This is a genomic window from Vibrio sp. Vb1166 (genome assembly GCF_033338695.1).
Lineage (GTDB): Bacteria > Pseudomonadota > Gammaproteobacteria > Enterobacterales > Vibrionaceae > Vibrio > Vibrio alginolyticus.
Genome location: NZ_JAWOTE010000015.1, coordinates 57672 through 115342, shown reverse-complemented (window position 1 = coordinate 115342; position 57671 = coordinate 57672). Strand labels below are relative to the sequence as shown.

Sequence of the window (57671 nt, the reverse complement as noted above, 5' to 3'; positions counted from 1 at the left end):
TCGAAAAGCCGAAAAACATTTGAAATATAAGGCTACCGCACAAGCCGCGATGGGTAAGCCAGAACGTACCTGTCCATAAACAGTGGACGACGAACACTGACTTTGTGGAGTAAAGATAGACAGATATTCACCATTGTGTTCGCCTTTCTTTTTCTGTCGCTTTCGATAATACTCTTGCGCAATATTACTCAGCTGGAAAATTTTATGCCTCAAGCAAACTCTGTGGTCGTACTCGACTTTGAAACCACAGGTCTCTCTCCTACTTTAGGTGATCGCGCAATAGAAATTGGTGCAGTAAAGTTAGTCAATGGCGAGGTTGTAGATAGTTTTCAGCAACTCATGAATCCCGGTTTCAGAGTGAGTTCTTTCATTGAGAACTACACCAGCATTACCAACAATATGTTGCGATCGGCACCAAGCTGCGAAGAGGTAATGGCGTCATTTAGTGAGTTCATTGCTGGCGAGAACCTTGTCGCTCACAACGCGTCCTTCGATAAACGATTTTTAGATGCAGAGCTTGAACGAATCAACTGTGGTTATTCGGGTGAGTTTGCTTGCTCCTTACTGGTAGCAAGACGGCTCATTCAAGAAGCCCCATCACATAAGCTAGGTGAACTTGTTCGCTATAAAAATATCGACAACGACGGTGTTTTCCACCGTGCACTAGCCGATGCGCAAATGACAGCCAAGCTTTGGCTCTTAATGGTCGAAGGGATAGAAAACTCAGGCGTCGAAAAACCAAGTTTTCAGTTGATGCAAACGGTCAGTAAAACAGCCAAAGGAAAAGTCGACCTGCTACTCGCCAAAAGCCGTGCGTAACACCCTCCGAACTAAAAGCTGATTCTAGTCTCTTCGACGTTTAAGTGATTTTCGATATACATGCGATATTGGTTATCCCAGTGAATTTCCTAATCCGAACGCGGTAGTTCGCTGGTCTCACCAACCAAACTGGCTTACTATGCCAGGTACCTAAAACGCTTTTTGAGTCACTCATGAGCAGAAAAAATAACAAAAATCTCAGCATTCTTCTTAAACTCAACACCTTTATTGCACCCTATAAATGGCGGGTTGCGGCGGCCTTGGTTGCCCTTGTCGCGACAGCAAGTTTGACGTTATCCGTTGGCTATGGAGTACGTATTCTTATCGACCAAGGCTTTGCTCAGCAATCACTGCAAGAGCTTACCAATGCGATTCAGTTTATTGTCGGTGTAACATTGTGTATTGCCATTGGGACTTTCTTTCGCTTTTACCTTGTCTCTTCCGTAGGTGAGCGCGTTAGTGCGGATATTCGCCTTGCGGTGTTTAACCATGTGATTACGCTGCATCCGAGCTATTTTGAGACCAACAGTAGCGGCGACATAATGTCGCGCCTGACTACCGATACCACATTGCTGCAAAGCATTATTGGTTCATCGTTCTCGATGGCGATGCGTAGCGCTTTGATGTGTTTTGGTGCCATCATTATGTTATTCGCTACCAACGTTAAGCTCACGCTGATTGTGCTTGCTTCTGTGCCTTTGGTTCTGGTTCCGATTTTGTTTTATGGACGACGCGTGCGTGCTCTCTCTCGCCAAAGTCAGGACTCAATGGCCGATGTCGGAAGCTACGCTGGAGAAGCGATAGAACATATTAAAACCGTGCAAAGTTTTAGCTCAGAGTCGCATGAACGAGCGGCTTTCGCTGTCGAGGTGGAAAAAGCTTATGAAGTAGGCAGACAGAGAGTAAAACAGCGCGCGATCCTGATATCAGGCGTTATTGTGATTGTGTTCAGCGCGATTTCAGGCATGCTTTGGATAGGCGGCAGCGATGTGATTCACGGAAAAATGTCTGCGGGTGACCTAGCCGCATTTGTGTTTTATGCCATTATGGTTGCCTCATCGACTGCAACCATTTCCGAAGTCATGGGTGAATTGCAAAGAGCCGCAGGTGCTACCGAACGGCTGATTGAGATCCTTCAAGTAGACAGTGATATTAAAGCGCCAAGCAACTATTTGCCTGTCCGTTCCGACATGCCTGCTGAGGTTAACTTTAATTCGGTGAGTTTCAACTACCCTTCTCGACCAAATCAACCAGCAATCAAAGAATTAAATCTAACTGCTGAACAAGGAAAAGTGTTGGCGTTGGTCGGCCCTTCTGGTGCCGGTAAAACAACACTATTCGAACTGCTGCAACGCTTTTATGATCCGCAAAAAGGGCAAGTGTTGTTTGGTGGTGAAGATATTCGACAGTTCGATCCAAACGAGCTTCGACGTCAAATGGCGCTCGTACCACAACAACCAGCGCTGTTTAGCCATGATGTTTTCCATAATATTCGCTACGGTAATCCTGAAGCGACGGATGAACAAGTTATCGAAGCCGCGAAAAAAGCCCATGCCCATGAGTTTATTGAGAAGCTTCCCGAAGGCTATCACAGCTTTTTAGGGGAGCGCGGCGTTAGGCTATCGGGCGGACAAAAGCAGCGTATTGCGATTGCTCGCGCGATTCTAAAAGATCCAAAAATCTTACTGCTAGACGAAGCTACCAGCGCCCTTGATAGTGAAAGTGAACATCACGTTCAACAAGCACTTGAAGCTCTAATGAAAGGACGCACAACGCTGATTATTGCTCATCGTCTTTCGACTATCCAACATGCGGATAAAATTGCGGTGCTCGACAATGGCGAGTTAGTCGATGTCGGTAACCACCAATCATTAATGCAAAGCTGTGAGTTGTATCAGCGACTTGTGGCATTGCAATTTAAGCACTTGGAGTAACGCCTAGTTAAGCGTTCAAAAGTAAGCAAAGGCGGACCAAATAATTTAATAACAGGAGTTTAACGATGTTTTTGTGTCAGTCCAGCGAGCCTTGGCGAGACTAAGAATCTAGCTCTGAGTGGTTAATGAGATAATTTAGACCATGAAGAGCTAGGGTAGAAGATCCCACATCATGTCCCATCGTCGCTGTACAAGGTGACGAAATACAAAAGATGCCACTCGCAGTTAAACGAGCGGCATTAAACCAAGCAGCTCGTCTTTTAACAAAGGAATTCCAGTAACCAGCGTATTCTCCCTTCAACTAGAAACACTCGTTCACAACTACCATATAAAACCCAATCAGCTTCATTTGTAATAATTCAGGTTTCAAAAATAGGAAATCATTACTGAAAAAGTTTACCGCGTTTTGTGTTGCTATCTATGGTTACAATATTTGAGACATCAATGCCTTTAAACCAAGCAACACAAAAGCGGCACCGATATGAACAGCGAAGCGAAACAACTATTTTCTTATCTATGTCAGCGATACGATGCGCTTTCTCAAGAGCTTGAGTCTCGCCCTTTTCCTGAATTTTCTGAGACTATTACTCATCCTCTTGGGCACTGTTTAGTCCGTTGCCCAGCAGGTAGCCAACGCTTTTCTATTGTAGCAGTCAACTTTGCACCCTCCATTCGCGGGCAAGGCGTGCTTACTGCATTTATCGACTACATCAAAAGCAATCCTTACCACTACCAAGGTGTTGAGGTTGCAATCATTGAAAACAAGAACTTAGCTAAACGGCTTTTGTCTCTTGGCTGGAAGTACAAGTCCCTGTTTGGCAAAATTTTCTTCGCTAGCAAGCCGACCCTAGTAAAGGACTTTCAGTCTACGTAATGGTTATTACGACACCGCATCGGTATCCAAAGTAAAGCCATCACTCAAAATCCGTAAGCATGTTGAAAAAAACTTGGCGATCTTCTGCAGTACTTCCTCGATGAGCAGTGTATTCAACGTGCGCGTCTGCGCTGGCTTTTGGGGATAGATTGATGCCCCATAACGCATTAATTTGATTTGGTACGATGGAATAACGCATATCAACAATTCGCATTTCATTATTCGGATCCTTCGCTACAAAACCGTTTGAAAACCAACGGAAACGTTCGATGTCTTTTGCTTGTTGCGATTGCGGGTTTAGCCACGGAAATTGCTCTTTTATATTTAACTTTGGAGTTGATTCGCCAGGGTAAATTTTTATTGAACGCCCCACCCTTACGGCATCTACATAGTAGCTCTCTTCCGTTTCATAAATTAGTTTCCAAACCAAAAGATTGCTGAAACTTGGTTTGGCTTTTAATTGTATAGCGTTGTGTTGTCGCTCTTTGACGATTTCCCAACCAGCTACTTCTGCTCTATCTCGCTGGATCATTCCAAGACTTAGGTAAGCCAGGCACCATAAAAATGCAATGCGGGCATAGTTTGGGCTTCGCTTCAGTGCAACAAACAAAAGCAATATTAAAATAGGGAGTGTGAACGCGGGGTCGATTACCGAAATAGTGTTCCAAGCATAACGCGTGTTGCTTATCGGCCATAGAAGCTGTGTTCCATAACTGGTGCATGCGTCTAATAACGCATGGGTACTATAACCAAGCGCGCAGTAAAACCAACTCTGCCGGAAGCTTAGTCCTCGCTTTTTTGCGAACAATGGATACAACACCAAAGCACAAATGAAACTACCAAACGGGATAAACAAGAGCGAGTGAGTAAATTGGCGATGGTATTCCAAATACAGCAAAGGATCAGTTGAAGAACGGATGAGCACATCTAAATCCGGAGCCATCCCAGAGACCACGCCCAACACGCCAACAACTGCAAGGTTTCGCTTGTTGCTCACGGCCAGTGGCAAAGCTGCACCCAATAAACCTTGCGTTAACGGATCCATCGTTCACTTCCTTTAGATAGATGAAGCTCAGCTGGAAAGCGTACACGCTCAATAGTCGGTTCCAATTTAAAAACCAGAAGGTTCTTCGACATAAATTATCCGCATTTAAGTGGAAAACAATACACGACTTAGTCATGCATTTGCTTGTTTAGCAACAAACACCTTGATTTAGTGTAAGAAGGAATCACGCCGTTCGCTAGTGAACGAACAAATCTGAGTCTAGGCTTGTTTGGTATTTCAAACCCGAAGGTTTATCTGACGCGAAAAAACAAGGCGAACCAAATGGCTCGCCTTGTTTCTAATTTACTGAACGATAAACGACAGGTGTTTAGTCTTGAGGATTCTCTTTCGCGTTGATTTCAGCGTAAGTGTGCAGCAGCTCCGTCAATGTTTTTACCCACGCAAAAACATCCGAAGGTGCATTTTCGATTAGTTTTTCCACTAGAGCACAGTGTGTTTCTAGCGTGATGGCCTCTTCCAAACGGAATGAGATCGCGTAGAAATGCCAAAGCACCAATCGCGTCATTCGCTCGCTATTTTGCTTTGCGTTGTCTGAGTCATCAAACGCTTGTTGAATTTCACTCAGTGCGATTGCTGTCATGCGTAGCATTGCATCAAGACGTGCAGACAACATGCGGTCTTCACTATCCACTTCTTCTTGATCAAAAGTGAACAGCTCATTCATCACGTCTTCTGGCACCATTTTACTGATCATACGAGCACTAAACTCTTCCAGCTCATGGCGAGGCATAGTTACAAGACAATCGAAGGTGTAATCACGAAGCATAAAATCACTCTAGGTTAGAAATCAATTTCAGCCTCGCATTCTAAATATTGAAATTTCAATTGCCAGTGTTAATTTCTATCCATCTACGAAAAACTACAAAACACCGTTGATTGCAATACCAACACCAATCCGCTGCTGATTATGATCATAGTCGATCAAACTCTTACCATAACCCGCTGAGTATTGTGCGTACCCCTGAACTTTGCCCCAAATCGGAAATGACACACCGAGTTCTGCAAAACCCTTATGTGTTTGAAAGTTCTGGCGACCTAAAAAGGTAAACTCGTAACCATTCCACTTGTAAGCACTCGATAGCTCAAAGTGTCCCATATAGTCTTCGATATCCGGGTTATCATCACCTTTGGGATCATTAGGCGATGTCTTTTCATCTTCAGGTATACGCCACCAAGGCTGGATAGAAACCGCAAAATTGTCTTTTGCAAAGGTTAAGTTGGCATAGACACGGTTCCAACTGCGCGATAGCTCCTGTCTCTGACCGTTAGACTCATGTTCAATACCAAAACCTAACCAAGTCGAACCATCAAGTGGTTTCCAGTCTGTTGGGGTGTAGTAAAAAAGCTCTGGACGATAATTGGTTTCACGGAATGGACGAGATGCTGCCCCCGTGTATACCTGCCAAAATGATTTAAGAGTCATTCCAAAAAACAGACCATCGCCATCAAACAACAAGTCATCATAGTTCATTGGTACTTTAAAACTGATTTGGAACTCCGCCTCTTCCTTACGCAGTTCATCGCCGTATTTGGTGTCGGCATACGCGCGTTTATTTACACGATCACTGTATGTAAACGGAAGAATATAGTTAACGCGATGCGCGACTAGGCTAAACGGTTCGAACGCGTTTTCTCGTTCTGATTCCAAACGCTTGTCGACCAAGCTTTCCTGAAGTTCTTCAGGCTCTTCAATTTCTGGATCTGCGGGCACTGTGCTGGTTACTGTGTCAAGCTCACACTGCGCGCGAATGCTCTTTATGGTTTCCTCACCTTTGCTTTGCTTTATTTTGTCTAGCAAACATAAATCATAAGCACTGGCTGTTTCTCCCATCGCAACTGGCGCTGCCAATAAACTCAGTATTGATATCCCTGCCACTTTTGAAGCCATCTGAAACCCTTAATATTCTTTATGTCAAACCAAATAATTTTAGTTTTTCTTGGTAAACCGCTTGCCATTCTGACGTTAAGACAATGTTAAATGTCCGCCGACTTTACATCTTGGATAAATGCAACAGACTTCGAACATATCGGCCAACTATGAGCAAAGCGCAAAAACAACCAAGAGTTGAGCATCATAGATAAAAACCACTCGTTTGCATGATGCTCATGTTCTCTATGCAAAATACTGGCTCGTAACTTTGATTGCAAACCCGGCTATGAATAAACCCAAACCAAAACCCAAATGCGCCAATGTGCTAAGAAAACGGGCTTTCCAAGGTGTTGGGGTTTTACTCGCAGCAAAACCAAATCCTAGACAAGGTTGAATGACCAAAAATGGGAAGATCAACGTTACCACGCCTGTAATTAAGCTGGGCATTAGACTGGGCTCTACCAACCAATGATGACCAAAAACAGTAACGTGAGCCAAAGCGAAAGTAACGCCGATGGCATAATGAAAAAACCAGCCCAGTGACTTTTCTCCCGGCATCGCCTCCGACGCCATAATTGGCGCATGCATAAACTTTCCTTGGGGCATGTACAAAACCCAGCGCGCAACCAACGCATAGTTTAATGAAGGAATTCCAAACACTCTCCTTTGTAACCATGCCCATAAATCCATTATCAAAGTGGCACCAATCCCTATTAGCACCGCTTGCAATCCCATTAAAAGCAGCATTTTTCTCTCCTCAAGTTTTTGATTTGTTAAGGTCTTAGTTGCATGCTACAACTTAAAGCCAACTTGAAGTCAATGGGGAATAATATGGATATTGCAGAAGTGGTTAGAAAATCAGGATTGCCGACTTCAACGCTCAGGTACTACGAACAGCTGGGGTTAATTCGCTCGATAGGAAGGAATGGATTGAGACGCCAATATTCACCAGAGGTACTCAATACACTCAATTTAATTAGTTTGGGGCGTATCGCTGGAATATCGCTTAACGAAATGGCAGAAATGTTGAATCAATCAGAAGTTTCAAAGCCATATATCGATCGTGACTTACTAACAAAAAAGGCACTTGAGATTGATGAGCAAATAAAACGTTTGAAAGCGGTGCGAGACAGCCTAAACCATGTTGCCACCTGCCCTCATGAGTCACATATGGACTGTTCTTCATTTCAAAGGCTTATGAAGGTCGTAAAGCGTTATGTCCCCCAAAAACAGAGATAAACCGCTCTCACTACCTTCCTATTCTTGATTTAAAAGGAAGTAACTCGACATGGAGGGTTACTTCCTCTCATATTACTTAGCTTTCGCTTTTACGTACTTCTTCACTTTTTTCATCGCCATTTTTTGCTTCAGCGGTGAAAGGTAATCAATGAACAAGTTACCAGATAGGTGATCAATTTCGTGCTGCATCACAATCGCCAAGAACTCATCGCTCTCGATTGTAATCGGGTTGCCATCACGGTCTAGTGCAGAAACAACAACTGACGTGTAACGCTCTACATCTGCGTAGTACTCAGGAACAGAGAGGCATCCCTCTTGACCAAGTGCTTTGTTTTCTCCGCTCACCACTTCTGGGTTAACCAAGATTAAAGGATCATTGCGTTCGTCAGAGATATCGATGACAACAACCGCCTCTTTTCTGCCTACTTGGGTTGAAGCTAAACCGATACCATTGCCCGTTGCGTAAAGTGTTTCTAGCATATCGTCTATCAGCGTTTGTACTGTCGATACATCAGTGACTTTTTCTGCTTTTACTTTAAGCCTTGGATCTGGAATGGAGAGAATTTCGAGGACTGCCATACTTACCTTTCATATCTATAAATCGTAATTCGTGGCGAATTATACACACGTTTCTCGATACATAAACCTGCTAAGCTATCTTGCGCACAAGGCATAAACCATTAACTCAAACGACAACACAATAAATGGGTTTGCCTTTTAAACAAAAAATCCTACAAACAGGAAACTAAAACGCCAGCACATTATGGCTGGCGTCTTGTCATGATCCTAATTGAATCGTTTGTTGTATTTTATCTACTGACTTTCCTTGGCTTTGAGTAACACTCTAATCGCCATTTTCTCACCACTTTTTAAAATTAAGTAGGCGATGCCAATCGTTATTAGCATTATGATAGCAATAAAAATACTTACCCCACCGAGCTCAGATAATAAATAAAACGGAGAAATATCTAACGACATTAAGATAAGAGAGAACACTACCAAACTTGCTAAAGTCCACAGTAAAACAGCATACCATCTTGTTTTTGATGGCATTACATCTCCAGTCTTGTAGCCGAAGTAATAACCAACACTCATGGCTGGGATTAACGTGCTAAGAAAGCCTGTACCACTCATTTCTATCCCAACAATATATTCAATGGCCAACAGCAATGCAGCCCAACAAACGGACGCCAGACACAACAGAGACGTAACAAGAAGTACCGATGGTGGCTGGTTTATTTCTGATTCTGAATAGTTATTTTTTAATTCCACTTTCATTTCTTTCCATTTATTTGAATAAAATAAGCGTTTTAGATCATGCTTCCGCTTGGACAACCTAGAGAAACAACACCACAAGAAATACAACTTGTAGCTTTTTAAATAGTTTTATTTTCATTTAACCTAGATTCCAACTAACTGTTATTTTTAATAACTAAACCCTCTCTCTCAAATTGTATATTCAATAAGTTTACTCATATGGGCCCAGTGCAACCATGTTAATACGTTCTATGTATCAGAAACAATTCATTTATTTCCAATGACACTAGTGAGATCATGCGACGTGATTGGAATCTCACTTAAGTTTTCATGGACCTATAGCGCTGAAAATTGAAGCCTCTACCTGTCATAGAATAAAAAGCCGTCAAAACCAGTTGGTTCTGACGGCTTTTTATAAGTGCCCAGGGATCATTACCTACACAATTACTGCTTGAAGCTTATCTAGTGACAGACCTAGATAGCTAATAGTCATCCTTGCTATCGGAGGACTTTATTGGCTTTTACGCGGACTTTAACTAACACATCACCATCGACCAACCTAAGGTCGAATATTGGTGAATGTCGCGATGGTGACTCCATCACTTTGTGACGACAACGATTTTACGTCTGCGCTAAAGTAATATGGATTAAGTGGCATTTTACTCTCGGCTAGTCGCGCGTAGTAAAGCTTGGCGGGCTGTTTTGCCATTTGTTGCGCGTACAAATACCCGACCAGCGCATGTTCAAACTGGTGGTAACCACTTCCCCAATGGAACGCTTTGGTTGATTTAGGATTCAGACCAACACCTCCGTACTGATGATCCACCCACACGTCCATAAAGGTGGGTAACGTGTATTGAAGCGTTTCTTTCATCGAACCATCAACAAGGGAAACTGTCATTGCCGCTTGATCGAGCTCTGCCCATTCCCAAGACGAGCTATAGTGCTTGTATGGTCTTGATTGCCAAGCAGGAATGCTCTCTTGTGCCCATTTACTCTGCCATTCTGGTGAGAAAAGTGCTTTGACTTGCTCAAAGTTTTGCTGATATTGCGCTTGCTTAAGCGTGTGTTTCATTCCTTTGAAACCAAACTCTGTCCAATTGGAATTTTCCAACAACTGACCAGTGAGATACGTCATCCAATACGCTTTGATGGTGTGTCCAAAATCATTGTGTTTCGCATCTGGCATCATTACCGCTTTGTGGTGTATCGCGCCATAAAAACGCCGCTCTTTGTCGGAGTGGTAGTTATCCAGCATCACTTGCGTCAGCCACTCCAGATCTTGTTTCCACTTGGCTTGCGCTGGCGGTGGTAAAAGTGGCGCCGTTAACAACAGGTAGCCATTAATTTGGTCAAGTTGAGCGACTAACTCTTGCTGCTTCTCACTTTCCCCATCACCATCTTTCAAAACCCACGCCAGACCGCGATCATCGCTTCGTCGGTATTGTTTAAATATAAACGCTTGCTGGTCGATAAGTGCTTGTTCAACCTTTGGATCTTGCGTCAAGTAGTAGTACATCGCCAAGCCCACCAAAGCGTAAGCTTGGTCTTGAGAAGTTCGCTGTTGCCACTCCATCCCCGGTTTTCCACTACGCGTAAAGCTCACGAAGCCGCCGTTTTTCTCATCTTGTAGATGATCAATCAGGTAATAAGCCCCTTTCTTTGCCAGCTCTAATGCTTGCTTGTCACCCGTAAGATGAAAAAGCACGCCATAAGCGTAAGTTTGGCGCGATTTCATGCGGGTGTATTCGCGATCGAAGTGCGGGCTAATCCACCCTTTGTTTAATTCTTCACACGGTTTTTGTGGGTCGAGAATGACACCGTTATCACAACGAAAAGTCGGAAAATTCCCCGCAGGTTGTCCATGCGCGCTTTCCATCATCCAATATGGGGCTAGGCCATTCGTCACATGGTTTAACCAATCATCCCCCGAAGGCAAGCCTACATCAGCAAAGCTGCTCATGCTCGTCGTTGCGAGCAATAAGGTAAGATATTTAAAAGACATAACACTCAATTAAGTTATTGAATTTTATCCAGTATAAATAACTCCCTTTACGCATATTGTTGTCGTGCTCACAATCGCCTTACGCATTTGTTTGCATCAATCATCTTTCAGCCTTGTTCGATGACTGAGCCGAGAATAAACGCTACTCTGTCTTCGACTGACATTTTGGGCACTTCGATCAATTGATAACCAAATTTGTGATAAGCGTTGACCATCTGTTGATACGTAGCCACCGCTTCAGAAAAATCTTGCTTTCGCTCTTCGTCGTTGCTGAATATCGACGTCCACGGTGGAAAAATGAATACTTGAGAATGATAACGAAGCGTCTGGCAATGCGTGATGAGCTCATGCGAGATTGGCAGTTGTTCCAACTTACTGTAGCCATATACGTCCACAATACTGCGATCAAAAAACACATTCCCTTGGTGGATATTGAAAGCTCGGTAATTGCTCACTTCTACCTTCATCATTTCGTCTCGAAAAGCTTGTTTGTCATTCCAAGGTAATGCTGAACCGTGATTGGCAACCTGCGTTTGTATTACTTGACGACCGGTTTCTGGCGCGCAGATAAAGCCTTGTGTTTTTAGTTGTTCGATAACCGAGGTTTTTCCTGCACCGGGACCACCGGTGAATACGATGAGTTTATTCAAATTTGTTTCCTTATTTTTTGTTTGAGTGAAGTAATGCGTGTACAGACAAGAAAATGGGCATCATCTGGCGTTTGAAATTGGCATTTGGCACGCCAGCGTTAAGCGAGATCGGTAGTGGGAAATTTGGGGGAATAGAACTGAGCAGTGAAGAGATTTACAAAGTAAGAACCGAAACGACGTGTTCATCGGTTATGGAAAACGGAGGAATGCTGAGCGAAGCAAGCTCGCCCAAAATACTGGGTTGGGAAATGGTGCGATTGGTTCTGCTGGTTAACGCGTCAATTGGATATCTATATCAAGAAAATGGCACCTAAGCCTAAGAACGCAAAGAAACCAACGACATCGGTAACGGTCGTCAATACTACCGAGCCAGCCACGGCGGGGTCAATGTTAAACTTTTTCAACGTGAATGGTATCAACGTACCCGATGCCGCGGCCGCCAAACTATTGAGGAAAATGGCACAGCAAATAATAAGCGCCAATGGCAAAGAGTCAAACACCATGTAAACGACACCCGCGATCACCAATCCCATAATTAAACCATTAATGGTGGCGATTTTTAATTCCTTATTCACCAATAGCTTCAAGTTACTTTGGTGCAAGTGGTTCAATGCGATACCCCGAATGGCCACCGCTAAGGTTTGGCTACCTGCGATGCCGCCCATACTCGCCACAACGGGCATTAAGATAGCAAGCGCAACGACTTGCTCGACCACATTATCAAAAAGCCCAATGATGGCGGAGGCTACGAAAGCGGTCAGCAAGTTAATCACCAACCAAAGTGCTCTTAGCCTTGTCGCCACGCTTAATGGTGTGAACAAATCTTCTTCGCTTCGTACGTTTTCTGCCACTACAGCTTGTAGGCTGAGTTCACGCAAGGTAATCGCGATGGTCGCCATCGACAAGACGCCCATAATTTTGCCACCAGCCATGATAGGAAACCAATGTGCTCCACCATCAATCGAGACTTGTTTGCTGACGCTTTGAATCGTTTGAATATCTTCTAGAATTGGCGTAACTACGGTCAAGTCGGTAAGTTTGATATGATTTTCGTGCAGCAACAGGGTATGCGGCTCTATCGTACCAATCACACCACTTGCATCACGCACAATAATCAACCGCACAGGACTTTGCCCGCGTTTTAGCAGCTCGGTTTTTATGCCTCCTACGCTGTTTTTAGGGTTTGCGACCAGAAAGTGAGGCTCGGCATAACGTCCAACTTTGTTGTCTTCATACGACAATGCTTGTTGGATATGCGCGACAGACTCTTCACTTTGATCAATAAGGTATTCATCTACAAATTCGGTCGGTAGAAAGTCCGCAAAGATGATCAGTTCTGAATCCGTTATGTACGCCAAGCGTTCATGTTGTAATTCTTTATTGAGTGATTGATGAATGTGCTTGGCGGTGTCGTATCGGAGCAAATTCAATACCGTCCAATACTTCTCAGGCGGCACTGCTTCTATGACACGTTTACGGTAAGCAATGTTGACCGATTCCAAAATGTTCGCAATCTGTGCTTCTTGATAGTCTTTCAAAAAGCTCAAGTCTTCGGTCGATTCTATCGCTTTAATGATCTCAGCAAGCAAATGTGGCACTTTGCGGTTAATTTGCAATTGGTTGGAATCTATCATTACTTTTACCTATAGCTTTCACTACCACATTCGCCGCATTGACGATATGTGCTATCCGAAGGCATGAATTCTTGATGTTAAAATTCTAGGCGATAGTTGACTTAATTGCGGAATTTATATTTCGCTCGCAGAAACAAAACGCCTCTGCATCAGTTCATGGTATAGACTTGAATGTGTGTCAGGCTCATTCGCCTTGTTTGATAATGGAGTAATCAATGGCACCTGTATTTTTTCTGACTCAGCAGGCCGCCTTACCAAGTCGTAAGGTGCTTCGTAAAGTGATTCAATTTTCGACAGCGTTGGCTCAGCCTATTGTGGTTTTAGTGGAAGACCATCGCCGAAGTGAAGATCACGCATTCGCTCATTTTCTCAGTTTCAACTCTGACCATATAGAAAAAAGACAAGCTGAGTTTGAAGCTTGGACCTTAAAGTTCAACGCATTAATTGTCGAACTTTGTGAAGAAGAAGAGCTTGAAACGCCAACGCTCTCTTACGAGCATTTCAAAGGGAGTCATTGGGTTGAGCAAGTTGCGAAACGACTTGTTGACCACACTGACTTACTGCTCGTGGGACACTTTAACAAACACGAGATTCAAACGATGCTCACAGAACTAGCACAACAAGATTGCGACTTGTTGCTACTGAGTGAGCGTTCATGGCCTTCTCACGCCAACATGCTTTGTGCAATCGACCCACTTCATCGAGGGGATGAAAAGTCGATAGTAGATAAAGCCATCGTCTCGCGAGGCTCAAAATTAGAACAAACCTTAAGCGGGAAAATGACGCTCGTTTACTGCCGATACGTCGCGCCATACCTCTCTCGCTATCGTGCAGAGATATTAAGCAACCAAAAAGCAGGCATTACAGATTTTATTAGTGCGCAAAGGTTAACTCGAGTACCACTACTGCTGCCAGAAGGAAACCCTGAAACGGCGTTACCAAAAGCAGTTAAGCAATCACAAGCAGCGATTTTGATTATGGGGGCATGTAAACGAAGCATGTCATCTCAATTTTGGTCTGGCAGCACTGTAGACACGTTACTTGATCAACCACCTTGTGACCTACTGTTGGTCAACAGCTCCAAGGGCTGACTAGGTATTCCCTATTAACCTATCCTTTCAATACCAAGCGCAGTTATTGGCTCTTTACATCTTCTAACTGCGCGGCTTCATGTTCCGCGTTCAAGGCTTGTTTCTGCTGCTGTTTTATCTCATCCCAACTGCGTCCCGATTCAATCGCAGATACACGCTGCTCGTATTTAGTGCAGGCTCTTTCGAGTACTTTCTCAGGATCTATACCCTTTTCTCTTTCCAGCGCTTTTAATACGTTAAGATAGTTCCACAACACATCGCCTAACTCGTCTTCCAAATGACAAAGGCGATCCTCACGAATCTCTACGCGGACTTCATCAACTTCTTTGCCAATGGCCTCCAGATAAGTCTCTACGCCTTTAAACCAAGTATTGGTTTGGTCATATTGAGATTTTCTCGTCGCAATTGCATACAGCTCATCAAATTTCTTCATTGCCTCTCCGTAGAACACGTTTTTATTTATGCCTTTTTAGGACGAATAAACTTCCCTTTAGCCGTCACTCTAACTTCGCTTTCGACCCGCAATTGAGCCACCAGTTGATATATACCGCGTCGTTCACCTTCACAGAGTGCGGTAATCGTGACTCGATCATTTAACTGAATAGGTGCATGGTAGCGCACATCCAACTGCGCCGTAAGGGCTTGAATGTCTCTAGATAACAAACAATGCGTCATTGCACCATCGAGAAGCGAACTGGCAATACCACCATGCAACAGGTCTGTGTAACCTTGATGACGCGGTAAAACGTGAAACTCTCCGACAACAGAACCATCGGCTAGGTATTGGTAGTTCACGGCCAAAGAGTTCGGATTCACATTAATTGAAGAACAAACCGCACATTGATGATGAGATTCGTGAGTGTAATGACAATAGCTGTTTGTAGACATGATAGTTACTCGGTTTCTCAAAAGAGTAATTAGCATATGCCAACAATTAAAAAGAAACGGCGAGTAATCTTTGTTTGCATGTTGCAGGGCCAGCAACCTCGCTTTTCATAACACTAAATAATCATTTTAATAATTAACGATAATTTCCAGTTTATTTAGAGTGGCGATATGGTTTGCATAGTGATTACGCAACGTTATGAAAAGGCGACTTATGAAGTTTCTCCACACGATGATCCGTGTTGCTGACCTAGACAAATCGATCGAATTTTATACAAAGGTTCTGGGAATGAGTGTTTTGGATCGTTTTGAAAACCAAGAATACCGTTACTCACTGGTGTTTGTTGGTAACCCTGATCAACCAGATGGCGCGACCATCGAGCTAACTTATAACTGGGATACCGACAGTTACGACTTGGGTAACGCATTCGGACACATGGCACTGGGGTCTGAAGATATTTACGCCGCTTGCGAAAAAATCAAAGCGCTTGGTGGCAACGTTACTCGCGAGCCAGGTCCAATGAAAGGCGGAGAAACTCACATCGCCTTCATTAAAGATCCCGATGGTTACCAAATCGAACTCATCCAAACTCAAAAATAACGAGGTTTCCTATGACAGACGCATTATTTCAACCCATTCAACTTGGCTCTCTCTCATTAAAAAACCGTATCGTTATGCCTCCGATGACGCGCTCTCGTGCTTCTCAACCAGGTAATATCGCTAACGATATGATGGCGACCTACTATGCTCAACGTGCTGAAGCGGGCCTAATCGTTGCTGAAGGCACACAAATTTCGCCAATGGGTCAAGGCTATGCATGGACACCAGGCATTTACAGCCCAGAGCAAATTGCTGGCTGGAAAAAGGTAACTAATGCGGTGCACGAGAATGGCGGCACTATCTTCGCGCAATTGTGGCACGTTGGTCGCGTGACTCACCCTGATAACATTGGCGGTGAGCAGCCTATTTCTTCTTCTGCGCTAAAAGCAGAAAACGTGAAAGTATTTGTCGATAACGGCACAGACGAACCGGGTTTTGTCGACGTGGTTGAGCCACGTGAAATGACCAAACAAGACATCAAGAACGTTATTGAAGAGTACCGCCAAGCCGCCCTAAACGCGATAGAAGCCGGATTCGATGGTATCGAGCTTCATGCAGCGAATGGCTACTTGGTTAACCAGTTTATCGATTCTGAAGCGAATAACCGCACCGATGAATACGGTGGCTCAATTGAAAACCGTCTGCGTTTTCTTGGTGAAGTGGTAGAGGCGATGACGCAAGCTATTGGCGCTGAGCGTGTTGGTGTTCGTCTTGCACCATTCACTTCGTTAAATGGCACCGTTGATAGTACGCCAGTCGAAACCTACACCGCCGCTGCAGCGCTGCTTGATAAACTCAATGTGGTTTACATTCACATTGCTGAAGTGGATTGGGACGACGCGCCAGACACTCCGCACGACTTTAAAACCGCAGTTCGTGAGGCGTATAAAGGTACACTGATTTATGCCGGTCGTTATAACGATGAAAAGGCGCAACACGCGATCGAAAGTGGTTTAGCTGACATGATTGGCTTTGGCCGTCCGTTTGTTGCAAACCCCGACTTACCAAGCCGCATCAAGCATGGCTATCCACTGGCAGAACATGACCCTGCCACATTGTTCGGCGGCGGTGAAAAAGGCTTAGTGGACTACCCTGCGTACCACGCGGGTTAATTCATCTACGTAAAGCTGATTCGCAACTCGCGACAAACCAATAGCGAAACCAAAAGAACCTTGCTCTTCCCCCGTGACGCCAAGATGCAGGGTTCTTTTTAGGCAAGCCACCAGAATTAACGTCTTTGACAAGATGTACAACCTCGACACGCAGAGCGCGTCGTTTTACTGAGCAAACTGCGTTGTACTTTACAGTAAGCATTCTTTAAAGCACGACGACCTGAAAACCAATCATCCGGTTTAGTGAGGATTAAGTAGCCGTTAAACCTCTTAACCAACTCGGTTCGATTGTTTTCGATAAATCGGCTATCAAACTCGATGTCGAAGTAATTCAAAGCCTCTTCGATACAAGTAAAGCTGGCAATTTTTTCCTGAATCGTATTCTCTGTCATCGTTTCTTTAGCGTAATCATTTTCAATGAAGTCTAAGTGCCTCGCGCTTTACGTTCTTTGATTTAGCGCTTCTTAAGATCATTCTTTATGGGGTTTCCATATTGAAATTCAATTTGGGAATTCGTTAACCCACCTAGCATTTTCATTTTGAAAATCACTTTAAGGCACTGATTTAAATAAACATTATTTCTGGTTCATATTTTGCTCTACTTCATTAAACGGAATGTTGGAGCAACACGATATGACTTACAGAGCAGAAGTAGACGGATTAAGGGCGATTGCTGTCACGTTAGTGATTTTGTTTCATGCAGGAGTTGAGCAATTCGCTGGTGGCTTTATTGGCGTCGACGTGTTTTTTGTGATCAGCGGCTATTTGATCACCACCATCGTGATTAACGACTTAGAAAACCAGAAGTTCAGCCTTGGTGATTTTTATGAGCGACGCATTCGTCGCATACTCCCCCTCTTACTGGTGGTGATCGCCGTCAGCTATTTGATGTCTTGGTGGCTATTTTTGCCGCAAGCACACAAAGACGTTGGTCAGTTCGCAGTGTCTTCCATTCTTTCCGCATCCAACATTCTTCTGTATTTGAAAGGCCACAATTACTTCGGTTTAGAAGATCAAGCCAACCCGCTGTTTCACACTTGGAGCTTGGGCGTTGAAGAACAATACTACATTGTCATTCCTTTGCTACTCATGCTACTCGCTCGTGGCAAAAACGCGTTTTACCTGACTTTTTTCATCGCGGTATTTGCGCTGAGTTTGATGACTATTGTCTACGCGAGCAACGATCCTGATTTCGCTTTTTACATGATCTTCTCTCGTGCTTGGGAACTGGCAACCGGTTCATTACTCGCATTAGTGATGAGAAAAGTCCAAGTTCAATCTAACGATACTCTAGCAACCATTGGCATCGTTTTGATATTGGCTTCCGCGCTTTTGTTTGAAAAATCGCAAGATGGCGCGGGCATTACGCTGCTGGTGCCGGTCATCGGTAGCGCGTTGGTGATTTTGTTTGCCTCTAAAGACAATGTCTGCGGTAGATTACTGAGCCTAAAGTGGGTCGTGTTCGTCGGCTTAATCAGCTACAGCTTATACTTGTGGCACATTCCATTATTTGTCTTTTACCGCTACGTGTTGGACACAACACAAGACGTCAATATCCCGCTTTACGTTATCGCTCTTTTTGTACTGTCTTACTTCACTTGGCGCTTTATTGAAAAGCCGTTCCGTAGCCGAAAAGCCATGAGCATGCGCACTGTGTCCGCGGTTATTGTGTTGTTGACGTTGCCCTTGCTAACGCTCGGCGTTATTGGTCATCAAAACGGTGGTTTTCCAGAAAGAAGCGCATTTTTCGAGGCCATGCGCGTTAACAACGGTTATGGTTTAGATTGCAACGGCAACACCAACGTTAACGATGTGTGCTCGTCTGCGCCGCAGCCCGCCATCGCTGTGTTAGGCAATAGTCACAGCATGGTTTACGTGAAGCGTCTATCCGAAGTAACACCAACTGGCGTGGTGCAACTTACTCAAGATTCCTGTGCGGTCGGTTATGTCGACATCCTAGAAGCTGCTGGCTCAATTTCTTGCCGACAGTTCTTCAATGAGGCTGTCGATACAATTCTAAGTACCCCTTCCATTCGTCGCGTTGTTATCTCTTCTAATTTCAATAAAGAGCTTTCACAAGCCGATTATGAAGCATCATTAACCAAATTATTGAATGAACTGAAAGGAAAGGAAGTGGTCGTTTTCGGTCCAACCCCTTCTGCACCGTTTGCGGTAGGAGAATGCCTTTGGAAAGCGCGTTTGTTTGGCGAGACAGAAGAGTCTGCCTGCGACTTTTCTCCCAAACAACATCACCCTCAAAACGTGGCGAAGTTAGTGAACTACTTTGAGCAATTTGAGCACGTTGAGTTTGTCGACTTGACCGATGCCATTTGCAGAAATGGCGTATGTCGAATGAGAGTTGGAGCAAACAATGCGATGTATACGGATGACAGCCATTTATCTTACAAAGGTGCTGAGTTGGTGCTTGGGCATTACCTCAACACTACAAATGAAGCGCAACAGTTCACTTACGATCAACAATAACCAAGGAAATAAACTTTTATGCTTCAGCGCTTATCTCAGGTAAGCGCTGAATGCTTTAAAGCAAGACAAAGCTAGGCGTCTATTTGAAAATGCGCGGATCAAACGCGAAATCGAGCTTTTCGGCTTTCTTGATGATCTCTTTCATTTTGGGATGATTTGGATTCACCACGTAGTTTTTATCACGAGGTGAAATCGTTGAAGGCACTTGCAGCGCGGCAAACTCTGGATGAGGATCATTGAGAAACTGATCACCAATGTACTGCGTAGACTCGCTCGCCGGTATTGCTCGCCACGTCACAGGGAGATCTTCTTCATCTAAGGTGGCGATGAGGTATTCTGGCATTTCAATACGATATAAATCGTAAAGTTTGGTGATAGCAGGATCGTTGTTTACGTGAACAAACACTTCCAACGAACAAAGGGATTCCGATTCAGAGAAGTAGAGGGCTTCGGTTCCTTTTGAGTTCCATCGCCCTCCAAATAACTTTGCGCCAACGGGGCTGAATGGCGTGTCAGCAAATTTCTTTTGTGTGAGACGATAGAGCTTCATATTACGAGAATACCCCGTGCTCTAAACGGCCGATCAAATCTTTTACGATTTCAAAATCCACCGTGGTCGAGACCATATCAAGTGGACGTTTTCCACCTAAGCCATACACATTCTCTCTCATCCATTTTAACGCGCGCTCTTCGTCGTCAAACAGTTCTGTCGCGAGTTTCAATAACATCGCTAATCGATAGATTGCATCACTTTCTTGCGTATTGAAGCGTTCATCGTTTTTTAGACGACGCTTGATCGTGCTAACAGGTATCAATGTGACGTTTTGAAACTCACTCTGAGAAAGCTTCACACGCTCAACAATATTGCGATACACCTTTGGCTCAAAGCCTTTGTGAACCGCATCAGTGCGACCTGTTTCAGCGTCTTCAATACCCAACATAAACCAGAAATTGGATTTATGAGGTTGTTTCGGTTTGAAGCTTTTTAATGCTGCAGTTGCCATATCAAGCTCCTATGGTTCATATGGTCCAGTTATTATGGTTCAAATGAGCTTAACTTTCAATCAAAGTAACAATCAAAGTAAAAAGATAGGTAAAGAAAAAGGCGAGCTTTTCGCCCGCCTCTCTTACTTATTCATCAACCCATCTACCGACGGGCATCGTTTCACTTATTGCAAGTCAAAACGATCCGCGTTCATGACTTTCGTCCATGCGGCGATGAAGTCATGGATGAATTTTTCCTGATTATCATCTTGCGCATACACTTCCGCATACGAACGCAGGATCGAGTTTGAACCAAAGACAAGATCCACTCGAGTAGCCGTCCACTTCACAGCGTCGGTTTTACGATCACGGATTTCATATTGATTAGCACTCACTGGTTTCCACGTATATGCCATGTCAGTAAGGTTCACGAAGAAATCATTCGACAAAGTGCCGACTCGGTCAGTAAATACGCCCTCTTTTCCACCGCCGTAGTTACTGCCTAGAACGCGCATACCACCGATAAGTACCGTCATTTCTGGCGCCGTAAGCCCCATAAGCTGAGCACGATCTAATAAAAGCTCTTCTGGCTTAACCGCGTAGTCTTTCTTCAACCAATTTCGGAAACCGTCAGCAACAGGCTCAAGTACTTCGAACGATTCCACATCCGTCATCTCTTGGGTGGCATCACCTCGGCCTGGCGCGAATGGTACGGAAACATCATGACCTGCGGCACGCGCAGCCAGTTCAATACCTACGTTCCCAGCAAGCACGATAGCGTCTGCAACACTACAGCCCTCTTCTGCTGCTATTTTTTCTAGCACCGCAAGAATACGTCTTAGACGTTCAGGTTCGTTCCCTTGCCAATCTTTTTGCGGAGCCAAGCGAATTCTCGCACCATTTGCGCCGCCTCGGCGGTCAGAGCCACGGTAAGTACGCGCACTATCCCAAGCCGTGCTTACTAGCTCACTAATGGATAGGCCACTTGCTTCGATTTTTGTTTTCACTAAATCGACATCGTAGTCTGTCTTACCTGCAGGCGTTGGGTCTTGCCAAATAAGATCTTCGCTTGGCACATCAGGGCCGAAATAACATGATTTTGGTCCTAGATCGCGGTGTGTCAACTTAAACCAGGCACGAGCAAAAACGTCATCAAAGTACGCTGGGTCATTTTGGAACTTTTCTGCAATCTTGCGATATTCAGGGTCCATTTTGAGCGCCATATCGGCGTCGGTCATGATTGGATTGTAGCGCTTAGAACCGTCTTCAACATCGACAGGCTTGTCTTCTTCTTCAATGTCGATTGGCTCCCATTGCCATGCACCTGCTGGGCTCTTTTTCAGTTCCCAGTCATACTTAAATAGTAGGTGGAAGTATCCGTAGTCCCATTGTGTAGGGTGTGTTGTCCAAGCACCTTCAATGCCACTCGTTACCGTGTCACGACCAATGCCACGTGTTTTGTGATTAATCCAGCCAAGACCTTGCTCATGAACGTCTGCTGCTTCGGGCTCTGGGCCAAGGTTTGCGGCATCACCATTACCATGACACTTACCCACCGTGTGACCACCAGCTGTGAGCGCGACGGTTTCTTCATCGTTCATTGCCATTCGCGCAAAGGTCACTCGCATGTCATGTGCTGTTTTGAGAGGATCTGGGTTACCGTCTACCCCTTCAGGGTTCACATAGATAAGACCCATCATTACCGCAGCAAGCGGGTTTTCTAAATCTCGCTCACCAGAGTAGCGGCTGTTATCAGCGTCACTTGTGGCTAACCATTCTTGCTCAGAGCCCCAGTAAGTGTCTTTTTCTGGGTGCCAAATGTCCTCTCGTCCAAACGCAAAGCCAAAGGTCTTAAAACCCATGGATTCGTACGCCATGTTACCGGCAAGGACAATCAGGTCTGCCCAACTTAGTTTGTTGCCATATTTTTTCTTGATTGGCCATAAAAGGCGTCGAGCCTTATCGAGGTTGGCGTTATCTGGCCAAGAGTTGAGAGGAGCAAAGCGTTGGTTGCCTGTAGCAGCACCGCCACGGCCATCCGCAATACGATAACTGCCCGCTGCATGCCATGCCATTCGGATCATTAAACCACCGTAGTGTCCCCAGTCGGCAGGCCACCAGTCTTGGCTATCAGTCATTAAATCTTTTAAATCTTTTTTAAGTGCTTCGACATCTAGCTTTTTCAGTTCTTCTTTGTAATTAAAGTCCTGACCAAATGGGTTGGTTTTGGAGTCGTGTTGATGCAGGATGTCTAAGTTCAAGGCATTCGGCCACCAATCCATCACCGACTTATCTGTAGATGTTTGCCCACCATGCATAACTGGACATTTACCTACCGAACCGCCGTTTGCTTTGCTCATATAATGCTCCTTCGTGTCGTGGTTGTGGTAACCACTCTTTGTTATTCAATAAATCGAATATCCACCTCAAACAGCGTAGTTCATACACTGTTTTTTTAGTTAACGCCAAGTCAAAATTTCAAACATTTCAGCGAATAAATAATTGTTATCAAACATGTACCTATATGCAGAAAATATGGATAGAGATCAGTTTAAGTCCATACCTGAATACTTAATCCCAGACAGCCTCGCCATGTTGTGATCCCAGGTCGCTAAATCATGATGACTAAATTCATTCAGAGCGTGATGACCACAAGCCCTCGCCATGACTTTCATGAGCTCGACCGAGGATTCGAAGAAATTTTTCAGTTGCTGGGATGACTTTTCAACGTCGAGACGCTGCCTCAAATCGGCATTTTGTGTCGCAATGCCTGCCGGGCAATTATTGGTGTTGCAGATGCGAGCGGCGACACAACCGATCGATTGCATCGCACTGTTTGCTATCGCTACTCCGTCTGCTCCAAGTGCCAACGCTTTGACAAAATCCGTAGGAACTCGCAACCCACCGGTGATGATTAATGTGACGCGGTCACTTGCACCTTTTTCATCTAAGTACTTACGTGCACGAGCTAACGCAGGAATGGTGGGCACACTAATATGGTCACGGAACATAGTTGGCGCCGCCCCCGTGCCACCACCGCGACCATCTAAGATGATGTAATCAGCCCCAGCATCAAGCGCAAACTGAATGTCTTGCTCAATATGGTTGGCACTGAGTTTAAATCCAATTGGAATGCCGCCTGTGATGCCACGAACTCTGTCAGCAAACTTTCTGAAATCGTGAGTAGTGTGAAGATCTTTGAACGTTGGTGGTGATATCGCTGGTTGTCCCTCGGGGATGCCTCTCACCTGAGAGATCTTACCTACATTTTTATTTGCAGGCAGATGACCACCCGTGCCCGTTTTTGCTCCTTGCCCACCTTTAAAGTGAAACGCCTGAACATTAAGAAGCTTAGATTCGTCGTAGCCAAATTGAGCACTAGCAAGCTCATAGAAATACCGTGAATTAGCGGCTTGTTCTTCCGGTAACATGCCACCCTCACCAGAGCAAATCCCAGTCCCTGCCAACTCTGCACCTTTTGCTAGTGCAATTTTCGCCTCTTCAGAAAGTGCGCCAAAACTCATGTCCGACACCAACAAAGGAATGGCGAGTCTGAGCGGCTTACGCGCGTTTGGTCCCACAATCAACTCGGTAGACACAGGAACGTCTTCCAACAACGGTTGTGTCGCCATTTGCGCCACCATGATTTGTATAGCATCCCAATGTGGTAGCAAATGCCTAGGAACCCCCATTGCAGCCATCGGACCATGATGACCGAGTTTAGAGAGTCCTTCTCTCGCTAATTGGTGGATAAACTCGAGGGTTGGTTCTTCTTGAGTAGCAGACGCCGTTGGTTTGTCTCTTTTCTCTCGCTTTTGTTCCGGTCCCTCTTTACCGACTTGCTCTGCGGTAAATCGCTTGTGTGTACCATCACAAAAAGGAGCATTGGCGGTATGCTTACATTGGCAGAGATAGGCATCTTCGTCTTTTTCCGCACTAAAGCTCATTGGCTTTAAGCCGGTTCCCGAATGAGACCCATCGCAGTAAGGTTGATTTTTAGAACGCCCACATCGGCAGAAGTAATATTCTTGACCAGCTTTCAACTCTACTTTGATCGGCTTGTTATCAGCGATGATTGGCTTGCTCATGTTGCCCCCTATTTATTATTGTTAACCATGCTTTCTCGCTGGCTTGCAATAAGCGTAGAACAGGAGCGTAAAGAGCGTCAGTGTCGCCGAGTAAAATGCGCGATTGTCGCCCGACTAACCTATACTTTTTATGGGTCTCATACACGTGGAGGCTATATGACGATTGCAACCCGATTAGATGAATATTTGACTGAGCATAACATTCACTTTCAAACCGTGAATCACAGCCACAGTCATAGCTCGCTACAAAGTGGTGTTGCAGCAGGTGTGCCTTTAATGAATATCGCAAAAGGTGTGATTCTTGAGGATCATGAAGGGCGTCATATGATGGCGGTCTTACCTGCCAACAACAAAATCAGTTTGTCGAGATTAAACGACGAATTTAATGCCACCTTCCACTTGGTGAAAGAGCGTATGGTTTACCGACTCTTCACCGATTGTGAACACGGCGCTATTCCACCGATTGGTAGTCCTTACCACATGTCGACAGTTTGCGATGAAAGACTAGCAAACTTGGAACATGTCTACCTTGAAGCTGGCGATCATGAAACTCTGATTAAGCTGGACCGAAAGGCGTTTAAAGAACTGATGAACGACTGTAGATATCTAAGATTCAGCAGTGAAGTTCTGCATTAAACTTGCCAAGATATTTCGACATTTCCTGAACAAGGCTCTTTCAACAAGAGCCTTTCTTTGTTTTGTTGGTAGCACGCGAAGGAAGTTTCTCGGACTTTGGTGCTCAGCGTTTCAGAGCACATAGAAACAAAAAACCGCCTATTCGGGCGGTTTTTTATCAATCAAATCATAATTATTATCGAACAAAGATCTTTTGGATCGCTTTTATCGCCATAGCCCTACGGCGCATTAATACGCTCGTTCTTGGCAACCATTTCGGTGTGTGAAGAATGGTTTTCGCATGACTAAAAGTTCTGAATCCTTCCTCTCCGTGATAATGCCCAATACCCGATTCACCAACGCCACCAAAAGGCGCATCTTCAGCGCCAACATGTAAAACCGTATCATTAACGCCGACGCCACCACTGTGGGTGTTGCGTACAATATGTTTGATAGTCGATTTGTCGTCCGACATAACATACAGCGCAAGTGGTCTTTGGTGCTGATTAATGTAGTCAATCGCTTCATCAACGGCATTGTAGGGCTTAACAGGTAGAAATGGCCCGAAGATCTCCTCTTGCATGATTCGCATATTCGGCGACACATCCGTGACCAAATGAGGATACAGAAGTCGTTCCTCTTGGGGCGACGCCTCAACAGTGTGAAGGTTAGCACCTTGCGCTTTTGCATCCTCAAGTAGCGCAGTCAAACGATCATATTGTCGTTGGTTGACAATATGGGTCAGCTTTTGATTCTTGTTGGATTTTAAATAGAGCTTTTCAAAACGTTTTAAGAATAGCGAAATGAACTCTTCGACACGTTCTTGCGGTACAAATGCGTAGTCAGGCGCGACACAAATCTGGCCTGCATTAATGCATTTACCAAACAAGATAGCATCAACGGCTTTCTTCATGTCTGCATCTTTTGCAATGATCACCGGGGACTTTCCACCCAACTCTAACGTCACCGGGGTAAGGTTTTCCGCTGCCGCTTTTGCCACTGCGCGACCAACACTCGTAGAACCCGTGAACAAAAGGTGATCGAATGGCAGTTGGCTGAATGCTTGTGCGACGTCTGCTTCACCCTCAAAAACTTCGACATACTCAGACAACCCACGGCAAATATCAACGATGACTTTATTGGTTTTTGGCGTAAATTCGCTGAGCTTCATCATCACGCGGTTGCCAGCAGCCAATGCTGTCACTAAAGGCGCAAGGCTCAAAATCACAGGAAAGTTCCACGGTGAAATGATCCCGACGACACCTAACGGTTGATACTGAACGGTGACTTTAGAAGGTGCGAGCAATAAGCCGGATTCGCGCTTGCTGGGTTTGCACCATTTTTTTAGTCGTTTGAGGGTATAATTAATATGCGAGACCGTTGGCAAAACGTCGGTCATGGCGGTATCAAATTCTGAGCGATAGCCAAAATCGTCACTTAACGCTTCAACCAAAGCTTGTTTGTTCTCAAGCAGCGATTTTTTTAACAAAACGAGGCGCTGTTTACGTTCATCCAAACTAGGATAAGGCTCGGCTGCATATGCCGCTTTTAAGCGTCCGAGGCTTTGCTGTAACAAGTTATCTACTTCAACCTCTGTGATTGCGTTCATGATGCTTCTCCTAGCCTAGTTTCTGCCAATGACGCCCCAAGTTAACACGAGCGCAACAATGTTACTATTGTAGCGCTCGTGAAGTTAGAGTTCGAACTCTGATTAAAATATTTCTGGGGTGGATACTACATCAAACGTAGTTCATAAATGCCTAGTCGTTGAGAGCGGTCAAGCATATCGAACTCATGATCAACGTATTCTTTTAATGTGGCGCCTGCACGCTCAGCAATATTGATGCTAGCGATGTTATCTTCCATACAATGGAACTGAATGAATTGTGCGTGCCCTTTCTGCTTCAAAAAAGGGATCAATACTGCGAGCACTTGATCAATCACACGATGGCCTCGCCCATTGTTGGCAAGCCAGTAGCCAATTTCAGTAACACGCGTATGTGAATCCACACCTTTAATGCCAATAACACCCGTAAGCTGCTCATCAAAATAAATTGCACACCAGTGGGAATCCAGCGCGTTACTGTTCACTCGCTGGGAAATGTAGTTAACGGCCTCTCTATGATTCGTGACAGAATCCGTCCAAGGTAGATAACCCTCAAGGCTCTCTCGGTGAGTGTTCACAACCTCTAGTAAAGCGGACGCGTGTTTCGTGTTGAGGGGCTCAATTGAGACCCTTTGCGAGACGGAAAAACGCTTCTGTAAGTGATTTCCTTGATACGTCTCTTGGCATGTGACTTCATCCATAGATGTTATTCCTTTTTATTGTGAACGCTCAGCGCAAATCCTAACGCTTCATTTTATGAGAACAAACCTCTCTATAAAAACTAATCAAAGCCGTTGCCGTTCATTTAGCCCTTTTGATCGATCAGCGTAAATGGCGTTAGTGATGCCACATCTACATAATGTTTCCATACATGTTCATATAGGTGATGCTGATTGGCAAACGGAGCCAGCTGCTTAGCTTCTTCAAGCGTACACCAGCGATACTCTGTATGCTCTTCGTTAAGAACAACTGATTGGTTAGGTGGACAAAATAGCACAAAACATGGGATAACCATGATACGGTTATTTTTTGCTTCGTAGAACTGCTCTAGGAAGTCTGCTGTATGTAACTCAACTTGGTCAATTAGTGTCTCTTCTTTTAACTCTCTTAAAATGGTTTGCCACCCGGCTTCACCCGCTTCGATACCACCTGCAACATGGCACCAATAGCCACCTTTTACGCGTTTGAGTAACAGCATTTTTTCTATGCCATCAATTTTTGAAATGACAACGCCTGAAACATGCGTTGCTTTTATCGGGATCATGTAAGCTCCTTAAATATCGAGTTTTTATTGTTACGCTGAAGAGAGGCAGATTAATTGCTACGTATTCTACTGTTTATTCATCTTGTCGACAGAAGTGTTTGAGTTGAGAGGATTTAATCGCTAACTAAGTATGCTAAAGTGAGATCTGTCGCAACAAATGAGCAGTAAAATGTCCAATTCATTCAACACTATGATTCCCATCGGTGTGCGCTTTATGGTGCTTTCCGCGTTCGGCTTTGCTCTGATGTCGGCTACAGTAAAGCACGTCGGCAACTACGGTATCCCCGTTTTTGAAATCGTTGCAGCAAGAGCGCTCGTTTCACTTATCATTAGTTATTTCGATGTAAAGCGAAAACGAATTTCTGTATGGGGCAATAATAAGCCATTACTATTTGCACGCGGTGCTGTGGGTACGATGGCTCTGATGTGTGTATATTATTCAGTGACCACCTTACCTTTGGCAGAAGCGACGATATTCCAATATATTCATCCGGTATTTACTGCACTACTCGCCGTATTTTTCTTGAAAGAGCGCATCCAGCCGTCAACTTTCCTTTGTATTGCGTTGTGCTTACTCGGCATCTATATCATGGTAAGCCCAGAAACTGGGCAAGGCTCAGATAGCGCTTTACCAATGTTTAGCGTCATGATTGCGATCTTAGGCGCATTTGGTAGCTCAATTGCCTACGTCATTGTCAGAAAACTGAGTCAGACAGAAGACAGCTCAGTGATCATTTTCTATTTCCCGTTGGTTGCTCTCCCCGCTTCACTCTTACTGATTGGCGACGATTTTGTAATGCCCGATCTATATCTGACTTTCATGTTGGTTCTAGTTGGTGTCTTTACCCAAATTGGGCAATTGGGGTTAACCAAAGCGATGCAAACTCAACAAGCGGGTAAAGCCTCCGCTTATTCGTATATCCAGATCGTATTTTCTGTGTTGTTAGGCATCATTTTCTTTGGCGAGGTTCCGATCATTTGGACGTACGTCGGTGGCGGTCTGATTGTTACAGGCGCATTAATTAATGCGTTTGGTCATCACTTACGGTTACCTTTTATTAAGCGCAACGCTTGATATACCTACCCAGAACCGTAAACACGACATTTAGAAAAACAGCCAGAGTGACTCTGGCTGTTTTGTGTTTAGCCTAACGTTAAGCTGATATTTTTAACCCTGCGATACCAGCGACAATCATTAGCAAGCTTAAGGCTTTGATAAGTGTTGCTGGCTCATTGAACAGATAAATACTCACGACTGCCGTGCCTATTGCGCCAATCCCTACCCATACGCCATAAGCAATGCCTAAAGGCAAGGTTCTTAACGCAATGCCAAGCAACCAAAAGCTCAATAACATAAAGACAATAGTGAATGCCGAAGCACCGAATTTGGTAAACCCTTGTGAATATTTAAGACCGACAGCCCATGCGATTTCACACAAGCCCGCAATGAAGAGAATTCCCCAAGCCATGTCACATTTCCCAACGAGATGGGGTCGTCCCCGAGAAAAGATAGAGCGGTGAGGTCGTCCTCACTTCTGATTGACTGCTTATTATATACAGAAATTTGAACATAAAAAATAAAACACGGCGATAAGCATACAACTCAAACATCTCATGCACGCTTAAATTCTACGCTTTTCTTTTTAACGGTGGCGGACTCTCTATTTCGCATCAATAACGACACCGTTTTTTAACAATTTACATATAACCTTCTGGTGTTGAAAGTGTTGCATTTATTGCACAAATCACACAAAAACTAATTGAACATGTAAATATGAAAATGTTTGTGTGACTAATATCGCTTAAAACAATGACTGATGACTTTAATATTCAGCCGAATTAATTATAAGGTATGACGTACCCATGAAAGCAATCAAAACCTCTATCGCTGTCCTTGTTGGCGCCGCTCTACTATCTGGATGTAATGACGACACTGAATACGTCAATGTTCAGCCTAAAGAAGTAAAAATAGCGACTTACAACCTCTCTTTTGACCGCGCTACCTTCGAAACTTTGGTAGGTGAAATGCAAATTGAACCAACGCAGCAAACTGCGTTGGTCACCTCTTATTTAGACGGTTCAATCGCAGCCGAAGACAAAACCACTGCGGAAAAAGTCATTCAAATTCGTAACGTTGCAGCAATCATTCAAAAGAATCGTCCTGATGTTCTTATGATGGCGGAATACAACAACGACGGAACAGGGGAAAACAAAGCAGCCATTGAAGGATTCCAGAAGAACTACTTGTCTGTCGCGCAAAGTATCGATGGCGCGGGCGGTGAAGCAAACCTTGAGCCTATTGAATACCCTTATGCTGAATCTTATTCAACTAATACAGGGTTGTTGAGTGAGTTTGATCTCGACAACAACGGAACCGCAGGTCAAATGCCAGGTGATGCATGGGGCTTTGGCATGTACCATGGTCAATATGCATTTGCCCTTATGTCTAAGTATAAAATTGACACAGCAAACACACGTACATTCCAAGCATTTAAATGGAAAGATATGGAAGGTGCGAAAATTCCAACCATTACTATCTGCGATGGCTCGCAAAAGATTCCAGACGGCATGAAGTGTGGTGATGAATGGTACTCAGCGGAAGAATGGGATCAAGTGCGTCTATCTTCGAAAAACCACGTTGACGCACCAATCATCATTCCAACTCGCAACGGCGAAGAAGTTGTACACTTGTTGATGTCTCATCCTACTCCACCAGTATTCGACACCGGTAAAAACAAAGCGCAAAACGCAGCAGAAGTGGAGTTTTGGCATCATTACATTCAAGGCAAAGACTATTTTTACGACGATGCGGGTAAAACAGGTGGCTTAACGAACGGCGCTAAATTCGTAATGATGGGTGATCAAAACCTTGATCCAGTGTCTGGTGACGGTATTAGCTCTGTAATGCAGGAGCTGCACAACGATCCATTGGTTAACCAAACCGTGATGAATGGTGAGCTTTACCCAACAAGCTTTGGTGCAGCTGAACACGCTGTTGACCGCAGTTCAACTCACCCATATCCGAATCGCATCACTTCAACGTTTGGCTTAGGGGTAGACTATGCCTTGCCTTCAGCAAATTTGAATGTAATAGACTCTGGTGTGTACTGGTCAGCGTCTTATGAAGAAGGCCGTAAACTATTTAACGATGCACGTATCGGTAAGTATGGTGATGGTAAGGATGTATCTTCCGACCATCGCATGATCTGGATTAAAGCACAGTTCTAGACTGCATAAAAAAAAGCCAACCACAAGGAGTCGTGATTGGCTGTATATATTTGTGAACAAGATGGTTCACTAACAACGTCAGTTGGCTAGGTGACCCTCGGCTTAGAAAGGGTCACTCATACTAAAGCATGAGGCGTGCCAACTTTTAAGCGCACAAAAACAGGTTGTTATTTAATCACTTTCATTAAAACTTAACCAATAGCTACTGTTTGCTCACAGAATAAATTGCAATTTGCAAACTACCATTGGCATTTCGCAATAAACCTGATCTTTAGCTCTTGCTTTTATTGCTTCCTAGCTAAGTCGCGTGCAAGGATTAACGCAAGTCCGAATACTTGCAAGAAGAGTCCGATATTCTTGTACCAAGCGATCTTTTCATCCTGCTTTGCCATTACCTCATTGAGCTCTACATTCTCAATGTAGTAATTATCGATGCGGTCTCTATACGAAGCTTGTGCCTGATTTATCTTTGACATTAGTTGAGGAAGTTGATCAATTTTTATTTCATCCGACTCGTTGAGAACCCAAGAAGATAAATGCCCTGCTAATACCTCTTCTAGCTCTAAAGGTATCGCTACGCTCTGACTTATGTGCACATGCAGCAGTAAAGCTTCTCTTTTCCTTTCTAGGGTTTCCACACTGTTCCATGCGAGTTGGATGGAATACAAGTTTTCTGCTGTTTGCTCTGCGAGCTGCGAGTGCTGTTTACCCAACTTATCAAGGACTAAGCTAGTAACGATGATCGCGCCAATATTCAGTACTAATCCAATCAGAACGAGTACCCAAGGTGGTGGAATGTAACGTCGCAGACTTACCATAACTTATCGTATGGCAGGTAAATCATATTTAACACAACCAATGAAAGTATCACCAGAAATGTCACCTGCATCCCTCTAATGCGCTTTTTCAAGTCTTTTTTCAATATGCCTTTAGCATGAATAACTCGACCAATTACAAAAATAATACCGGTGAGATGTATCCATGTTGGGTAAGCACTATTGAATTCTAAAAGTGCCATTAAAATTAGGGTGATGGGGATATATTCTGTCGCATTGCTCTGGGCACTACGAGTAATTTGTAGAGCCTCTACCCCACCATCGGCATAAGCAATTTGATTTAAGCGACGTTGCTTAATTACTTGAACAGCCAACCAAATAATGAGTATTGCGAGAATGTTGGCATACAGAGCTGTGATCATATGTCGTCCTTCTTGATCTGGTTTTCACTTATATAAGCGTGTCACTTGGCTATAACTATAGCGGTATCATTATGATAATGCGTCAAATAATCTCAAGTTATGATTTCTATTCGGGCAAAAAACGAAAGCCAATGCTTCATGACATTAAAAATGCCCTCGAATGGAGGGCATAAGAATAAAGAAGCTAATATGTGAGAATATTGAAACCACTATAAGGGGTGTTTGACCAGCTTTTTGCGCCGATGCCCTTTGATAATACTTTCAAAAATTGTGAACAACAGCCCTACCCAAATAAATACAAAGGTCACCGCTTTCACTTCGTCAAACAACTCGCCAAAAAACATAACTGCCAACACAAACTGCAAGCTTGGCTCGATGTATTGCATTAGACCGACGGTTGATAAATTAGTTATACGTATTGCGATAGAATAAAATACAAGTGGTAAAAGTGTGATAGGTGCACTGCCAAAATACAAAAGCAATGTTATGGTATCTATGCCCGAAGCCAGTTCACCAGTTGCCCATTGTTTATAGAGCAAATATGCGAGTGCAACTGGAGTCAGTAACAACGCCTCAACAAACAAGGTTGTACTCCAGTCATAATTTATCTTCTTCTTGTACAGCCCATACAAAGCAAAGAACAACCCCATCGTTAGTGCGATAACGGGTAGCTGACCATAGTGAATCACTTGATACATAACACCAATTGTTGCCAGCACGATTGCAATAAGTTTGCCTTTTGAGAGCTTATCCCCAAGAATAAATACGCCTAGTGCAACAGATACTAATGGTCCAATAAAGAAGCCTAAGCTGGCATCGATGACCCGATGATGGGTCAAAGCCCAAGTGAACGCACTCCAAGAAATACACATCAAACTGCTCGCCACAAACGTGTACCACAAGGATTTTTTATCAAGCCAGATTTCTTTCCAATTCAGCCCTCGACGGGTTATCCCAAGTACAATTAGAAACCCGACAGGTACAGACCCAATGATTCGCCATGCTAGCAACTCATCCATAGAAGCATTTGGTAAATAACGATAATAAATTGGTAGCAATCCCCAGATCACAAAGGAGAATGCTGCCATAAAAGTGCCATAACGAGTGTTATTCATAAAACTATCGCCCATCTAAACGACCAATTTGGCGTAAGTAAACAAGTCCGCCATACATAAAAAGGAATGCAATCCCGCAGTGACTTTATGATGCAGATGGCATTATTGGCTCAACGCTTGTACGACGGCGGTAAAGCCACTCACAAAACACAACATAAGTGCCCCAAACCGAATCTTTTCTTTTGGTAACGACTGGGTAGTTTTCATTGCTAGCCAGTAACCAAGCGACGCAGCAGGTAATAGAGGAATAGTAATGACCAAATGATGCAATGTGAAGAAGCCCACTGGGATTTGTACTATTAGTGAAATAATCGAACTGAAAACAAAAAAAGCCGATAAGTTGCCGCGTAACTGATTTGCTTCTTGATGCTGCAACAATAACGCCATCGGAGGACCTCCAATCGCAGAACTGGTACCAAACAACCCAGAAAAGAAACCAGCACATGTCATACGCGAAGGCGTAGGCTCAACCCGAAACGGTAAAACACTCACCACGACTGCAAACAGCACCAACAAACCAATCCAAAGCGTGAGAGTTTGTGTAGATACAAAAAAGAGTAGCAAGCCACCAGCAATTGATCCCGGCACTCGCCCAATCAACGCCATCTTTAAGCCGCCGATTTCAACACTACTGCGGTGCTTCATCGCATTCATCAACGAAATAAATAACGCGACTAAACAGATTGGCGCAGGAACATATTCTGGCGCCCAAAGAATCAGTAAAGGTGCGGCAACAATAGCCAAGCCAAAACCGATTGCGGTCTGGACATAAGAGCCAAGAAATATCAAACCTATTGCAAGGAAGTTTATCGAATCGAATTCCATTTAGATTATTCTTATATTTGAAAAATAAACACAAAACCAAAGCACATTCGCATGATGAATGCCTCAGGCATACTGCGATATGAATTCCGCGTAGCATTCATCAAAGTGAATAAAAAGACAATCCATTTGTGCGGTTCGCCCTCATTTGCATTTTGTATTTCATTCCGCTTATGTACATGTTTGCTTACATCGAAGAGGATTCATGCTCGCCTGTTCACGCAGCATTTCTTCAGCGGAATTAATGACCTCTTAAAATCTAGCCGAATTAGACCCGTGAATTCTCCGTTGCATTTAATGGATTCAGTCAATTAGTGCGGCGTCGGTATAGCACTTTACAACTCACCTCTTTATACTACTGATCGATTTATCATTACCGTACTTATTTACACAATAAACAAGTGTACGGTCAGTGTTTTTCTACCTTTAACTTGCTGTGAAAATAATATGAAAAAACAAACGGGATTTACTCTAATAGAGTTAGTCGTAGTTATTGTCGTGCTCGGTATTCTTGCTGTCACTGCCGCGCCACGCTTTTTAAACCTTCAAAGTGATGCACGTGAAGCTCGTTTGGAAGGAATGAAAGGCGCTATTGCGTCAGCATTAGGCGTCGGTTATGGGAAAATGGCGATTGCAGGGTTGGAACATTATCCATATATATCAAATAAACACACCGACGCAGGTTCAGGTAAGGGCCCAGAAAGTCTGCCTTTCTCAAGCTGTGAGTTAAATGGCTCTCTTAACTGTACATTTAGGTACGGTTACCCAGATGCAGATGAAACAAGCTTAGCTCTATTAGTCTCGGAACTTGAGAATCAGCATGGTGATAGTGACTGGAAAATTGTTCAGACTAACAACATTAAAGTCGTCATTTCAGCAAGAGATGATAAAAATAGTAGCCTAACTCAATGCGGAATTTTATATGGGCCACCGCAGACTCCAAACGAGAGTTACACCTTAGATATTCTTCCCTGCCCTCAATAAAAATAAGGCTGCCAATCGGCAGCCTTATTTGTTTCATCTGATCGGTTTTTTACGCAAAGTTAAACACGTATTTATCCATCATATTCACCATGCGGCCAATCTCTGGCTTGGTAATCGTATCATTTGCGCCAAGAGATAGTGCTTTCGCTCGGTTATCCTCACTCATCAATGACGAGAACATAATGATCGGCATTTCATGAAACGCTTCGGTATCGCGTAGTCTCTTCACTAAGTGCATACCATCCATTCGAGGCATTTCTACGTCCGTAACCACCGCATCTAATAGCTCTTTAACTGGCAAGTTTTCTTCTTTCGCAACCTCGATCAAGCTCATCAACTTCTCATGCGCCTCACCACCGTCTTTACATGTGATCACATTGTAGCCTGAAGAAGCTAATGTATCTTGGATCAAAGAGCGAATAAATGCTGAGTCATCCACCACCATGATCGTTTTAGCATTACGCTTACCGACCATTCTCTGGTTGAGATCCACCGACTTGTCCCCTTTCACATCGTATTTTTCCATACTCAATTCTGGGTTGATGTCTGCGATGATTTTTTCAAAGTCGAGAATCATGATCAGGTTGCCTTCTTTACGGACAACGGCTACTACACAATCTTGTTCACCCGCTTCCAAAAACTGACTTGGTGATTCCACATCATTCCAAGAGATACGATGAATACGAGAAATGCTGTCAATTAAGAAGCCATTGGTCATTTTGTTGAAATCCGTAACGATTACAAACTTGCGCTCCAGATCTTGTCGTGTTGGCACACCTAACCAACCAGCTAAATCCACTAAAGGCGTCAGTACATCTCTGGATGAGAACACACCAATCATATGAGGTTGTGCGTTTGGATAATCGGTTGTTTCTGGCACGCGAATTACTTCTCGTACTTTCGCAACGTTAATGCCGTAATAACAAGTTTTTGTGCTGCCATCTGGCAATGTTTTTTCTAAATGAAACTCGATGATTTCAAGCTCATTGGTACCACTTTCTGTCAAAATGGTGCTGGTTACGTTACTCATAAAGCCAATTATCCAACCAAAAATACGCATCAGAAAAAGTTTGATGCAAACGCCATGAGAAGCCATTCTCTGGCTAAAAATCCAAAAGTCCTTTTTAGTCGTTACAACAAAATTTGTAAACCATCAAAAGGACGGCTAACGCACATTTCCATACCAAACCATGTAAAATTGTCTCATTTTTGAACACGACATTATGAGTGGCCAAAGTGCGAATTAACACCTCCACTTTTAGCGGCAGAGTCAATGAAAAGTTTAGAAATAATTTGAAGTGATGTTCAGCGTCAATAGCCAAACCTATCTAACAGATATCAGTACAAAGTTGGCTACTGTGCTCATGCCTGGTGTAGAACAAGCTCTCTTCAAGTGGCATGGTATAAAACTGCGCTTGTGAACACACGAGTTTAAATCGAAGCGCTAGAGGCGTCGCAAGAAAATCTGAAGGCGTAGAACACTGAAAGAGCACTTTCAGTTTGTTAATTTTTTGTCAGCGTAAGTTTTAAGCAATTATCCTATCACTAGGTATTTCAATACCTGACATCGCTATTCCCATAATCAAGACACTGATTTTCACTTTTGGAAAGAGTCATTTTCCTTCCTCTTAGCAAGGTTTTTCCTACAATCCTATTCATCCAATTGCGCTGTCGCCTGACAGCACACTAGTTGATGTATTAGGTGAGGTTCACTTTGAATAATGTTCTTATTATCGACGCTCAACCATTGTATAGCGAAGCACTTGCTTCTCTAGTTGAATCTGTAATCAACGCAGCTGAAGTGATTCAAACCACTGACAGTGCGGAAGTGATGGATCTTGTCCGAGGCCAAAAGATTGATTTGATTATTCTAGACGTAGTGCTTGGCGACCGCGATGGTATGCGTTTAGCCAAAAACATTTTAGCGACGGGATATCGTGGCCGACTGTTATTTGTTTCTTCACGCGACTACTCGAGTCTTTCTAAAGCAGCGTACGAAATGGGCGCAAACGGCTTCTTAAGCAAACATGAAACAAGAGAGACCATTATCGACGCAATTGTGAGTGTTTCACGCGGTTACTCAATGTTTAAGTCGACTCACACACCATCGTCGGGTAACGTAACACTTTCAAATCGCGAAGCCATGGTGTTCCATTATCTTGTACAAGGCTACTCAAATAAGAAGATTTCTGAACAACTTTCACTCAGCGCTAAAACAATCAGCACCTACAAAACGCGTATTCTGAAAAAGTACCATGCGGACACGTTGATTGAACTTCTGCATACTATCCCTCAGTCAGAAAACATTGAGTTTTGCCGCTAAGCGCTCATGTATTTTGCAATAGCACCGATTAACAACTGGTGCATTGCATCATGTCTTAAGCTTTGCTTCACCTGTACAACCACTTTTGGCCAGCCATCTAGGTAAAAATGCTCTGGCACTCTTATAAATTTATATCCATCAATTGGCGCCTGATATTCAAGTAACACGGTTGCGGCGCTTTTTTGCTTAATTAGCTTCAATACGCTGCTTACGTTGTCTAGAGCCGCAATACGGTTGATGACCATACCGTGGCTTTCCATTGCACGCTTAACGAGCTGCTCTTTCTCTTTCCAACCGATAATCTCTAACATGATAAAGGGAAGTTTGGCCGCTTCTTCCAGGGTGGTAATTCCCAGCTCTTCAGGGACAACTACCACAGCAGGCGCATAGCCGATGAACTTCTGATAAACAGATTTCGGAACATCCTCGTTGAAGTAATGTAACTGCGCATCCACTTTGCCTAGGATTATCTCTTCTATCGTATACTCTGTAATCGTTGCTATCGAAATGTGCGCCTTGGGAAACAGCACCATTAAATCCATTGCAAGTAAATGCCCAAATGAGTATTGAGCGGTTTGCGGTAAACAAATGGTGATGTCTTTTTCGTAATTTTCCGGTTCAAACTCATCTCTAATTAGACAAGTTTCAAGCTTCTCGAGTGCATCGGAAATTTTAGGTAATTGACGTTTTAAATAGTCCGTCGGTTCCATGTGATGAGGATGCCGAATAAACAATTCATCGTTTAGCTGGAGTCGCAATCGGGCAAGGTATTTGCTAATTGACGCTTCACTCTTCCCCATCGCTTTCGCAACGGGCTTGAGCTGACGGTGCTTATCCAGTAAGACAAGTATTTTAAGTAAGTTTAAGTCGAGATCTTTGTTCACGTGCGACACCAGATGTAAGGTCGAGAATAAATAGAGCAATCACTATTTGTTGACTGCTCTAATATAAAAGACCACTCATTCTGTTTGGTCAAATTAATCAAACAGTTATGTCATGGTTATGTTCCGTAACTTAACATTGAGTCAATACCAGACCTGCTTAATGGGACTTTTGTCTGTGTTTTTTCATCTCATAGAGATCTTCATCTGCACGTACAATAACGTCCTGAAGGGTTTCGTGTAATTCATTCGCCGCGATACCAGTACTCACACTAACTTCGATATCCAAGGTCTTTAGTCGGTTATCTTTAACGACACTACGAAGCTTCTTCGCCAATATTGAAGATTGGCTGATACTGCAACCTGGCAGAATCGCAACAAACTCATCACCACCAGTTCGAACTAGATAATCACTATTTCGAAACACTTTAGACATAGCATCAGCAATAATCCCAATAACTTCGTCCCCTACATGGTGACCGTAATGGTCATTGATTCTCTTGATCCTATCGCCATCTATTGCAATGACGGAATATGGCGCGGTTTCCAAACGACGTTTGAATTCGCTATCTTGAAAGACTCTGCGGTTAAACAATCCCGTTAAATCATCTTTCGTCACGTTCGTCAGTGCTTTCGCGAGGCGAAGTTGGCTCTCTTTAGATTCATAAGCTTTGTTGTAATACGCTAAGGTTACGAAAAAGAAGATGATAAACAAGAACACGTAATCCAATACAATTTTGCTGAATGGGTACATGTAAACGATAAGATTGTTGTTGTCTGCGACATATGATTGGGTGTACGCGAATGATGGAAAGGGGTAGCCAGCGAAATAAATCACCATTTGCTTGTTCCCATTCGCTATTTGAACATCCACCGCTTTCCCATCATTATAAAGCGGCGAGAGGTATAATTCTTCCGAGAACTCTCCCACTAACTCACCTTGAAAGTAAACCGGACTCATGATGCTTATCGCCATGTCATCGGAGTATGTCGTTTTAAATGGTAGGGAAAACAATACCCGGTCCGTTAGTTGCTCTTTCCACGCGGCTAACACACAAGAATAGTTACTTTTACACCAATCAACATCAAATGTGGCTTTCACTCCCTCTAGCGCTTCAATCGGTCTCTCTAAGATGAGTTTGTTTCCAGTATAAGAACGAAAATACATAACGGCATTTTGTCGATTGAACGCATTTGATAAATACGCTTCAGCCTGATGAAGCGATTTCCGTGCAACAGCTTCAACGTAATTAAGTTTTTCATAAGGTGACAGGGAGTAAATCGCATCTTGAAAGCTTAGCTCTGTTTGCGCTTCTACTTCACTCACGCTCATGCCTTTGTATTGCTCGAGCTGCGCTTCCGTCAATAGCCCCATGAGAATTACTTTTTGTTTTATCTTAGCTAAATTATTCGCGTAAGTGTTGAACTGCTTTACTTCATAAGAAATTAACACCGCACCAATCATTGTGACAGAAGTGACGAATAGTAATGTTGCGATGAAAAGAGACAACGCGATACTTTTAAGTGTCATGATGCGGTCTTACGCCCCCGCCACTCTTGTTAGCTCAACAATGTTCTTTACGTTAAATTTATCCAATAGACGGCGTTTGTATGTGCTGACTGTTTTATCACTTATTGATAGCACTGAAGCGATTTCTCTATTGGACTTTCCTTGTAGTAAATACTTCATTACTGCACTTTCTCTGCTTGAAAGTTGTGGCATTTCTCGAACGCTGTTAACAACTTGCTTAAATTTGAAGAAGGTATACCCCCTCTCTACCGCTTCTATCGCGTCTTTAAGAATGTCGTGATTTTCCGATTTACACACATAGCCATCAGCGCCAGAACGAAAAGCCATTTGGCTGTACATTTGGCTAGTTTCAGCGGAGAAGAAAATGACTTTGCCTTCATAACCATGGGATTTGATACGTTTGTAGAAATCAAACCCATCGCAATCTGCCAAGTTCACATCTAAGATCAACAGTTGAATTTCTTCCTTTTTCAATATTTGTAATGCCATCTTCGCTGATGTTGCAGTCAATACCCCATTTGTTTTACCTAACTCTTCCAACAACGACTTGATTGCAACACAAACGAGAGGATGATCGTCAAAGATCAAGTAATTCAATTTATTCATATCTTTCATTTAGTATGGTTATGGCTTCTAGTGGCATGGGTTTATCAATGTAGAAGCCTTGGCAAAGATCAATGCCATACTCACGTATCGCTTGCAATGTGACTTCGTCTTCAATACCTTCCGCGACCAGTCGTATATTCAAACTTTTCGCTAACGCGCAAATAGCAACAACGATGTTGCGTTTTTTGATGTCGCATTCGACACCTTGTACAAACGAACGATCGATTTTTAACTCGTTGAATGGCAGTTGAGCCAGTTTTTCAAACGTCGATGACCCCGTGCCAAAATCATCTATTGAGACAGTGACACCGTTCATCCTCAACTTGAGTAAATTCTTGTACAGGGACGCGCTAGTCTGAAATGTATCTCGCTCTGTAATTTCAATGGTGATTTGTGATGGGTCAATCTCGCTCTCTGAACATTGCTGTAAAAAGTAGTGAGAGAACGCCGTATCTTCTAAATTTTCATGGTCTACATTGATGGATACGTTTTGCGTCAATCCGCGGTGTTTCATGTCATAGATAACATTACTCAATACAGCTTGAAACAACTCTCCAGAAAGGCGGCAACGCTCTACAATTGGCAAAAAATAATGAGGGGGTAACACACCATAAATAGGATGATTCCAACGCGCGAGCGCTTCATACCCAAGCACTTCCCCACTTTGCACGTCGACTAAAGGCTGGTAATAATTTTTCACTCGCCCTTCAGCCAGAGCAAACAGGAATTCTTGATCTTCCACTTCAATAGGTTGAGCAAAGCTGACTTGTTTCGCTTTTTCATCTTTTATTTTACCCAACAAATCAACGACTTCATTTTCATCGTATGGCTTAGGCAGCTTCCCTAATACTTCAAAGCTAAATCCCTCGCACATGGCTCTTACCGCAGAAATAATGGTCAATTCCATTGCACTGACCAGTACAACTTGCCCCTGGTACTGGACTTTATCGAGCATTTCCATCATATCGATGCCGTCTTTTCCGGGCATTTGGATATCACAAAAAATTACGTCAAAATGTTGTTCCTGCACACTCTGAATAGCAGCATCCACACAGTTAAAGGGGATGACTTGCGCGCAATAGCGATCCAATATTTGCGAAAGTATTGTGGTTTGTAGCGGATGGTCATCAATCACCATCACATTAAATTGTGTATTCATTTGTCTCTACCCAATAGTTTATGTTTTCGATCTCCTGCTCGATTCGTAAAATTAGCTCCGCTGTTCGCCTGTCAAACTCCGCAGCAGTAACTCGTTCTGCCTCAATACAAAGCTCAGCCAGCATGCTTACCCCTATCGCCCCAACCGCTCCTTTGATGCCATGAATGACCCGTTTTTTGTCTCGCTCAGTCGATGCGGCGTTTAAGTTTTTTATATCTGTAGACATTGATTGACTAAACACGCGCGCAATCTCTTTTGCGTCCTGTGCTTTGAACCGTTTAATCCAGCCGGGCAGCCTCCCCCTCTCTTTTTCGCCAATAAATGGAATCAAAACGGTTTTTAATTGATTAAGGTCATAGGGTTTGTAGAGCACATCATCAATGCCGATATCCTGTGTACGTTCAATGGCAAGACGAGCATCTTCTGCTGTCACACCGATGATTGGAATAGCTTTAAATTCGGAGTTTTTCACGTGCCTAACAAGCTCATAGCCATCCATTTCTGGCATATGAAAATCGGTCAGCAGCAACACAACGTTTTCATCTTGGTTGATGTATTCCCATGCTTCGCGGCCGTTGTTCACAATGACAGGTTCGATTCCAAGTTCATGAAGCTGCATTGCTATCACGCTTTGGTTAATGGGATTATCTTCTGCGACCAGTACCGTGCCGAGAACCCAAGAAACCACTTCTTGATTTACGTCACTAAGCTTGGTGTCTTGCTGCGTTTGGCAGAGCAAATTGAACAATATATCTGGATACTTAAGCTCTCTTAGCGTAAGACTGCCAAGTACTCTTTGTTCGTCACGCAGCATTAGGCCATTAAAACTGGCATCGCTGTCGTGTATAGGGTGAAGGTTCGCCACCATTGTTTTTAACGTCGCTGGACGCATTTTCCACGCGTCACACCACTGGCGAATATTAAGTGGTAAGCTCTCGCTATACGTCCAGTTCAAACAAACGTCTGGCTCAGAGTCGCAATGCTCAATTGGCAGTTTGACGGTAATCGTCGTGCCTAAGCCAAATTGTGAATCGATGCAGAGCACGCCGCCCATGCAGTCGATCAATCGGTCAACAATGCTCAGCCCCAATCCAGTGCCGCCATATTTACGCGTAATAGTGTCATCCGCTTGAACAAAAGGATTGAGAATGCCTTCGAGTTGGTCATCCGTCATGCCGATACCTGAATCTGCCACTTTCAAGATAAGCTGCTTTTCATGAAGAATGACACTGATTCCAACCTCGCCTTCCGCAGTGAATTTCACCGCATTGGAGAGTAGATTAGTGGTAATTTGCACCAATCGCAGCGCGTCGATTTCAATGAAAGCATTCGAAAATGGTTTGATTGTCACTTTGTAATCCAAACCTTTCGCGAGCGCTCGTGGTTCAAAGCTTCGAAACACATCGCACAAGGTTTTAAGCAAGTCGGTCTTAACTGGGGCGACGGTTAAGTACCCTGCCTCTAACTTTGAATAATCCAGTACTTCGTCTACTAACGTATTCAAATGATTGAGCGAGCGTATGGCTTGGGCAATTAACTCGCGATTTGAATCTGCCGTCACTTGGTGATTTAGCAAATCGAGGATGCCGTGTGCTGCCGACAATGGCGTTCTTAATTCGTGACTCATGGTTGCCAAAAAGTTTTCGCGCGCACGTACCGCGGTTTGCGCTTCTTTTTGCGCATCGATTAACGCCTGCTCACGTTCTTTTTGCTGGGTAATATCTTGAATAACAGTCAGTACAAACTTGTTCTTACCGCTAGGAGAAGCGATGACTTTGCGTTCTCGATATACATGTTTAATATCAAGTTCACAGCCCGACGAGGCAACCTCTTCTGAAATACGCTTTCCAGCAATAACAGTGGTCAGTTCATCAAAATTATTCACCAGAGGAGCGTGTGCAGAATCACTTTTCAACTTACATTGTTGGCACTGTTTACTGTTGTAGTTGGCACAATTGCTCATCTCCATATGGTTATTTTCACTATGGATAAAAACCAAGCTATTGATCTCTTTGATGATGTCCATCAGCCATTGCTTTTCCGCTTCCTCATTGTCAGCATTAAATTCGGCTAACCTCACTTTAAGTCGCATGTGAGATAAGATGAAATACGCCGCAATTAACATGAGACAGAATATGAATGAACCAGCAACAACAAATGTAGCGATCTGCTCCGCGTCATAGCCATAAGTCAGTTTGAAGCTTCGGTGAGAACGCAGCAGTTTTTCGATCTCGTTAGAATCAATGGTTTCGATGATGCTGTTCAACATGTGTTGAAGTTGTGTATTGTGGTTTGCAACCGCAAATGCATTAGAGAACGTCAAAACGTCCTCCGCATTGATCACCAAGCCATCGACTTGATCTTGTGCAATCATGTTGTGAACGATGTCGTCAGGAATATAAGCCACATCCAAAACGCCCGATTTCAAATCGGTAAGCAGCTTTTTCAAATCATCATAATGATCAACTTGGCCTTGCTGCCAAGTGCCCAAATGAACTAACCCTTGCTTTTTCAAAGTGAGCAGAATACCCGCTTCTTTCAGTGCAGATTTATCGCGCTTACTCTGCTCCGCTTGGATAGCCACGTAATTACTGTGCATGAATGGTTTAGTGAACAACCAATCTGACTTAGGTAGCTCACCCACATAAGAGATGGGGACTATATCGGCATCAAATGCCGTTAATCCATTAGAAAGGCTCGACGTCGGCTTCACATACTTAAAGCTCAAGCCAGTACGAGACTGCAATAAGTCGACAAAATCTGGAAAGAAGCCATCTAACTCGCCCGTTTGCGAATCTCGGTAGAGAAACGGATAAGCTTCGTCACTGCTGCTGTAAGTTATCACTAGTTTGTTTTGATGATTACGTCGGTAATCTACCAATAACTTATCACTGATATGGTAAGGATTTTTCGAGGCGACGGAGCGAATGTTTTTTCCATTTTGCTCCCACTGAAGGATTTTGTTGATGTCATCGATCAGACTCTGTTTGTCCAACGAAGCGATAAAACTCACCTCTTCGTTTTTCAACCAACTGGGAATATCGACAACCCCTTTTACAATGTCATTCAAATCCAAATATTGGGTAATACCAACATAAGTGTAAATCAGCGCGTTCGCTTTACCTCGCTTAACTTCATTAAACGCCTCTAAACGTGTTTTAACGTAATGTATCTTATCGATACCGCGTTCAGTGAGGTTGTCACAATACACACTGCCCTCAACACACACCCATTTAAGATCACGCGCATCACTATCTCGGTAAGTGGCATTCCGATACCAAACCGCGATAGTGCTCGAAAAGAAAGGCATCGAAAACAAGAAACGCTTTTCTCTTGCTGCTGTTTTACTAAATCCAACCGCACCATCAATCTTCTTGCTTTCGACATCCGCAAGTAAAGACGGAATATGCTTGTAAGTCCGAAGTTCTAACTCATAATCCAAAGCTTTAGTAATGTTAGACAAATACTCAAGACTAATTCCGTACGAAGGACCAACGCTACCGTCAAACGAGTCTTTAGCTTCGTCTTGCGCAATAACACCAACGATGACCTTCGGTTTAGGACTCTGTTTGGCAGTTGAGCAAAAAGAACTCGCTAAAAAAATTAAGGCGACGGACGATACCGTAATACTTCTAAGAATACTGAGCATGACTGCTTCCTCTGAATGGAAGCTCAGACTAGTTTTTGTCAGATAAAAGTCAAACTTCGCTCAACAGCGAAATAAAAATAACACTTTGATATAAAAGCAGAAAACCAAAATTCGTCAGAACAATCTGACAACACAATCCACCTTTGACTACACAGCGTTTGCGTTCGGTCTCTCACCCAGACGGATATTCACTGCGAGTCGGTATATATAAGAGATGTGTGCGCTTAGGTTTGCACGCCATAGCTTTTTACTTTCATCTTGAATGATTCATCATCATTCCATGATAAACTGACGCATTAACATGAAAGAAAGCTCAACTCCGCGGTTTCGAGCAGCTTGAAGTAAACACAGTTTTAGAAAATGCGTTCTAGTATTGTATTACTCAAGATTCACATTGCTACTTTTACAACCGCTGGAGCATTAGAAAAATTAAGGTATTAAATTCAAATGGTTAATAACTCAATCCAGTGGTTTCCTGGCCACATGCACAAAGCACGTAAAGAGATCGAAGAAGCAATCCCTCAAGTGGATGTGATCATCGAAGTACTGGATGCTCGTATTCCTTTCAGTAGTGAAAACCCTTTGATTTCTCAAATCCGTGGTGACAAACCTGTCGTTAAAGTTTTGAACAAACGTGATTTGGCCGATCCAGAGTTAACTCAACTGTGGATTGAGCACTTGGAGCAAGAGCAACATGTAAAAGCAATGGCGATCACGACTTCTGAACCACAAGAAGTGCATCGAATCATGGAGCTTTGTCGCAAACTTGCCCCACACCGAGAAGAAATTGGTAAAAACATTCGCACCATGATCATGGGCATCCCAAACGTTGGAAAGTCGACGATCATTAACACCCTCGCAGGTCGAACAATCGCTGTAACAGGTAACCAACCCGCGGTTACACGTCGTCAACAACGTATCAACCTGCAAAATGGCATCGTATTATCTGATACTCCAGGAATTTTATGGCCAAAAGTGGAAAATCCACACAGTGGCTTCCGCCTTGCGGCTACCGGCGCGGTAAAAGATACAGCGATGGAATATGACGAAGTCGCATTCTATACCATTGAATACCTAGCAGCTCATTATGCAGACAAGCTTAAAGAGCGTTATCAAATTGAAGAGCTTCCAGAATCAGATATCGAGATCATGGAAGAAATTGGTCGTCGCCGCGGTGCACTACGTGCAGGTGGACGTGTTGACTTGCACAAAGTATCAGAGATCTTATTGCACGAACTTCGTCAAGGCACTTTGGGCCAAATTACATTAGAACGCCCAGAAATGATCACTCAAGAGCTGATTGAAGTCGAGATTGAGACCGCCCGTAAAGAAGAAGAAAAAGCGAAGCGTAAAGAAGAGCGTCGTAAGCGCTATTTACGTAATAAGCGATAAGCTTGTCTCTTATCTACTCATGTTTCAAGGCGCGATTTTCGCGCCTTTTTTGTTATCTAATGCGCCCATTTTTTTCACTTTTCAAACTTTATATTCCTCATCCAAAATCCCAGATATGAAGCACGAAAAAACACCGCAAAATCGCCGTATAAACTTTAAGCACAAACTAGTTTAGACCCCGGGCCCCTATAGAGTTACAGCCACCATCCAACCCTCAAATGTCGAGTTTGCAAGGGTCTGCAAACTTATGCAACCTGGTTAGTGACACTCTCCCCAAAATCCGCAATATGAATAAGTGTCAGCGCTGGCGTTTTTCCATATGAAGAAGAGATTTATTATGAGTGAAACTATACAAAGCAAACCACTTCCCTCCTTTATCGAGGAACGCCTAGATTTTTATATTCAAGATCTAATCGAACCGAATGAGAACAAAAAACACCTTGTTCTTGGTAAACGCCCACCGTGTAATGCCGTTGTCCTGCAAAGCAATGATTACCTTGCACTGTCTCATAATAAGGAGATTCAAAACGCGCATCGTGATGCGATTTCCCAGCACGATGACAACGTCGTGATGTCCGCGATTTTCTTACAAGACGATGAATCGAAACCTGTATTTGAAACGCAACTAGCCAGTTTCGTTGGTATGCCTAGTTGTCTACTTTCTCAATCTGGTTGGGCTGCGAATGTCGGTTTATTGCAGACTATTTGTGCACCGAACATACCTGTGTACATTGATTTCTTTGCACATATGTCTTTGTGGGAAGGCGCACGTATTGCCGGAGCACAAATTCATCCGTTCATGCATAACAACACCAGTCACCTAAGAAAACAGATTTCACGTCACGGTTCAGGGATCATTGTTGTGGATTCGGTTTACAGCACTATCGGGACCATCGCTCCTCTACGTGATATCTACGAAATAGCACAGGAGTTTGACTGCGGCCTGGTTGTAGATGAATCACACTCTTTAGGTACACACGGTCCACAAGGTGCGGGGATACTGCAGGGTCTTGGCTTAACTCATAAGGTAGATTTTATTACCGTTAGTCTTGCCAAGACATTTGCTTATCGTGCTGGCGCGATTTTAGGCCCAGAAAAACTGGCGAAGACGCTTCCATTTGTGGCGTACCCTGCAATATTTAGTTCTACCGTATTACCGCAAGAGATCATTCGGCTAGAGAAAACACTGGACGTCATAAGAAAATCAGATGATAAGCGAGATATTCTGTTTGAAAGAGCCAAGTCTTTAGCCGTTGGTTTAAAACGCATTGGATTTACTATTCGCAGTGAATCACAAATTATCGCATTAGAATGTGGTAACGAGAGAAACACTGAGCGAGTCCGCGACTTTCTCGAAGAGCGAAATGTTTACGGCGCAGTGTTTTGCCGCCCTGCAACTGGAAGGAACAAAAACATCATCCGTTTTTCAGTCAATGCAGACATGACAGCTGCTGAAGTTGATCATGTACTCACTGTCTGCCAACAAGCATTTGCACACCCTGACTTAGAGTTTGTGTAAGTTAGTGTGTAGATAAAACTAAAGAGCTCAACAGTTTTGCTGAGCTCTTTATTCGTGTTATTCGTTGTGAGCAACTCGCCTCAAGAAAACAAGTCGCGAATGATTAGATCCAGTTTGCGATTTTATCGAACAAACGATTTTTATCCGCCGGTTTTACGATGAAGTCAGACATACCCGAAGACCCAATTTTGTCCAACGTGACAGGTGAACTATCCCCTGTATGCGCAATAATAGGTACCGACGCATAGTTTTTATCCGAGCTTCGAATTCGCCTAGACGCTTCTACACCATCCATAATTGGCATTTCGATATCCATCAGAATGAGATCAACATCTTCTTGCTCTAGTGTATCCAGAGCCTGCTGCCCGTCTTCTTTCTGAATCACTTCAAAGCCTTGCTTTTCAAGTAACATTGCCGTGAATTTACGCAAAGATTCATTATCATCCACGACCATAATTGTGCGCTTATTTGAATTATCTAACGTCACCGAGGCCGTTGGTGTCGATACATAGCTTGAATCATATAAGAGACGCTCAATAGTTGGTTTAGTATTCAATAACCAGGCTTGCGTTTCGATCCAAATAGGTTCATATGCAGCCTTACGTGCTCTCTGAGTCGGATGATGCTCAAAAAGATAAACTATGCGTGCTTCAGTGAAAGACAAGAGAGATTCTAATCTATCCAATTGGTTTGCTCTTGGATCTAAGCTCTCAAGATCGATAAAAATCAGATCGAATTCGAACTCGTACTCTTTCTTTTTGAGTACTTGGTTGGCATCTAAAATCGTCGAGTCAAAGCCCATAAAACGGCTAATATCTGTTACTTTAGACACCAAGATATCTTGGCTAGTCACCGTTAGAATGGTTTTGAGTTTAGTCAGATCGTTTTTGATTTCAGTAACGGTATCAGATGTCGTTAGTGGGAAAGTTAACGTAAATTGAGACCACTCCCCTAACTGAGATTGACACTCAATGTTCCCCCCAAATGAACGCATGACTTTTTTACAAAACGGTAGACCCAAACCATAACTTCCTGATTTGCCAGTGGTGTAAAAGTCTTGAAAGATATTGCGTAGAACATCAGGAGCAATGCCAGCACCATTATCGGTTACAACAATTTGATTAAAGCGTTCTGAACTTATCATGGATACATGTATGTGAAAATCTTCAGATTTACGGTGATGGAAGGCATTCTTGAAGAGGTTATACATAACGTATTTAAGTAATGTATCACTACCTAGAAACTCAAACTCACTTCTCGCATCCAGCGATATGGCAAATCGATCAGTGGCACGTTTATAACTGAAGCTTTCAATTGCCCGTTCAACGACCGAGTGAACTGAATATTTTTTGAAGCTAGAACGAGAAACTCGATTTTCATCAATCGAAGTTAGCAATAAATCGATGGTTTCATTACCCGATTGGATAATGTTCATTGCATCCTGACTCACTTCACGTAATAAGGTGACATCCTCTACACTCATGACGTACTGCTCTTTTCCTGCCTCTTTCATGTTGGGCAAGATCGACTGGATAACATCTATTGAAGTGCAAAGCCCACTCAACGGGTTACGCATTTCATGTGCAATCCCTGCCCCGAATGATTTTGCCAGCGAGACTTTCGCTTCATGTTCAACTTGGTTACGAAAATAGAACAAATTACCGAAGACATAAATAAACAGAAAGATTGGCACATGAGTCCAATCCATGGTCAAGTCAAGATGGAACCCTTTTGCAACCCAAGCGAAGAATGTTGCTAAACCTATCCCAGCAAAGGTTTGAGCAAACATGACCCTAGTAACATGAACCAGTAAAATGTGTAAGAAAATTGCAGACATAAACGACATAACCCATACATTGGACCAGTCATTCATCAGTAACATATAAAAAAAGAAAAACGGTAAGCACAGCGTTATCGTCACTTGGTAGTAAATAGGAACATAATCTCTCCAAGTCGATGATAAGCGGTTTCTAAAAATGATGCCGAAAAACAATAACGAGCAAAACAATCTAAGAGGTAAATTTTCATAAGCCTGTGGAAAGGCAAACTCCCAGACAAAGTAGTACAGCGGAAAGCCAAGAAACCCCATCCAGCCAACGAGAGTTAGGTTTGGTTCTGCATATTGATAAACCTTACGTATCGAGTCCATATAATCTGTTTTGCTTACTCCGCCTGACGCACAATAGTGTGATTTTGATTCACTTTTATCGTTTTATTATTAACTAATTATATATTAATCATCATTTATAAGCAGCGCGAAATGACGTAAACAGCTCGCAATACTTATCTTTAGTTTCAATCTTTTAAGACAGCTACACTTGATTTACAACCAAATAAACAAAGTTGCATATAGTTTAGTGCAATTTTGCGATAATCGCTCTGTATCCAATTGGATGTTAATCTCATTTTGTGCAAGAAACTTAAGTCGCGCCTTTGGCACGACTTTCCAACGATTCAAAAACAGTACTCACCGCATATAGCGTGGTGAAGAACAATTGGCTTGGGATGTGTTATGAATTCTGTCCAGATAAAAAATGTCATTTTTGATGTAGGTAATGTATTGGTACGCTGGTCTCCAGTAGAAATCGTTCGCTTAACATTTGGTGGTTCCGTAGAGTCAGAGAAAATGGCTCAGATGCTATTTTCATCACAAATCTGGAAAGATTTAAATAAAGGGACGATCTCCGAAAGGGAAGCAAAACAGCGTTATCAACGTGAACACCAAGTAACGACGGAAGAAATGGGCCGCTTCTTTTATTATGTAAAACACACTCAAATATTACTTTACGGCAGTATAGAGCTGTTAAAACGAGTAAAAAGAGCCGGATATGGCGTATATGCGCTCACAGACAACATCAACGAAATTGTGGAACACCTTCGTACTACTTATGAGTTTTGGCCACTGTTTGATGGAGCAATCATCTCTTCTGAAGTTCAATTACTAAAACCACAAGCGGAGATCTACCAAACTCTACTTTCAAAGTATCAGCTTAACCCCGAAGAGACAGTATTTCTTGATGACATGCCTTACAATGTTGAAGGTGCCCGAGCGGTTGGCATGGCTGCTATTCAGTTTGAAAATGCTCAGCAATGTGAGCTCGAACTAAAAGCCATGGGGGTTAACTTCTAGAAAGCTTTTAATAAAAACATAACTTTAGGGTGTATAAACAAAAAAGAGCAGTGTTGAGACTGCTCTTATCTAGTGTTTCAGAACGCTAGGTTAGGAGTAAATCACGTTTTCCTCAATCCCACTAACTAATGACTGGGCGTTCTTCCAACGGAATACTTTTTCTAACACCTCTTTGCCATCAGGTGCGCGCCAAGTTCGCTCTTGATCCTCTTGTCCACCAATGTGGCGATAGAATTCAATCGCAGAAATGTTTTGCGACACAACTTCTAAATAAAGACCTGTGTCTTTAAAGTACTGCTGTTGCCATTCTGCGACAGCAAGTAATAGCTGCTTACCAATCCCACGACCACGGTAACTGTCATCAACATGCAATGCGTCAATAAAGGTTCCACGCTCGAAATCATGGTTGCCGAACACACAAACAAAGCCAAGTAGCAAACCTCCCTCCTCCGCCAAGACAATGTGCTGATTGAATGGTGGGTTGGTCAAACGGGTTTGCCAAATCAGTAGTTTGTCGTCAATCGCTTCTTTCTCAAGATAGTTATCACTAAGAATGCCACGGTAATGACGCTTCCAGCTATCCGCATGAAGATGCGCAATGCGCTCGTAGTCCTTATATTCCGCTAATCGTAAATCCATTACGTATTCCTATTTTCTTACATTTTTGCTTCTTTATAGAGTCTCGGTATATTCCACCTTTATAACACTTGTTTCTTGGCAGATTTTATACACCTTAAGCCAGAGCTCATTTTTTAATACTACTCATTATTCAATTAAAAGCAAAATATCCCATCAAGTTCCTTAATCTACACCCAAAGGAATCATCACATTTGTCTAACTTTAATTTGACTTACATGTGTACGCTGATATTCTGGCGAACACTTGTTAGCTCAAAGTTAGGGATACACCTGTGACTCAAAACAAACCACCTGTTATCTGGTTGAATACATTAATATTTTCTGCCAGTTTTGTTCTAACTTTTATTGTAATGCCTTGGTATGCATATCATTTTGGACTGGGTTGGGAACATCTAATTTGGGGAGTGATTGCATTTAGTTTTACTAACCTTTCTATTACAGCAGGCTATCATCGTCTCTGGAGCCACAAAACATACGAAGCTCATCCTATTTTGCGCGCCATTTTTGCGATTGGAGGAGCATTTTCTTTGCAAAATAGTGCATTACATTGGTCTTCTGATCATCGTGTGCATCACAAACATGTCGACAATAACGATAAAGATCCGTACTCAGCCAAGCGGGGTTTTTGGTATTCTCACATTGGGTGGATGTTACGTGATTACAATAAATCAAAGGAAAACGAATATACAAACTGCCGTGACCTAAAGCGCGACAAAATCGTCATGTGGCAGCATAAGTATTATGTTCCACTTGCCCTACTGACTAATATTGGTTTCCCAGTCATGCTCGGACTGATCTACGGTGATATCTGGGGGATGTTATTGGTCGTTGGTGCGGCTCGACTCTTTATGAGTCACCATACGACTTTTTTCATTAACTCCCTCGCACATATTTGGGGTAAGCAAACTTTCACAGACAAAAACACTGCTCGCGATAATGGTGTACTCGCCTTTTTCACATTTGGAGAGGGTTACCATAATTTCCATCATATTTTCGAGAATGACTATCGCAATGGCGTGTATTGGTGGCATTACGACCCAACGAAGTGGTTGATAAAGTCATGTTCTTGGCTAGGACTCACATCTAAGTTGCGCACAACGCCTACATTTAGAATTGAAAAGGCCCGTGCGAGTCAACTTTTGAAGAAAGCAAGAGAAAAGCTAGAATCGAAACCGAACACGCAAACGATCCTCGATCAGCTACAGCACGAGTTTGATACTCTAGTTCATCACATGCAGGAATACTACGAGATGCGCAAAGAAGTACTCGGTGCCAAAACTGCCAGTGTGGTAAAGAAATACGAATGTTCTGTAACGAAAATGAAGTACCAGCAAATTAAAGCAGAGTTCGAACGGCAGCAACGTAGTTGGAACCTTATGGTTCGTCGATACGCATAGTTTATCCTCATTCTTACGATTACTTAGCTTCGCTTCGGCGAAGCTTTTTTGTTGTGAAGAGTGTTTTCCAATAATTGCTTATTGAGTAAAGTCTTTTTCCTATTGTGAATCAATTCACTCATTATTCATTCACTTTCCTAGTCATATTTTCCTTCCTATAAATAGCTTCAAACCAGCACATAACACTTAGAAAACCAAATTCCAACAATACAATCTAACGAAATTATTTATTAAATTATTATTTGTCTCAGATCATGCAAGCCCCATATTTGTCTCGTGCCACAGCTAAGAATTCTGTAAATTCCTTGTCATAAACTGAAACAGTTTCTTTCTTTTTTACATAACATTCGGAGATCCCTATGTTAGAGCTCTTAATTGGCTTAGTGGTTACCATTGCGGTGGGTTACTTTATTGTCAAAGGCTATAAAGCTGCGGGCGTGTTACTGACCGCTGGTATTGCTTTACTTCTTATGACTGGCGTTTTGGGGCACGACGTGCTGCCGTCAAAAATCACCTCAACTGGTAACATGGTGACAGATGCGCTTGAATACGTGAAATACATGCTTCAATACCGCGGTGGCGGTCTTGGTATGCAAATCATGCTGCTTTGTGGTTTTGCGTCATACATGACTCATATCGGCGCGAACAACGTGGTAGTGAAACAGTTCTCTAAACCGCTTTCTGTCATCAAGTCTCCTTACGTCCTTTTGGTAGCGGCTTACATTGTGGCGTGTTTAATGTCTCTTGCGGTAAGTTCTGCAACAGGCCTTGGCGTACTATTAATGGCGACATTATTCCCAATGATGGTCGCGATGGGCATTTCTCGTCCAGCAGCCGTTGCAGTGTGTGCCTCTCCAGCGGCAATCATCCTTTCTCCTACTTCTGGTGATGTTGTTATCGCAGCAGAAAAGTCTGGTTTAGAGCTTGATGTGTTTGCGGTACAAACTGTGTTGCCTGTTTCTATTTGCGCAATCATCGTCATGGCAGCGGCAGCGTTCTTCTGGAACAAATACTTAGATAAGAAAGAAAATACACCAATGGAAAAAATTGATGTATCAGAGATCAAAGCTGACGCACCAGCGTTTTATGCAGCTCTTCCATTTCTACCTATCATCGGCGTTTTCCTATTCAACGGTCGTACCATTCCAGGACTTAGTCTAGACATCTACACTATTGTGGTTGGTTCGATTTTCCTTGGAGCTCTGATCCATTATGTTGTAAATAAGTTCGATGGTAAAAAATCACTAGAAGATTTAGATTCTTGCTACGCAGGCATGGCTGACGCGTTCAAAGGCGTTGTGATGCTTTTGGTTGCCGCAGGGGTTTTTGCACAAGGTCTGATGTCTATCGGTGCTATCGATAACCTACTTCATCTAGCAGATAATGCTGGTGCAGGCGGCGTTGCTTTAATGCTTATTCTAACTGCATTGACAGTTGCAGCAGCAATTGCAACGGGTTCGGGTAACGCGCCTTTCTATGCGTTCGTGGAGTTAGCACCATCTTTGGCTGCTAAAATGGGATTAAACCCTGCTTTCCTAATTATCCCGATGCTTCAAGCATCAAACCTAGGCCGTACTATCTCACCAGTATCTGGCGTAATCGTTGCGACATCAGGTATGGCAAACATCAGCCCGTTTGAGGTTGTAAAACGCACATCCGTTCCAGTTCTAGCAGGCCTTATCACGGTGATTATTGGTACTATGGTGCTTGTTCCAATGAGTGCCTAACGGTATTGCCACGATCAAACTAAAAGCAATATCCGAACAAAATTACGTTTAATTAAAAACGCCAGCAAATGTGCTGGCGTTTTTTTTATTCTAATGTGTTGATTTACGCTGACTTAAATCGGTCAGGAATCTTAGTGATGCTCTCTCTGTAGCTAAACCATAAGTAGGTAACGGCAAGCGAAAAGAATAAATATGAAAGTGCGAATACGATTGGAGACGTGATTAATTCCGCGGACATTCCCCACATCACACCGACTACGGTTATCGTCAACTTAGAAAGCATACCGCAAATGAGTAGGAATAAAGCAAGCTGTGGAAAGCGCGAGCTGCGAAATGCGAAGAAATAACAGCTACCTACCGCTAAAGAAGCAATAGATAAGCCCAACATAAATGAATGGATGTGGTCTGCTGATGCGATACCAGCGGATACCGAAGCCATGAGTAATAGGAACAGTTTCATAAGTCACCTCACAACAAATCTAAAAAGCATCCCTTCATAAATGAAAACTCATTTTTCACTATATTCTGCGCCTAAAATCAGCAATTACAAGTTACTTTTTTGCTCACTTAATGAACATAAAAGCTAATCAGCTTCAATTATTACAAAAGGTTAACAATGAAAAATTAAGAAACCCTTTGCATCTGATACTTACGACAGTTAGATGATAAATTCGCCATTTTTGTTACAGATGGTTAACATGGAAACATTTTGAAATTTTTTATTTGAAATGTGAACTGTGCACTCAACAGCGTAAAACCTCTCTGTCTTGACTCATCATTCGTTATTAGCGAACAAAAAATATCACTTTTTTACAACGTTCTTACTACATACAAAACCATGAATTCACATCCACTTTTAATGTTGCAAATTATTTTATCAGTAACCGTAAAAAGAGATTCCAATCACATATTTATTGGTTATAATCCGCGCTCATTGCGTTAAACGTTGAAAAACGCAAACTAATTTTGAGAAAAAACATCTTTAAACCAACCTTCTTTGCGGCATTGCCAATAAGAGGAAAAACTGAGAATAAAAATGAGCAAGATTGATAAAGCTATGCGCATCCTGTTAGCAGGGTTCTGTATCAACCTTTGTCTTGGCATCCTGTATGCTTGGAGTGTATTCAACAAGGCACTGGTAACTGAATCAGGCTGGAGTGCTGCAGAAGCTTCTGCACCTTACGCAACTGCAACCATCACTTTCTCTATCTGTCTTCTTATTGCAGGTATTCTTCAAGACCGCATGGGCCCTCGAATGATCCTTATCCTAGGTACTGTTCTTACAGGTCTGGGCATGATCGCGTCTGGCTTTGTTGACACTCCACTCATGCTGAACATTACCTTCGGTGTGATCACAGGTGCAGGTATCGGTTTTGGTTACGCATGCCTATCACCTTCTGCGATGAAGTGGTTCCACGCTTCGAAGAAAGGTATGGTTAACGGCATTATTGCGGCAGGTTTTGGTCTAGCGGCTATTTACCTTGCGCCAGTAACTTCTGCGCTAATAGACAGCATGGGCATTCAAACTAGCTTTATGGTTCTTGGTGTTGGTATCCTAGCGATTGCGGTTCCTCTTGCAGCAACCATCAACAACCCACCAGCAGACTACACACCTGCGGAGCCTAAAGTAAAAGAAGGCCAAGCACCTAAAGCGGTGAAAAAGTCAGATGACTTAACTTGGAAAGCAATGTTGAAAACGCCACAGTTCTACTCTCTATGGATCATGTACGCGTTTGCAGCTTCTGTTGGTCTAATGATCATTGGTAACATCACGACAATCGCAAGCGTTCAAGCAAACTTGCCAAACGCGGTTTACCTAGCGTCTATTCTTGCTGTATTTAACTCTGGCGGTCGTGTTGCCGCGGGTATGCTTGCAGATAAAATCGGCGGTGTTCGTACGCTTCTACTCGCGTTCGTTCTACAAGGCGTAAACATGGTGCTGTTCGCGACGTTCGACTCTGAGTTTACACTGATCATCGGTACAGCAATCGCAGCGGTAGGTTACGGCACACTTCTAGCGGTATTCCCTACTCTAACGGCTGAGTTCTACGGTCTGAAAAACTACGGCACTAACTACGGTGTGCTTTACACAGCATGGGGTATCGGTGGTGCAATCGGCGCAGCGGTTGTTGGTTTCTCGATGACAAATGGCGACGGCTACACCTTGGCTTACACAATTTCTTCGGCAATGATGGCAGTATGTATCGTACTTGCGTTCATCACTAAGCCATTGTCTGATGCGAAAGTAGCACAGCTAAAAAACGCATAATTGCGAATTGATTTGATAGCAAAAA

The 57671-nt window shown here is 43.3% G+C and carries 53 protein-coding genes; 20 read left to right on the top strand and 33 right to left on the bottom strand.

Features of this window, described 5'->3' with window-relative positions:
• The first annotated feature begins 204 nt into the window (after nt 1-204).
• The 3 genes from R7E51_RS15845 to R7E51_RS15835 all read left to right on the top strand — a co-directional run bounded on the left by R7E51_RS15845 (nt 205) and on the right by R7E51_RS15835 (nt 3627).
• Nucleotides 205-819 carry a 3'-5' exonuclease gene (locus R7E51_RS15845; RefSeq protein ID WP_206957714.1) on the top strand — a complete coding sequence of 205 codons (615 nt, stop codon included), beginning with the start codon at nt 205-207 and terminating at the stop codon, nt 817-819.
• A 173-nt stretch (nt 820-992) separates the two neighbouring features.
• The gene (locus R7E51_RS15840; protein ID WP_005388762.1) at nt 993-2753 is read left to right on the top strand and encodes an ABC transporter ATP-binding protein/permease; all 1761 of its coding nucleotides are present in this window, start codon (nt 993-995) and stop codon (nt 2751-2753) included.
• A 481-nt stretch (nt 2754-3234) separates the two neighbouring features.
• Nucleotides 3235-3627, top strand: coding sequence for a hypothetical protein (locus tag R7E51_RS15835; protein ID WP_086047431.1), 393 nt, complete (start codon nt 3235-3237; stop codon nt 3625-3627).
• Nucleotides 3628-3667: 40 nt separating this feature from the next.
• Here R7E51_RS15835 and R7E51_RS15830 read toward each other — a convergent pair whose 3' ends face one another.
• From R7E51_RS15830 to R7E51_RS15815, 4 genes are all read right to left on the bottom strand, one after another.
• On the bottom strand, nt 3668-4672 hold the full coding sequence (locus R7E51_RS15830) for a metal-dependent hydrolase (protein WP_086047432.1): 1005 nt from the start codon (nt 4670-4672) through the stop codon (nt 3668-3670).
• 328 nt (nt 4673-5000) lie between these two features.
• Nucleotides 5001-5459, bottom strand: coding sequence for a hypothetical protein (locus R7E51_RS15825; protein WP_005388759.1), 459 nt, complete (start codon nt 5457-5459; stop codon nt 5001-5003).
• A gap of 93 nt (nt 5460-5552) precedes the next feature.
• Nucleotides 5553-6581 carry a phospholipase A gene (locus R7E51_RS15820; protein ID WP_017820977.1) on the bottom strand — a complete coding sequence of 343 codons (1029 nt, stop codon included), beginning with the start codon at nt 6579-6581 and terminating at the stop codon, nt 5553-5555.
• 225 nt (nt 6582-6806) lie between these two features.
• On the bottom strand, nt 6807-7310 hold the full coding sequence (locus R7E51_RS15815; RefSeq protein ID WP_017635322.1) for a DUF2938 domain-containing protein: 504 nt from the start codon (nt 7308-7310) through the stop codon (nt 6807-6809).
• A gap of 84 nt (nt 7311-7394) precedes the next feature.
• Between R7E51_RS15815 and R7E51_RS15810 the strand changes: the two genes are divergently transcribed.
• A complete protein-coding gene (locus R7E51_RS15810; RefSeq protein WP_021707542.1) occupies nt 7395-7802 on the top strand; it encodes a helix-turn-helix domain-containing protein in 408 nt (135 codons plus the stop codon).
• Nucleotides 7803-7874: 72 nt separating this feature from the next.
• On the opposite strand, the gene def is transcribed toward R7E51_RS15810, so the two are convergent.
• The 4 genes from def to R7E51_RS15790 form a co-directional block, all read right to left on the bottom strand.
• Nucleotides 7875-8381: a peptide deformylase gene (gene def / locus R7E51_RS15805; RefSeq protein WP_017635324.1), complete on the bottom strand. Its 507-nt coding sequence runs from the start codon at nt 8379-8381 to the stop codon at nt 7875-7877.
• A 234-nt stretch (nt 8382-8615) separates the two neighbouring features.
• Nucleotides 8616-9080 carry an ABZJ_00895 family protein gene (locus tag R7E51_RS15800; RefSeq protein ID WP_017635325.1) on the bottom strand — a complete coding sequence of 155 codons (465 nt, stop codon included), beginning with the start codon at nt 9078-9080 and terminating at the stop codon, nt 8616-8618.
• Nucleotides 9081-9618: 538 nt separating this feature from the next.
• Entirely contained in the window at nt 9619-11064 is a 1446-nt protein-coding gene (locus R7E51_RS15795) for an AGE family epimerase/isomerase (protein WP_017635326.1), read from the bottom strand.
• 107 nt (nt 11065-11171) lie between these two features.
• A complete protein-coding gene (locus R7E51_RS15790) occupies nt 11172-11714 on the bottom strand; it encodes an AAA family ATPase (RefSeq protein WP_053303553.1) in 543 nt (180 codons plus the stop codon).
• Between the two features lie 53 nt (nt 11715-11767).
• Between R7E51_RS15790 and R7E51_RS15785 the strand changes: the two genes are divergently transcribed.
• A complete protein-coding gene (locus R7E51_RS15785; protein ID WP_053303551.1) occupies nt 11768-12028 on the top strand; it encodes a hypothetical protein in 261 nt (86 codons plus the stop codon).
• On the opposite strand, the gene R7E51_RS15780 is transcribed toward R7E51_RS15785, so the two are convergent.
• Entirely contained in the window at nt 12005-13348 is a 1344-nt protein-coding gene (locus R7E51_RS15780; RefSeq protein ID WP_047101467.1) for a magnesium transporter, read from the bottom strand. The two genes, R7E51_RS15785 and R7E51_RS15780, sit on opposite strands and share 24 nt — an antisense overlap.
• 215 nt (nt 13349-13563) lie before the next feature.
• Here R7E51_RS15780 and R7E51_RS15775 point away from each other — a divergent pair, with 215 nt between their 5' ends.
• On the top strand, nt 13564-14439 hold the full coding sequence (locus tag R7E51_RS15775) for a universal stress protein (protein WP_047101465.1): 876 nt from the start codon (nt 13564-13566) through the stop codon (nt 14437-14439).
• 43 nt (nt 14440-14482) lie between these two features.
• Here the strand turns inward: R7E51_RS15775 and R7E51_RS15770 are convergent, their stop codons facing one another.
• Both R7E51_RS15770 and R7E51_RS15765 read right to left on the bottom strand, forming a co-directional pair.
• Nucleotides 14483-14872, bottom strand: a complete 390-nt coding sequence (locus tag R7E51_RS15770; protein WP_206957715.1) for a MazG nucleotide pyrophosphohydrolase domain-containing protein — start codon at nt 14870-14872, stop codon at nt 14483-14485.
• 26 nt (nt 14873-14898) lie between these two features.
• Nucleotides 14899-15327 carry a PaaI family thioesterase gene (locus R7E51_RS15765; RefSeq protein WP_186585354.1) on the bottom strand — a complete coding sequence of 143 codons (429 nt, stop codon included), beginning with the start codon at nt 15325-15327 and terminating at the stop codon, nt 14899-14901.
• Between the two features lie 211 nt (nt 15328-15538).
• Between R7E51_RS15765 and gloA the strand changes: the two genes are divergently transcribed.
• The gene (gloA, locus tag R7E51_RS15760; RefSeq protein ID WP_005376490.1) at nt 15539-15925 is read left to right on the top strand and encodes a lactoylglutathione lyase; all 387 of its coding nucleotides are present in this window, start codon (nt 15539-15541) and stop codon (nt 15923-15925) included.
• Between the two features lie 11 nt (nt 15926-15936).
• Nucleotides 15937-17037 carry an alkene reductase gene (locus R7E51_RS15755; protein ID WP_054574608.1) on the top strand — a complete coding sequence of 367 codons (1101 nt, stop codon included), beginning with the start codon at nt 15937-15939 and terminating at the stop codon, nt 17035-17037.
• A 116-nt stretch (nt 17038-17153) separates the two neighbouring features.
• Here the strand turns inward: R7E51_RS15755 and R7E51_RS15750 are convergent, their stop codons facing one another.
• Nucleotides 17154-17429 carry a nitrogenase-stabilizing/protective protein NifW gene (locus R7E51_RS15750; RefSeq protein ID WP_053349151.1) on the bottom strand — a complete coding sequence of 92 codons (276 nt, stop codon included), beginning with the start codon at nt 17427-17429 and terminating at the stop codon, nt 17154-17156.
• 241 nt (nt 17430-17670) lie between these two features.
• On the opposite strand from R7E51_RS15750, the gene R7E51_RS15745 reads away from it, so the two are divergent.
• The gene (locus tag R7E51_RS15745) at nt 17671-19521 is read left to right on the top strand and encodes an acyltransferase family protein (RefSeq protein WP_206957716.1); all 1851 of its coding nucleotides are present in this window, start codon (nt 17671-17673) and stop codon (nt 19519-19521) included.
• Nucleotides 19522-19600: 79 nt separating this feature from the next.
• On the opposite strand, the gene R7E51_RS15740 is transcribed toward R7E51_RS15745, so the two are convergent.
• From R7E51_RS15740 to R7E51_RS15725, 4 genes are all read right to left on the bottom strand, one after another.
• Nucleotides 19601-20071 (bottom strand): RES family NAD+ phosphorylase, encoded by a 471-nt coding sequence (locus R7E51_RS15740; RefSeq protein WP_005376497.1) that lies wholly within the window; start codon nt 20069-20071, stop codon nt 19601-19603.
• Between the two features lies 1 nt (nt 20072).
• Nucleotides 20073-20525 (bottom strand): type II RES/Xre toxin-antitoxin system antitoxin, encoded by a 453-nt coding sequence (gene parS, locus R7E51_RS15735; protein ID WP_206957717.1) that lies wholly within the window; start codon nt 20523-20525, stop codon nt 20073-20075.
• 165 nt (nt 20526-20690) lie between these two features.
• On the bottom strand, nt 20691-22865 hold the full coding sequence (gene katG / locus R7E51_RS15730; protein WP_182015924.1) for a catalase/peroxidase HPI: 2175 nt from the start codon (nt 22863-22865) through the stop codon (nt 20691-20693).
• Nucleotides 22866-23051: 186 nt separating this feature from the next.
• Nucleotides 23052-24593 carry a glutamate synthase-related protein gene (locus R7E51_RS15725; protein WP_206957718.1) on the bottom strand — a complete coding sequence of 514 codons (1542 nt, stop codon included), beginning with the start codon at nt 24591-24593 and terminating at the stop codon, nt 23052-23054.
• Between the two features lie 156 nt (nt 24594-24749).
• On the opposite strand from R7E51_RS15725, the gene R7E51_RS15720 reads away from it, so the two are divergent.
• Nucleotides 24750-25229, top strand: a complete 480-nt coding sequence (locus tag R7E51_RS15720) for an aminoacyl-tRNA deacylase (RefSeq protein ID WP_005376501.1) — start codon at nt 24750-24752, stop codon at nt 25227-25229.
• A gap of 175 nt (nt 25230-25404) precedes the next feature.
• On the opposite strand, the gene R7E51_RS15715 is transcribed toward R7E51_RS15720, so the two are convergent.
• The 3 genes from R7E51_RS15715 to R7E51_RS15705 all read right to left on the bottom strand — a co-directional run bounded on the left by R7E51_RS15715 (nt 25405) and on the right by R7E51_RS15705 (nt 28078).
• Nucleotides 25405-26817, bottom strand: a complete 1413-nt coding sequence (locus R7E51_RS15715; protein ID WP_132937213.1) for a coniferyl aldehyde dehydrogenase — start codon at nt 26815-26817, stop codon at nt 25405-25407.
• 125 nt (nt 26818-26942) lie between these two features.
• On the bottom strand, nt 26943-27515 hold the full coding sequence (locus tag R7E51_RS15710; protein WP_047101443.1) for a GNAT family N-acetyltransferase: 573 nt from the start codon (nt 27513-27515) through the stop codon (nt 26943-26945).
• A 104-nt stretch (nt 27516-27619) separates the two neighbouring features.
• Complete coding sequence (locus R7E51_RS15705; protein ID WP_005376504.1) at nt 27620-28078, bottom strand: NUDIX hydrolase; 459 nt, start codon at nt 28076-28078, stop codon at nt 27620-27622.
• Nucleotides 28079-28247: 169 nt separating this feature from the next.
• Here R7E51_RS15705 and R7E51_RS15700 point away from each other — a divergent pair, with 169 nt between their 5' ends.
• Nucleotides 28248-29153, top strand: coding sequence for a DMT family transporter (locus tag R7E51_RS15700; RefSeq protein ID WP_005376505.1), 906 nt, complete (start codon nt 28248-28250; stop codon nt 29151-29153).
• Between the two features lie 79 nt (nt 29154-29232).
• Here the strand turns inward: R7E51_RS15700 and R7E51_RS15695 are convergent, their stop codons facing one another.
• Nucleotides 29233-29547: a DMT family transporter gene (locus R7E51_RS15695; RefSeq protein WP_005376506.1), complete on the bottom strand. Its 315-nt coding sequence runs from the start codon at nt 29545-29547 to the stop codon at nt 29233-29235.
• Between the two features lie 394 nt (nt 29548-29941).
• Between R7E51_RS15695 and R7E51_RS15690 the strand changes: the two genes are divergently transcribed.
• Complete coding sequence (locus R7E51_RS15690; protein ID WP_206957720.1) at nt 29942-31306, top strand: endonuclease/exonuclease/phosphatase family protein; 1365 nt, start codon at nt 29942-29944, stop codon at nt 31304-31306.
• A 284-nt stretch (nt 31307-31590) separates the two neighbouring features.
• On the opposite strand, the gene R7E51_RS15685 is transcribed toward R7E51_RS15690, so the two are convergent.
• From R7E51_RS15685 to R7E51_RS15670, 4 genes are all read right to left on the bottom strand, one after another.
• Nucleotides 31591-32124 (bottom strand): hypothetical protein, encoded by a 534-nt coding sequence (locus R7E51_RS15685; protein ID WP_033906497.1) that lies wholly within the window; start codon nt 32122-32124, stop codon nt 31591-31593.
• Entirely contained in the window at nt 32118-32504 is a 387-nt protein-coding gene (locus tag R7E51_RS15680) for an MAPEG family protein (RefSeq protein ID WP_033906496.1), read from the bottom strand. The genes R7E51_RS15685 and R7E51_RS15680 overlap by 7 nt, the downstream gene beginning before the upstream one ends.
• Nucleotides 32505-32713: 209 nt before the next feature.
• On the bottom strand, nt 32714-33619 hold the full coding sequence (gene rarD, locus R7E51_RS15675; RefSeq protein WP_206957722.1) for an EamA family transporter RarD: 906 nt from the start codon (nt 33617-33619) through the stop codon (nt 32714-32716).
• 102 nt (nt 33620-33721) lie between these two features.
• On the bottom strand, nt 33722-34444 hold the full coding sequence (locus tag R7E51_RS15670) for a sulfite exporter TauE/SafE family protein (RefSeq protein ID WP_206957724.1): 723 nt from the start codon (nt 34442-34444) through the stop codon (nt 33722-33724).
• Nucleotides 34445-34888: 444 nt separating this feature from the next.
• Here R7E51_RS15670 and R7E51_RS15665 point away from each other — a divergent pair, with 444 nt between their 5' ends.
• Nucleotides 34889-35425 carry a prepilin-type N-terminal cleavage/methylation domain-containing protein gene (locus tag R7E51_RS15665; protein ID WP_154204316.1) on the top strand — a complete coding sequence of 179 codons (537 nt, stop codon included), beginning with the start codon at nt 34889-34891 and terminating at the stop codon, nt 35423-35425.
• A 49-nt stretch (nt 35426-35474) separates the two neighbouring features.
• Here R7E51_RS15665 and R7E51_RS15660 read toward each other — a convergent pair whose 3' ends face one another.
• On the bottom strand, nt 35475-36455 hold the full coding sequence (locus R7E51_RS15660) for a chemotaxis protein (RefSeq protein WP_025998672.1): 981 nt from the start codon (nt 36453-36455) through the stop codon (nt 35475-35477).
• Nucleotides 36456-37139: 684 nt separating this feature from the next.
• On the opposite strand from R7E51_RS15660, the gene R7E51_RS15655 reads away from it, so the two are divergent.
• Complete coding sequence (locus R7E51_RS15655) at nt 37140-37748, top strand: response regulator transcription factor (protein WP_017821556.1); 609 nt, start codon at nt 37140-37142, stop codon at nt 37746-37748.
• Here R7E51_RS15655 and R7E51_RS15650 read toward each other — a convergent pair.
• The 5 genes from R7E51_RS15650 to R7E51_RS15630 form a co-directional block, all read right to left on the bottom strand.
• Nucleotides 37745-38632, bottom strand: a complete 888-nt coding sequence (locus R7E51_RS15650; RefSeq protein ID WP_206957727.1) for a LysR family transcriptional regulator — start codon at nt 38630-38632, stop codon at nt 37745-37747. The genes R7E51_RS15655 and R7E51_RS15650 overlap by 4 nt on opposite strands.
• 157 nt (nt 38633-38789) lie before the next feature.
• Nucleotides 38790-40160 carry a GGDEF domain-containing protein gene (locus R7E51_RS15645; protein WP_206957729.1) on the bottom strand — a complete coding sequence of 457 codons (1371 nt, stop codon included), beginning with the start codon at nt 40158-40160 and terminating at the stop codon, nt 38790-38792.
• A gap of 9 nt (nt 40161-40169) precedes the next feature.
• Nucleotides 40170-40766: a response regulator transcription factor gene (locus tag R7E51_RS15640; protein ID WP_206957731.1), complete on the bottom strand. Its 597-nt coding sequence runs from the start codon at nt 40764-40766 to the stop codon at nt 40170-40172.
• Nucleotides 40759-41925: an EAL domain-containing response regulator gene (locus R7E51_RS15635; RefSeq protein ID WP_206957733.1), complete on the bottom strand. Its 1167-nt coding sequence runs from the start codon at nt 41923-41925 to the stop codon at nt 40759-40761. The genes R7E51_RS15640 and R7E51_RS15635 overlap by 8 nt, the downstream gene beginning before the upstream one ends.
• The gene (locus R7E51_RS15630) at nt 41909-45574 is read right to left on the bottom strand and encodes an ATP-binding protein (protein ID WP_206957735.1); all 3666 of its coding nucleotides are present in this window, start codon (nt 45572-45574) and stop codon (nt 41909-41911) included. Before R7E51_RS15630 ends, R7E51_RS15635 begins: the two co-directional genes overlap by 17 nt.
• 447 nt (nt 45575-46021) lie before the next feature.
• On the opposite strand from R7E51_RS15630, the gene ylqF reads away from it, so the two are divergent.
• Both ylqF and cqsA read left to right on the top strand, forming a co-directional pair.
• Nucleotides 46022-46966: a ribosome biogenesis GTPase YlqF gene (gene ylqF / locus R7E51_RS15625; protein WP_005376521.1), complete on the top strand. Its 945-nt coding sequence runs from the start codon at nt 46022-46024 to the stop codon at nt 46964-46966.
• Nucleotides 46967-47303: 337 nt separating this feature from the next.
• Nucleotides 47304-48485 carry an alpha-hydroxyketone-type quorum-sensing autoinducer synthase gene (gene cqsA / locus R7E51_RS15620; RefSeq protein ID WP_017635350.1) on the top strand — a complete coding sequence of 394 codons (1182 nt, stop codon included), beginning with the start codon at nt 47304-47306 and terminating at the stop codon, nt 48483-48485.
• A gap of 103 nt (nt 48486-48588) precedes the next feature.
• Here the strand turns inward: cqsA and R7E51_RS15615 are convergent, their stop codons facing one another.
• Nucleotides 48589-50634: a hybrid sensor histidine kinase/response regulator gene (locus R7E51_RS15615; protein ID WP_025767846.1), complete on the bottom strand. Its 2046-nt coding sequence runs from the start codon at nt 50632-50634 to the stop codon at nt 48589-48591.
• A 363-nt stretch (nt 50635-50997) separates the two neighbouring features.
• Between R7E51_RS15615 and R7E51_RS15610 the strand changes: the two genes are divergently transcribed.
• A complete protein-coding gene (locus R7E51_RS15610; protein WP_025767847.1) occupies nt 50998-51615 on the top strand; it encodes an HAD family hydrolase in 618 nt (205 codons plus the stop codon).
• A gap of 90 nt (nt 51616-51705) precedes the next feature.
• Here the strand turns inward: R7E51_RS15610 and R7E51_RS15605 are convergent, their stop codons facing one another.
• The gene (locus tag R7E51_RS15605; protein ID WP_005376525.1) at nt 51706-52254 is read right to left on the bottom strand and encodes a GNAT family N-acetyltransferase; all 549 of its coding nucleotides are present in this window, start codon (nt 52252-52254) and stop codon (nt 51706-51708) included.
• A gap of 271 nt (nt 52255-52525) precedes the next feature.
• On the opposite strand from R7E51_RS15605, the gene R7E51_RS15600 reads away from it, so the two are divergent.
• Both R7E51_RS15600 and dcuC read left to right on the top strand, forming a co-directional pair.
• Nucleotides 52526-53650, top strand: a complete 1125-nt coding sequence (locus tag R7E51_RS15600; RefSeq protein WP_017821552.1) for an acyl-CoA desaturase — start codon at nt 52526-52528, stop codon at nt 53648-53650.
• A gap of 359 nt (nt 53651-54009) precedes the next feature.
• Nucleotides 54010-55377, top strand: coding sequence for an anaerobic C4-dicarboxylate transporter DcuC (gene dcuC / locus R7E51_RS15595; protein WP_005376528.1), 1368 nt, complete (start codon nt 54010-54012; stop codon nt 55375-55377).
• A 103-nt stretch (nt 55378-55480) separates the two neighbouring features.
• Here the strand turns inward: dcuC and R7E51_RS15590 are convergent, their stop codons facing one another.
• The gene (locus R7E51_RS15590) at nt 55481-55837 is read right to left on the bottom strand and encodes a hypothetical protein (RefSeq protein WP_005376535.1); all 357 of its coding nucleotides are present in this window, start codon (nt 55835-55837) and stop codon (nt 55481-55483) included.
• Between the two features lie 576 nt (nt 55838-56413).
• Here R7E51_RS15590 and R7E51_RS15585 point away from each other — a divergent pair.
• A complete protein-coding gene (locus R7E51_RS15585) occupies nt 56414-57646 on the top strand; it encodes an L-lactate MFS transporter (RefSeq protein WP_053303514.1) in 1233 nt (410 codons plus the stop codon).
• Nucleotides 57647-57671 lie beyond the last annotated feature (25 nt).

Bases quoted from the DNA above. Each gene is read 5' to 3' on its own strand.
- R7E51_RS15845 (WP_206957714.1), top strand. From the start codon at position 205: ATGCCTCAAGCAAACTCTGTGGTCGTACTCGACTTTGAAACCACAGGT.
- R7E51_RS15840 (WP_005388762.1), top strand. From the start codon at position 993: ATGAGCAGAAAAAATAACAAAAATCTCAGCATTCTTCTTAAACTCAAC.
- R7E51_RS15765 (WP_186585354.1), bottom strand. From the start codon at position 15,327: ATGTCTACAAACAGCTATTGTCATTACACTCACGAATCTCATCATCAA.
- R7E51_RS15590 (WP_005376535.1), bottom strand. From the start codon at position 55,837: ATGAAACTGTTCCTATTACTCATGGCTTCGGTATCCGCTGGTATCGCA.
- R7E51_RS15785 (WP_053303551.1), top strand. From the start codon at position 11,768: ATGGGCATCATCTGGCGTTTGAAATTGGCATTTGGCACGCCAGCGTTA.
- R7E51_RS15770 (WP_206957715.1), bottom strand. From the start codon at position 14,872: ATGAAGAAATTTGATGAGCTGTATGCAATTGCGACGAGAAAATCTCAA.
- R7E51_RS15830 (WP_086047432.1), bottom strand. From the start codon at position 4,672: ATGGATCCGTTAACGCAAGGTTTATTGGGTGCAGCTTTGCCACTGGCC.
- R7E51_RS15670 (WP_206957724.1), bottom strand. From the start codon at position 34,444: ATGGAATTCGATTCGATAAACTTCCTTGCAATAGGTTTGATATTTCTT.
- R7E51_RS15745 (WP_206957716.1), top strand. From the start codon at position 17,671: ATGACTTACAGAGCAGAAGTAGACGGATTAAGGGCGATTGCTGTCACG.
- R7E51_RS15795 (WP_017635326.1), bottom strand. From the start codon at position 11,064: ATGTCTTTTAAATATCTTACCTTATTGCTCGCAACGACGAGCATGAGC.
- R7E51_RS15810 (WP_021707542.1), top strand. From the start codon at position 7,395: ATGGATATTGCAGAAGTGGTTAGAAAATCAGGATTGCCGACTTCAACG.
- R7E51_RS15690 (WP_206957720.1), top strand. From the start codon at position 29,942: ATGAAAGCAATCAAAACCTCTATCGCTGTCCTTGTTGGCGCCGCTCTA.
- R7E51_RS15645 (WP_206957729.1), bottom strand. From the start codon at position 40,160: ATGACACTTAAAAGTATCGCGTTGTCTCTTTTCATCGCAACATTACTA.
- R7E51_RS15720 (WP_005376501.1), top strand. From the start codon at position 24,750: ATGACGATTGCAACCCGATTAGATGAATATTTGACTGAGCATAACATT.
- R7E51_RS15685 (WP_033906497.1), bottom strand. From the start codon at position 32,124: ATGGTAAGTCTGCGACGTTACATTCCACCACCTTGGGTACTCGTTCTG.
- katG (WP_182015924.1), bottom strand. From the start codon at position 22,865: ATGAGCAAAGCAAACGGCGGTTCGGTAGGTAAATGTCCAGTTATGCAT.
- R7E51_RS15740 (WP_005376497.1), bottom strand. From the start codon at position 20,071: ATGAAGCTCTATCGTCTCACACAAAAGAAATTTGCTGACACGCCATTC.
- R7E51_RS15800 (WP_017635325.1), bottom strand. From the start codon at position 9,080: ATGAAAGTGGAATTAAAAAATAACTATTCAGAATCAGAAATAAACCAG.
- R7E51_RS15780 (WP_047101467.1), bottom strand. From the start codon at position 13,348: ATGATAGATTCCAACCAATTGCAAATTAACCGCAAAGTGCCACATTTG.
- R7E51_RS15665 (WP_154204316.1), top strand. From the start codon at position 34,889: ATGAAAAAACAAACGGGATTTACTCTAATAGAGTTAGTCGTAGTTATT.
- cqsA (WP_017635350.1), top strand. From the start codon at position 47,304: ATGAGTGAAACTATACAAAGCAAACCACTTCCCTCCTTTATCGAGGAA.
- R7E51_RS15750 (WP_053349151.1), bottom strand. From the start codon at position 17,429: ATGACAGAGAATACGATTCAGGAAAAAATTGCCAGCTTTACTTGTATC.
- R7E51_RS15605 (WP_005376525.1), bottom strand. From the start codon at position 52,254: ATGGATTTACGATTAGCGGAATATAAGGACTACGAGCGCATTGCGCAT.
- R7E51_RS15835 (WP_086047431.1), top strand. From the start codon at position 3,235: ATGAACAGCGAAGCGAAACAACTATTTTCTTATCTATGTCAGCGATAC.
- R7E51_RS15725 (WP_206957718.1), bottom strand. From the start codon at position 24,593: ATGAGCAAGCCAATCATCGCTGATAACAAGCCGATCAAAGTAGAGTTG.
- R7E51_RS15820 (WP_017820977.1), bottom strand. From the start codon at position 6,581: ATGGCTTCAAAAGTGGCAGGGATATCAATACTGAGTTTATTGGCAGCG.
- R7E51_RS15610 (WP_025767847.1), top strand. From the start codon at position 50,998: ATGAATTCTGTCCAGATAAAAAATGTCATTTTTGATGTAGGTAATGTA.
- dcuC (WP_005376528.1), top strand. From the start codon at position 54,010: ATGTTAGAGCTCTTAATTGGCTTAGTGGTTACCATTGCGGTGGGTTAC.
- R7E51_RS15815 (WP_017635322.1), bottom strand. From the start codon at position 7,310: ATGCTGCTTTTAATGGGATTGCAAGCGGTGCTAATAGGGATTGGTGCC.
- R7E51_RS15635 (WP_206957733.1), bottom strand. From the start codon at position 41,925: ATGAATACACAATTTAATGTGATGGTGATTGATGACCATCCGCTACAA.
- R7E51_RS15700 (WP_005376505.1), top strand. From the start codon at position 28,248: ATGTCCAATTCATTCAACACTATGATTCCCATCGGTGTGCGCTTTATG.
- R7E51_RS15615 (WP_025767846.1), bottom strand. From the start codon at position 50,634: ATGGACTCGATACGTAAGGTTTATCAATATGCAGAACCAAACCTAACT.
- ylqF (WP_005376521.1), top strand. From the start codon at position 46,022: ATGGTTAATAACTCAATCCAGTGGTTTCCTGGCCACATGCACAAAGCA.
- R7E51_RS15715 (WP_132937213.1), bottom strand. From the start codon at position 26,817: ATGAACGCAATCACAGAGGTTGAAGTAGATAACTTGTTACAGCAAAGC.
- R7E51_RS15640 (WP_206957731.1), bottom strand. From the start codon at position 40,766: ATGAATAAATTGAATTACTTGATCTTTGACGATCATCCTCTCGTTTGT.
- rarD (WP_206957722.1), bottom strand. From the start codon at position 33,619: ATGAATAACACTCGTTATGGCACTTTTATGGCAGCATTCTCCTTTGTG.
- R7E51_RS15705 (WP_005376504.1), bottom strand. From the start codon at position 28,078: ATGATCCCGATAAAAGCAACGCATGTTTCAGGCGTTGTCATTTCAAAA.
- R7E51_RS15660 (WP_025998672.1), bottom strand. From the start codon at position 36,455: ATGAGTAACGTAACCAGCACCATTTTGACAGAAAGTGGTACCAATGAG.
- R7E51_RS15585 (WP_053303514.1), top strand. From the start codon at position 56,414: ATGAGCAAGATTGATAAAGCTATGCGCATCCTGTTAGCAGGGTTCTGT.
- R7E51_RS15825 (WP_005388759.1), bottom strand. From the start codon at position 5,459: ATGCTTCGTGATTACACCTTCGATTGTCTTGTAACTATGCCTCGCCAT.
- R7E51_RS15710 (WP_047101443.1), bottom strand. From the start codon at position 27,515: ATGGATGAAGTCACATGCCAAGAGACGTATCAAGGAAATCACTTACAG.
- R7E51_RS15630 (WP_206957735.1), bottom strand. From the start codon at position 45,574: ATGCTCAGTATTCTTAGAAGTATTACGGTATCGTCCGTCGCCTTAATT.
- gloA (WP_005376490.1), top strand. From the start codon at position 15,539: ATGAAGTTTCTCCACACGATGATCCGTGTTGCTGACCTAGACAAATCG.
- R7E51_RS15680 (WP_033906496.1), bottom strand. From the start codon at position 32,504: ATGATCACAGCTCTGTATGCCAACATTCTCGCAATACTCATTATTTGG.
- R7E51_RS15775 (WP_047101465.1), top strand. From the start codon at position 13,564: ATGGCACCTGTATTTTTTCTGACTCAGCAGGCCGCCTTACCAAGTCGT.
- R7E51_RS15755 (WP_054574608.1), top strand. From the start codon at position 15,937: ATGACAGACGCATTATTTCAACCCATTCAACTTGGCTCTCTCTCATTA.
- R7E51_RS15695 (WP_005376506.1), bottom strand. From the start codon at position 29,547: ATGGCTTGGGGAATTCTCTTCATTGCGGGCTTGTGTGAAATCGCATGG.
- parS (WP_206957717.1), bottom strand. From the start codon at position 20,525: ATGGCAACTGCAGCATTAAAAAGCTTCAAACCGAAACAACCTCATAAA.
- def (WP_017635324.1), bottom strand. From the start codon at position 8,381: ATGGCAGTCCTCGAAATTCTCTCCATTCCAGATCCAAGGCTTAAAGTA.